This window comes from Dietzia massiliensis (genome assembly GCF_018390595.1).
GTDB classification, from domain to species: domain Bacteria; phylum Actinomycetota; class Actinomycetes; order Mycobacteriales; family Mycobacteriaceae; genus Dietzia; species Dietzia massiliensis.
Window position 1 is genome coordinate 1 of sequence record NZ_JAHBAV010000023.1, and the last position, 50,286, is coordinate 50,286.

At 72.6% G+C, this 50,286-nt stretch carries 44 protein-coding genes and 1 pseudogene; 24 read left to right on the top strand and 21 right to left on the bottom strand.

Annotation, left to right across the window (positions count from 1 at the left end):
• Positions 1-523: 523 nt before the first annotated feature.
• The 4 genes from ectA (at position 524) to KHA85_RS08385 (ending at position 4,035) form a co-directional block, all read left to right on the top strand.
• A complete protein-coding gene (ectA, locus tag KHA85_RS08370; protein ID WP_043567994.1) occupies positions 524-1,036 on the top strand; it encodes a diaminobutyrate acetyltransferase in 513 nt (170 codons plus the stop codon).
• A gap of 68 nt (positions 1,037-1,104) precedes the next feature.
• Positions 1,105-2,400: a diaminobutyrate--2-oxoglutarate transaminase gene (gene ectB / locus KHA85_RS08375; RefSeq protein WP_213185436.1), complete on the top strand. Its 1,296-nt coding sequence runs from the start codon at positions 1,105-1,107 to the stop codon at positions 2,398-2,400.
• Between the two features lie 36 nt (positions 2,401-2,436).
• Positions 2,437-2,859, top strand: a complete 423-nt coding sequence (locus KHA85_RS08380; RefSeq protein WP_213185437.1) for an ectoine synthase — start codon at positions 2,437-2,439, stop codon at positions 2,857-2,859.
• Between the two features lie 342 nt (positions 2,860-3,201).
• Positions 3,202-4,035, top strand: coding sequence for a PIG-L family deacetylase (locus tag KHA85_RS08385; RefSeq protein ID WP_213185438.1), 834 nt, complete (start codon positions 3,202-3,204; stop codon positions 4,033-4,035).
• 28 nt (positions 4,036-4,063) lie between these two features.
• Here the strand turns inward: KHA85_RS08385 and KHA85_RS08390 are convergent, their stop codons facing one another.
• The 3 genes from KHA85_RS08390 to KHA85_RS08400 all read right to left on the bottom strand — a co-directional run bounded on the left by KHA85_RS08390 (position 4,064) and on the right by KHA85_RS08400 (position 6,422).
• Positions 4,064-4,573 carry a flavin reductase family protein gene (locus KHA85_RS08390; RefSeq protein WP_213185439.1) on the bottom strand — a complete coding sequence of 170 codons (510 nt, stop codon included), beginning with the start codon at positions 4,571-4,573 and terminating at the stop codon, positions 4,064-4,066.
• Positions 4,566-5,330 (bottom strand): pyrimidine reductase family protein, encoded by a 765-nt coding sequence (locus KHA85_RS08395; RefSeq protein ID WP_236885382.1) that lies wholly within the window; start codon positions 5,328-5,330, stop codon positions 4,566-4,568. Before KHA85_RS08395 ends, KHA85_RS08390 begins: the two co-directional genes overlap by 8 nt.
• Positions 5,331-5,402: 72 nt before the next feature.
• Positions 5,403-6,422, bottom strand: coding sequence for a DUF2332 domain-containing protein (locus KHA85_RS08400; protein ID WP_213185441.1), 1,020 nt, complete (start codon positions 6,420-6,422; stop codon positions 5,403-5,405).
• Positions 6,423-6,543: 121 nt separating this feature from the next.
• Between KHA85_RS08400 and KHA85_RS08405 the strand changes: the two genes are divergently transcribed.
• Genes KHA85_RS08405 through KHA85_RS08425 form a run of 5 tightly spaced genes read left to right on the top strand, consistent with a single transcriptional unit; the run spans position 6,544 to position 10,387 of the window.
• Positions 6,544-7,614, top strand: a complete 1,071-nt coding sequence (locus tag KHA85_RS08405; protein WP_213185442.1) for a glutathione S-transferase family protein — start codon at positions 6,544-6,546, stop codon at positions 7,612-7,614.
• A gap of 32 nt (positions 7,615-7,646) precedes the next feature.
• Positions 7,647-8,213: a GtrA family protein gene (locus tag KHA85_RS08410; RefSeq protein ID WP_061229998.1), complete on the top strand. Its 567-nt coding sequence runs from the start codon at positions 7,647-7,649 to the stop codon at positions 8,211-8,213.
• An 8-nt stretch (positions 8,214-8,221) separates the two neighbouring features.
• Positions 8,222-8,962 carry a trimeric intracellular cation channel family protein gene (locus KHA85_RS08415; protein WP_213185443.1) on the top strand — a complete coding sequence of 247 codons (741 nt, stop codon included), beginning with the start codon at positions 8,222-8,224 and terminating at the stop codon, positions 8,960-8,962.
• A gap of 9 nt (positions 8,963-8,971) precedes the next feature.
• A complete protein-coding gene (locus KHA85_RS08420) occupies positions 8,972-9,667 on the top strand; it encodes a hypothetical protein (RefSeq protein ID WP_213185444.1) in 696 nt (231 codons plus the stop codon).
• A gap of 12 nt (positions 9,668-9,679) precedes the next feature.
• The gene (locus KHA85_RS08425) at positions 9,680-10,387 is read left to right on the top strand and encodes a DNA-3-methyladenine glycosylase I (protein ID WP_438802050.1); all 708 of its coding nucleotides are present in this window, start codon (positions 9,680-9,682) and stop codon (positions 10,385-10,387) included.
• 4 nt (positions 10,388-10,391) lie between these two features.
• Here the strand turns inward: KHA85_RS08425 and KHA85_RS08430 are convergent, their stop codons facing one another.
• A complete protein-coding gene (locus KHA85_RS08430) occupies positions 10,392-11,699 on the bottom strand; it encodes a glycoside hydrolase family 3 N-terminal domain-containing protein (protein WP_213185445.1) in 1,308 nt (435 codons plus the stop codon).
• A gap of 100 nt (positions 11,700-11,799) precedes the next feature.
• Complete coding sequence (locus KHA85_RS08435) at positions 11,800-11,943, bottom strand: hypothetical protein (RefSeq protein WP_007631416.1); 144 nt, start codon at positions 11,941-11,943, stop codon at positions 11,800-11,802.
• 33 nt (positions 11,944-11,976) lie between these two features.
• Between KHA85_RS08435 and KHA85_RS08440 the strand changes: the two genes are divergently transcribed.
• On the top strand, positions 11,977-13,287 hold the full coding sequence (locus KHA85_RS08440; protein ID WP_213185446.1) for an APC family permease: 1,311 nt from the start codon (positions 11,977-11,979) through the stop codon (positions 13,285-13,287).
• Positions 13,284-14,411, top strand: coding sequence for an NAD(P)H-dependent flavin oxidoreductase (locus KHA85_RS08445; RefSeq protein WP_213185447.1), 1,128 nt, complete (start codon positions 13,284-13,286; stop codon positions 14,409-14,411). Before KHA85_RS08440 ends, KHA85_RS08445 begins: the two co-directional genes overlap by 4 nt.
• A 40-nt stretch (positions 14,412-14,451) precedes the next feature.
• Here the strand turns inward: KHA85_RS08445 and KHA85_RS08450 are convergent, their stop codons facing one another.
• The 3 genes from KHA85_RS08450 to KHA85_RS08460 form a co-directional block, all read right to left on the bottom strand.
• Positions 14,452-14,919 (bottom strand): SRPBCC family protein, encoded by a 468-nt coding sequence (locus KHA85_RS08450; RefSeq protein ID WP_213185448.1) that lies wholly within the window; start codon positions 14,917-14,919, stop codon positions 14,452-14,454.
• Between the two features lie 100 nt (positions 14,920-15,019).
• Positions 15,020-15,175: a hypothetical protein gene (locus KHA85_RS08455; RefSeq protein WP_213185449.1), complete on the bottom strand. Its 156-nt coding sequence runs from the start codon at positions 15,173-15,175 to the stop codon at positions 15,020-15,022.
• A gap of 356 nt (positions 15,176-15,531) precedes the next feature.
• Complete coding sequence (locus KHA85_RS08460; RefSeq protein ID WP_213185450.1) at positions 15,532-15,693, bottom strand: hypothetical protein; 162 nt, start codon at positions 15,691-15,693, stop codon at positions 15,532-15,534.
• 545 nt (positions 15,694-16,238) lie between these two features.
• On the opposite strand from KHA85_RS08460, the gene argJ reads away from it, so the two are divergent.
• Both argJ and KHA85_RS08470 read left to right on the top strand, forming a co-directional pair.
• Positions 16,239-17,450 (top strand): bifunctional glutamate N-acetyltransferase/amino-acid acetyltransferase ArgJ, encoded by a 1,212-nt coding sequence (gene argJ / locus KHA85_RS08465; protein WP_213185451.1) that lies wholly within the window; start codon positions 16,239-16,241, stop codon positions 17,448-17,450.
• On the top strand, positions 17,447-17,932 hold the full coding sequence (locus KHA85_RS08470; protein WP_213185452.1) for a nuclear transport factor 2 family protein: 486 nt from the start codon (positions 17,447-17,449) through the stop codon (positions 17,930-17,932). The genes argJ and KHA85_RS08470 overlap by 4 nt, the downstream gene beginning before the upstream one ends.
• A gap of 29 nt (positions 17,933-17,961) precedes the next feature.
• On the opposite strand, the gene KHA85_RS08475 is transcribed toward KHA85_RS08470, so the two are convergent.
• From KHA85_RS08475 to KHA85_RS08485, 3 genes are all read right to left on the bottom strand, one after another.
• Entirely contained in the window at positions 17,962-19,032 is a 1,071-nt protein-coding gene (locus tag KHA85_RS08475; protein WP_213185453.1) for an alpha/beta hydrolase, read from the bottom strand.
• 80 nt (positions 19,033-19,112) lie between these two features.
• Positions 19,113-20,990 carry a long-chain-acyl-CoA synthetase gene (locus KHA85_RS08480; RefSeq protein WP_131885079.1) on the bottom strand — a complete coding sequence of 626 codons (1,878 nt, stop codon included), beginning with the start codon at positions 20,988-20,990 and terminating at the stop codon, positions 19,113-19,115.
• The gene (locus tag KHA85_RS08485) at positions 20,987-21,613 is read right to left on the bottom strand and encodes a TetR/AcrR family transcriptional regulator (RefSeq protein ID WP_131885078.1); all 627 of its coding nucleotides are present in this window, start codon (positions 21,611-21,613) and stop codon (positions 20,987-20,989) included. Before KHA85_RS08485 ends, KHA85_RS08480 begins: the two co-directional genes overlap by 4 nt.
• Before the next feature lie 154 nt (positions 21,614-21,767).
• Here KHA85_RS08485 and KHA85_RS08490 point away from each other — a divergent pair, with 154 nt between their 5' ends.
• The gene (locus KHA85_RS08490) at positions 21,768-21,956 is read left to right on the top strand and encodes a DUF2613 domain-containing protein (protein ID WP_061229380.1); all 189 of its coding nucleotides are present in this window, start codon (positions 21,768-21,770) and stop codon (positions 21,954-21,956) included.
• A gap of 36 nt (positions 21,957-21,992) precedes the next feature.
• A pseudogene (locus KHA85_RS19445) lies at positions 21,993-25,478 on the top strand (alpha-(1->3)-arabinofuranosyltransferase domain-containing protein); the annotation flags it as partial.
• Positions 25,479-26,425: 947 nt separating this feature from the next.
• Here the strand turns inward: KHA85_RS19445 and KHA85_RS08500 are convergent.
• Entirely contained in the window at positions 26,426-27,664 is a 1,239-nt protein-coding gene (locus KHA85_RS08500; protein ID WP_131885077.1) for an acyltransferase family protein, read from the bottom strand.
• Positions 27,665-27,768: 104 nt separating this feature from the next.
• Here KHA85_RS08500 and pgfA point away from each other — a divergent pair, with 104 nt between their 5' ends.
• On the top strand, positions 27,769-29,124 hold the full coding sequence (gene pgfA / locus KHA85_RS08505; RefSeq protein ID WP_131885076.1) for a cell envelope lipid trafficking protein PgfA: 1,356 nt from the start codon (positions 27,769-27,771) through the stop codon (positions 29,122-29,124).
• Positions 29,125-29,732: 608 nt separating this feature from the next.
• Here pgfA and KHA85_RS08510 read toward each other — a convergent pair.
• A complete protein-coding gene (locus KHA85_RS08510; RefSeq protein ID WP_131885075.1) occupies positions 29,733-31,013 on the bottom strand; it encodes a polysaccharide biosynthesis protein in 1,281 nt (426 codons plus the stop codon).
• Positions 31,014-31,194: 181 nt separating this feature from the next.
• On the opposite strand from KHA85_RS08510, the gene KHA85_RS08515 reads away from it, so the two are divergent.
• Positions 31,195-33,081 carry an MmpA family trehalose lipid delivery protein gene (locus tag KHA85_RS08515; protein ID WP_236885383.1) on the top strand — a complete coding sequence of 629 codons (1,887 nt, stop codon included), beginning with the start codon at positions 31,195-31,197 and terminating at the stop codon, positions 33,079-33,081.
• Here the strand turns inward: KHA85_RS08515 and KHA85_RS08520 are convergent.
• Entirely contained in the window at positions 33,047-34,273 is a 1,227-nt protein-coding gene (locus KHA85_RS08520; protein ID WP_213185454.1) for a glycosyltransferase family 4 protein, read from the bottom strand. The genes KHA85_RS08515 and KHA85_RS08520 overlap by 35 nt on opposite strands.
• Positions 34,274-34,329: 56 nt before the next feature.
• On the opposite strand from KHA85_RS08520, the gene KHA85_RS08525 reads away from it, so the two are divergent.
• Both KHA85_RS08525 and KHA85_RS08530 read left to right on the top strand, forming a co-directional pair.
• A complete protein-coding gene (locus tag KHA85_RS08525) occupies positions 34,330-35,148 on the top strand; it encodes a class I SAM-dependent methyltransferase (protein ID WP_213185455.1) in 819 nt (272 codons plus the stop codon).
• A 118-nt stretch (positions 35,149-35,266) separates the two neighbouring features.
• The gene (locus tag KHA85_RS08530) at positions 35,267-36,739 is read left to right on the top strand and encodes an aldehyde dehydrogenase (RefSeq protein ID WP_213185456.1); all 1,473 of its coding nucleotides are present in this window, start codon (positions 35,267-35,269) and stop codon (positions 36,737-36,739) included.
• Positions 36,740-36,766: 27 nt separating this feature from the next.
• Here KHA85_RS08530 and KHA85_RS08535 read toward each other — a convergent pair whose 3' ends face one another.
• From KHA85_RS08535 to KHA85_RS08565, 7 genes are all read right to left on the bottom strand, one after another.
• Complete coding sequence (locus KHA85_RS08535) at positions 36,767-37,429, bottom strand: response regulator transcription factor (RefSeq protein ID WP_007629456.1); 663 nt, start codon at positions 37,427-37,429, stop codon at positions 36,767-36,769.
• 98 nt (positions 37,430-37,527) lie between these two features.
• On the bottom strand, positions 37,528-39,024 hold the full coding sequence (locus KHA85_RS08540; RefSeq protein WP_308936898.1) for a sensor histidine kinase: 1,497 nt from the start codon (positions 39,022-39,024) through the stop codon (positions 37,528-37,530).
• Positions 39,025-39,101: 77 nt separating this feature from the next.
• Positions 39,102-39,860: a hypothetical protein gene (locus tag KHA85_RS08545; RefSeq protein WP_213185458.1), complete on the bottom strand. Its 759-nt coding sequence runs from the start codon at positions 39,858-39,860 to the stop codon at positions 39,102-39,104.
• Positions 39,861-40,016: 156 nt separating this feature from the next.
• Positions 40,017-41,843: a phosphoenolpyruvate carboxykinase (GTP) gene (locus KHA85_RS08550; RefSeq protein ID WP_213185459.1), complete on the bottom strand. Its 1,827-nt coding sequence runs from the start codon at positions 41,841-41,843 to the stop codon at positions 40,017-40,019.
• A 104-nt stretch (positions 41,844-41,947) separates the two neighbouring features.
• Positions 41,948-42,361 carry a DUF6802 family protein gene (locus KHA85_RS08555; RefSeq protein ID WP_007629720.1) on the bottom strand — a complete coding sequence of 138 codons (414 nt, stop codon included), beginning with the start codon at positions 42,359-42,361 and terminating at the stop codon, positions 41,948-41,950.
• Positions 42,358-43,659, bottom strand: a complete 1,302-nt coding sequence (locus KHA85_RS08560) for a hypothetical protein (RefSeq protein ID WP_213185460.1) — start codon at positions 43,657-43,659, stop codon at positions 42,358-42,360. Before KHA85_RS08560 ends, KHA85_RS08555 begins: the two co-directional genes overlap by 4 nt.
• Positions 43,656-44,315 (bottom strand): hypothetical protein, encoded by a 660-nt coding sequence (locus tag KHA85_RS08565; RefSeq protein WP_213185461.1) that lies wholly within the window; start codon positions 44,313-44,315, stop codon positions 43,656-43,658. Before KHA85_RS08565 ends, KHA85_RS08560 begins: the two co-directional genes overlap by 4 nt.
• 100 nt (positions 44,316-44,415) lie before the next feature.
• Here KHA85_RS08565 and trmB point away from each other — a divergent pair, with 100 nt between their 5' ends.
• From trmB to KHA85_RS08590, 5 genes are all read left to right on the top strand, one after another.
• Positions 44,416-45,192: a tRNA (guanosine(46)-N7)-methyltransferase TrmB gene (gene trmB, locus KHA85_RS08570; RefSeq protein ID WP_213185462.1), complete on the top strand. Its 777-nt coding sequence runs from the start codon at positions 44,416-44,418 to the stop codon at positions 45,190-45,192.
• Positions 45,193-45,241: 49 nt separating this feature from the next.
• Complete coding sequence (locus tag KHA85_RS08575) at positions 45,242-45,916, top strand: NYN domain-containing protein (RefSeq protein ID WP_213185463.1); 675 nt, start codon at positions 45,242-45,244, stop codon at positions 45,914-45,916.
• An 11-nt stretch (positions 45,917-45,927) separates the two neighbouring features.
• Complete coding sequence (locus tag KHA85_RS08580; RefSeq protein ID WP_213185464.1) at positions 45,928-48,360, top strand: MMPL family transporter; 2,433 nt, start codon at positions 45,928-45,930, stop codon at positions 48,358-48,360.
• 65 nt (positions 48,361-48,425) lie between these two features.
• On the top strand, positions 48,426-49,763 hold the full coding sequence (locus KHA85_RS08585; protein ID WP_213185465.1) for a lysylphosphatidylglycerol synthase transmembrane domain-containing protein: 1,338 nt from the start codon (positions 48,426-48,428) through the stop codon (positions 49,761-49,763).
• A gap of 5 nt (positions 49,764-49,768) precedes the next feature.
• Entirely contained in the window at positions 49,769-50,128 is a 360-nt protein-coding gene (locus KHA85_RS08590; protein ID WP_308936899.1) for a DUF3054 domain-containing protein, read from the top strand.
• Positions 50,129-50,286 lie beyond the last annotated feature (158 nt).

The following is a 50,286-nucleotide window of genomic DNA, read 5'->3' on the forward strand; positions in this document are numbered from 1 at the left end:
CTCGGCCCCGGCCCCACGAGGAAGGGTGACCCCCGCCGCGGCCAGCCGCTGGTGGGAACGCAACAAACCCACCGACAGCGCCCTGGAAAAAGCCATCCTCCAGGCCCTTCACGAGCACCTCGACGAACTCCTCCAACCACCACCACCGTTCTGAGGCGGGAGGGAGCCGGCGCCGTCGGCCAGGGCCGACGTGCTCTAAGGCGGCAGGACTCAGGTGGCGAGCTCGCGAGTCATCCCTGGTAGTGCTCGGGCTCCTCGCGCTCTCCTCCGCGGTGCGAGTCGACCGGGGGACTCGGAGGCCAGGGGTTGGGGGCGACGGAACTCCACGAAGTCGGTGATCGGGCTGTCGTGCATAGTCCCCGTCGTCCCACCCGGAGCGCGCTGGTGGAGGTCCCCCGGAAAGGGCCGTGAGTGACCGACCTCACTCCACGTCGGCCACCTGCGCACTCACCGTCTATTCAGGTAACAACTTGAGGAAGGTAGATGCAACAACCGGGTTGCGTCACTACGGTGGAAGGCGATTATGAACCCAGGAGAACGAGAAGTACCCCGTACCCCTGATTCGTCCGACGCGGTGTTCCGTGTGCCCACTGCGGCCGACGGAACCCGCATGTGGGAGATCGCCCGTGACAGCGGCGTCCTCGACCTCAACTCCTCCTACGCCTACGTCCTGTGGGGCGCCGAGTTCTCCGAGAGCTCGGTCGTGGTGGAGGTCGAAGGTCGGGTCGTCGGCTTCGTGACCGGATTCATCCGCCCCTCCGAGCCGGACACGATCTTCGTGTGGCAGGTCGGCGTCGACGCCGACCAGCGCGGTAAGGGCCTCGCGGCCCGACTGCTGCACAGCCTCATGGATCGGCTGGCCGAACGCGGCGTGGTGCGGCTGCGCACCACCATCAGCCCGGACAACGAGGCGTCGCAACGGACGTTCGGCGCCGTCGCCCGCGACCGCGGTATGACGCTGTCCAGTGAGGACTACCTGAGCTCCGAGCTTCTCGGAGAGGGTCACGAGCAAGAAGACCTCTACACGATTTCCTAGACAAGGGCGCACGGGCCGCCCGGCCCGCAACCGCCGCCCGCACCTTCCTAATTGGAGTGATCACCGCAATGACCGAGCCCACCCACGACGCCAACACCAACACGGAGATCTTCGACGATCGTGAATCCGAGGTGCGCAGTTACTCGCGGAACTGGCCGGTGGTGTTCGACACCGCCAAGGGGGCGACGCTCCGGACCGTCGACGGAGACGAGTATCTCGACTTCTTCGGTGGCGCGGGTGCCCTCAACTACGGCCACAACGACGAGGACATGAAGAACGCACTGCTGGAGTACATCTCCCGCGACGGCGTCACCCACTCGCTCGACAAGTACACCGTGGCCAAGCGGGCCTTCCTGGAGACCTTCTCGGAGAAGATTCTCGAGCCGCGCGGCCTGGACTACAAGGTCATGTTCCCCGGGCCGACGGGCACCAACGCCGTCGAGTCGGCGCTGAAGCTGGCCCGTAAGGTGACCGGCCGCGAGGCCGTCATCAACTTCACCAACTCGTTCCACGGCATGACCCTCGGGTCACTCTCCGTGACGGGTAACTCGATGAAGCGCGCCGGCGCCGGCATCCCGCTCGTGCACGCCACGCCGATGCCGTACGACAACTACTTCGGCGGCGTCACCGAGGACTTCCAGTGGATGGAGCGCGTCCTCGTCGACTCCGGCTCGGGCATGAACCGCCCGGCGGCCGTCATCGTCGAGTGCGTCCAAGGCGAGGGCGGAATCAACGCCGCGCGCGCCGAATGGCTGCGCGCGCTCAACGAGCTCTGCGTCCGACACGACATCCTGCTCATCGTCGACGACGTCCAGATGGGCTGCGGCCGCACCGGCGAGTTCTTCTCGTTCGAGTTCGCGGGCATCAAGCCGGACATCGTCACCCTCTCCAAGTCGATCGGCGGCTACGGGCTGCCGCTGGCCGTGACGCTCTTCCGACGCGACCTCGACGAGTGGACCCCGGGCGAGCACAACGGCACGTTCCGCGGGAACAACATGGCCTTCGTCACCGCCGAGCTGGCGCTGCGCAAGTACTGGTCGGACGATCAGCTGCAGAACCGCACGCTCGAGAACGGCCGCATCCTGCGCGAGCGCTTCTCCCCGCTGGTCTACAAGTACGAGGGCAAGCTTGAGCTGCGTGGCCGCGGCATGGCCTTCGGCATCGCGTTCCTCGAGAATCCCGAGCTCGCCGAGCAGGTCATGGCGCGCTGCTTCGACAACAAGATGCTCGTCGAGACCGCCGGCCCGAGCGACGAGGTCGTCAAGTTCCTCGCCCCGCTCACGCTGACCGATGAGGAGCGCGACCGCGGTATCGAGATCTGCTACGAGGCCGTCGACCACGTCCTCGCCCAGCAGTACGCCTGAGAACCAGAGACCACACCCCGGCCGAGGAGGCACCGCATGATCGTTCGTACGACCGCCGAGATCACCGACACCGACCGCCATATCAAGGGCAACAACGGCAACTGGGAGTCCAAGCGCATCGTCCTGGCCGACGACCGCGTCGGGTTCTCGTTCCACGAGACCACCATCGCCGCCGGCACGACCAACGATTTCCACTACGCCAACCACATCGAGGCCGTCTGGCTGACCCGCGGCAAGGGCACTCTGCGTGACCTCACCAATGACAAGGAGTACCCGCTCGAGGCGGGCACGATGTACCTGCTCGACGGCAACGAGAAGCACCAGGTCATCGTTGAGGAGGAGATGCAGATGCTCTGCGTCTTCAACCCGCCCGTCGTGGGCGACGAGAACCACGACGAGAACGGCATCTACCCGCTCCTGCGCCTGCAGGACGACGGCACCGTGGTGCGCGAGAAGTAAGCCCCACGCCGCGCTCCCCGGCCCGTTTCGTTCAGTCCCAGCGAAACCGGCCGGGGAGTTGCTCGTTCCGGGGCACTAGCTGGAACGAGCAACAGGTACTGATACCCGTCCACCAGCGATCATCGGGCGGGACCGGGTGGGCTTCGAGCTCGCCGGAGACGTCGGCGGACTGTGGAACGTCGACGCGGCCGACACCCGGCACTGCGAGACCTGTTCCGCTGCGACTCCGAGGTCGTGCGCGTCGAACCGCTCGGGCCGGGGCTGACGCCGGGGAGCTCTCGACCGGTCACCCGGAGGCGCGGGCGTCGACACGGCGAGGCTGAACCAGGGCAGACTGGCCAGGTGTCGACGATCGTGTTCCTCCACGCCCATCCCGATGACGAGACCTCGCAGACCGCCGGGATGATGACCCTGGCCGCCCGCGAGGGGCACCGGGTGGTGACCGTGTTCGCCACCGACGGCGACCACGGGGAGCGGCCCGAGCACCTCGGCCCCGACGGTGACCTCGTCGAACACCGGCGCGGGGAGGCGCGGGCCGCGGCGGCCGTACTGGGCGTGGCCCGCATCGACTGGCTGGGCTACCGCGACTCCGGGATGACCGGCTGGGAACAGAACGGCGACCCGCTCTGCCTCCACCGCGCCGACATCGACGACGCGGCCGCCAGGGTGGCCCGGATCCTCGATCGCGAGGACGCCGACGTCCTCGTGGGGTACGACGACCACGGCAACTACGGACACCCCGATCACATTGCGGTCCACCGCATCGCCCGACGCGCGGTGGAGCTGGCCGCGCGCCGGCCGCGGCTGCTGGAGGCCACCACGAACCGTGACGCCCAGCTCGCCATGCTCGACAGTCCCGAGGCCGCCGAGTTCCTGCGCACGCTCGCGGCCGGCGGCACGGAGCTGGACCCGGACCAGCTGCGGGCGATGATCCTCACCGGCGACGACGGTCAGCCGGTGGGGATGCCGGAGTCCGAGATCGCGTGGGCGATCGACCTGCCGCAGGACGTGATCGACACCAAGCGCCGCGCGATGCAGTGCCACGCCAGCCAGACCAGCGACATCGGCACCATGTTGGCGCTGCCGCCGGAGATCTACACGGTCGCCTTCGGTACCGAGTACCTCATCGAGCCGGGCGCGCAGCAGCCGATGCGCCGCGCGTGGCCGTTCGGCTGAGCCGTCCGAGCCGCCTGCCCCGCGCAGCTCAGGGAGTGATCGCCCGCTCCTCGCTGGCGTGGCCCGCGTCGAGGTGGGAGCAGTCCGACAGCCGCAGGGGCGAGAAGGCTCCCCCGGAGTGACTGGAGACCACCCGCGTCGTCACGCAGACGTGGTCGCCGCCGTCGTCGAGCGTGGCGATCCGCTCGAGCACCATCCGGTTGGGGAGCTCGCGGATGAGGGGCACGCCCCCGTCGCCGGTCCCGGTCTCGAGGCCCTCGAACTTGTCCGTGTCTTCCCCCGAGCGCGTACCGAACCGCTCGGCCAGGGCGAGGTCGGAGCTGGTGAGGAAGTGCACCGCGAAGTGGGTGGCGCGCAGGCTCACCCGGTAGGTGTGGTTGGCCTTGGAGAGCCACACGCTGTAGTGCTGGCCGGAGATGCTGGACTGCGCGTGGAAACCGACCAGGCACCCGGCCCGCTCGTCCTCGGCGGCGGTGGTCACCACGATCATCGCCGTGTCGAGCGAGGCCATGAGGTCCTCGAACGCCTGGTCAGACATCGCTCGCGCCGCCCTGCCGGTCCATCTCGTACCGCAGGAACAGGGTGTCACCGTCGGCCATGGCCCCCTTCAGCGCGAACCGGGCGATCCCCGCTCCCGCCGGGTTCACGCACACCGGCAGCGGATCGCCGCCCATCAACGGCGAGATGGACAGGCACAGCTCGTCGAGACGGTCCGCCGCGACGAGTTCGCCGAGCCAGGTGGGCCCGCCCTCGCAGAGCACGACGCGATGCCCCAGGTCGGCCAGCGCCCGCAGCGCGGCGGCCGGCTCGACCGCGTCGCGCCCCGCGTCGACGACCGTCGCGACCTTCTCGGCCTCGGCGCGCCGGGTCGGGTCCGCGGCAGTGCACGTGATGACGTGGGTGCGGGCGTCCTCGGGGGCGTCGGCGAACAGTCGGGCGCTCCAGTCGAGGTCCAGGCTGCGGCTGATCACGGCGACCGGCGGGTTCCCCGGCTTCCCGGCGGCGACGCGCTGAGCCCGCGCCTCCTCGGACAGTCTCACCGGGCCGTAGCCCTCCCGCCGGACGGTCTCTGCGCCCACCATCACGATGTCGGCGATCTGGCGCATGCTCCGGAACAGTGCCTGGTCGGGCGCGGTGGACAGGGAGCCCACCCGGCCGTCGATCGCGGCCGTCCCGTCGACCCCGGCGACCATGTGCCCGGTCACCCAGCACTCGTGCGCGGGCCTCGACCGGTCCACCTCCAGGTACGGGGCGAGCGGGTCGGGGACCTGGGATCCTGGCTCGAGTACGTGCATGGCGGCCACTCTACGGACGTCCCACGCCGCCGCGTGGCCCACGTGGGGCAGCGGTCAGTGCATGTCGAGGGGTCAGGGCATGTCGAGGGCGCGGACCCAGTCGCCGTGGCCGTGCGCGGTGGCCAGGGGGCGTCCGTTGACGGCGACGACGAAGATGCCCTTGTGGCGGCGGATCGACTCCGGGACCTGCGCGGCGACGTCGGGCAGAAGGGTCACGCCCTCGACGGAGATCCAGACGCAGTCCAGCTCGGTGACCCGGCGGACGAACTCGGCGCGGGCCGGCGGCTCGAGGTAACCGAGCACGGCGGTGTGGAACACCACCGGGGTGGTGCCGGCCGGGCAGTCGGCGACGGAGTCCTCCAGTCGCTCGATGAGGTCGCCGGCGAGGATCCGCGGGGGGTCGGCGGCCGCGATGTCCAGGGCGGCGTCCAGGCGTGGGCCTCGCTGCTCGTGTTGGCCGGGCCAGATGAGGCTGTGCAGCCAGGCGCGGGACTCCGGGTCGGCGGGGTCGATCGGCGCCAGGTCCACCCCGCCGCGGTGGGCGACCTCGGGCGACGAGCGCGGTAGGGGTACGCCGTCGCGGAGGTCGCAGTCGAGGACCGGCGGGCGGCCCGCCGCGCTGTCGGGGTCGGCGACGGGCCGCAGCTCGCGGGTGCTCCCGCCGTCGAGCGTGTACCGGTAGGCGTAGCGGTCCGGGTAGAGGCACAGTCCCGCGGAGGCCCCCATCTCCACCAGGGAGAGCGGGCCGGGTAGGAGGGAGAGGAACGGCAGCAGGACCGCGCAGCGCTTGGCCTCGTTGGTCTGGGTGGAGTGGGTGAGCGCGATCCGCTCGATCTCGGCCCAGTGGTCGTGGACGAACCTGCGGAAGGTCGCATAGTCCTCGGTCTCGGGGGCCCCGGCGTGCCGGGCGGCGGCGAAGAACAGGGCGGGCTGGCGCTTGATCCGCGGCAGCGTCCCGATGAGCTCGCTGGTCCCGGAGTCCCCGGCGATCCCGCGGGCCCACGAGAGGTACACGGGCGTGCGTCCGCGGACCTCGTACTCGGCGAAGTCGGAGTAGCGGGCGGGGACGTCGTCGACGTGCGCGGAGTCCATGTCCCCAGCGTCGCACACCGCCGCGGGACACGCCGTCGACGCCGGAACGGTGGCCTCACCCGCGGGCAGGCGGTATGATTGGTGACGCATCAATAAACTGAGACGATCCTGGGAGCCCCTCATGTCTACCGCGACCGACTTCACCCCCGCACAGAACGCCTCGACCGACGGCGAGTTCGTCCGCGACGCGACGTACATCAACGACCGCGTGGTGGCGGACGTGCCCGCGGGTTCGGATCCGGTCGGCGAGAAGATCGGCGAGATGCGGTGGCCGGTCGAGGCCGGGCGCTATCGGCTCATGGCCGCCCGCGCGTGCCCGTGGGCCAGCCGGAGCATCATCGTCCGGCGCCTGCTGGGCCTCGAGGACGCGATCTCCCTGGGGCTCGCGGGCCCCACGCACGACATCAACTCCTGGGTCTTCGACCTCGACCCGGACGAACGGGACCCCGTCACCGGCCTGCACCGCCTGCAGGAGGCCTACTTCAACCGGATCCCTGACTATCCGCGCGGTATCACGGTCCCCGCGCTGGTGGACCTGCCCACCAAGTCCGTCGTGACCAACGCGTACCAGAAGCTGAACTTCGACTTCATCTCCGAATGGACGGCCTTCCACCGCGAGGGCGCGCCCGATCTGTACCCCGAGGAGCACCGCGACGAGATCGACGAACTCAACTCGTGGATCTACCCCACGGTGAACAACGGCGTGTACCGGTGCGGGTTCGCCGCCGACCAGGAGGCCTACGAGGAGGCCTACGACGAGCTGTGGGCGTCGCTGGACCGCCTCGAGGAGCGCCTGACCACCCGCCGCTACCTCGTCGACGACTCCATCACCGTCGCCGACATCCGCCTGTTCACCACGCTGGTCCGCTTCGACGCGGTCTACCACGGCCATTTCAAGGCCAACCGGTCCAAGATCAGCGAGATGCCCGCGCTGTGGGGTTACCTCCGCGACCTGTTCCAGACCCCCGGCTTCGGCGACACGTGCGACTTCCCCCAGATCAAGGCGCACTACTACAACGTGCACCGGGACGTGAACCCCACAGGCGTCATCCCCAAGGGGCCGGACCTGTCCGGCCTGCTCACCCCGCACCACCGCGAGGAGCTGGGCGGTCGCCCGTTCGGCGACGGGACCGCGCCCGGGCCGATCACCGATCCGTCCGAGAGGGTGCCGGAGGGACACGGCGCGGCCTGACGTCCCCGGGAGAGGGCCTAGACTGGTCGCCTGTGAACCCAGCCCCCGCCGAACTCGGTCGCTATCGTCGCGGCGCCCGGCAGTTCGTCATGTTCGGAATCGTGGGCGGCTCGGGCATGGTCGTCAACATGATCGTCACGGTCTTGATGAACAAGGCCAACGGCGGCACGGCCAACGCGCAGGAGATCCTGTTCCCCATCGCGGGCACGGAGTTCAACTTCCGGTTCACCACGTTGGTGTGGATCGTGGCGTTCCTGGTGGCCAACTTCTACAACTTCCTGCTCAACCGGCACTGGACGTTCGGTAAGGGACACAAGGCGCCGGCGTGGCAGGAGTTCTGGCCGTTCCTGGTGGTGGGGTCGGTGGCGGCGGCCGCGGGCATCTTCATCAAGCTCGCGTTCACCAACCCCACCAGCCCGCTCTACCTGCCGGAGCCGTGGTGGCACGAGGAGGCCGGGATCCACTCCCGGGAGTACTGGAGTCAGCTGCTGACGATCCTCATCACGATGCCGATCAACTTCGTCGTCAACAAGCTCTGGACGTTCCGCGCGGTGCGTAACCGACACCACGCACGCTCGACCGCGAACGCGGTGGTCTAGGACCGACCGTGGAGACGTCGCCGCTGGTCCTGTGGTTCGACCTGATGGGCGTGTTCTTCTTCGCCCTCTCGGGCAACCTGCTGGCCGCGCGCAAGGACATCGACATCACCGGTGGGTTCATCCTGGGCCTGCTCGCGGGGCTCGGCGGGGGCATCATCCGCGACGTCATGCTGGGCGTCACGCCGCTCGCGCTGGCCAAGCCCGTGTACCTCGTGCCGCCGCTGGCCGCCGTCGTGGTGGTGTACCTGCTGGGCTCGGTCATCCACCGCGTGCAGACGCTCATCGTGGCGTGCGACGCCGCGGGCCTGGGCCTGTTCTGCTCGTTCGGCACGGCGCGCGCGTTGGATCACGGCATGCCGGTGGCGTCCGCGTTGCTGCTCGGGGCGGTCACCGCGGTCGGCGGCGGGTTGATGCGCGACGTGGTGGCCAACGAGATCCCGGCCGTGTTCAGCGGGTCGAACCTGTACGTGATCCCCGCGGCGACCGGCGCCGCGCTCACGGCCGTCGCCGTGTCCACCGACGTCTGGGGGCCGGTGTCGGCGACGGTGCTGTCCGTCCTGGTGTTCGCCTTCCGGATGACCGCGTGGGTCCGACAGTGGCGCGTGCCGGCCCCCGTGCGCAGCTGGACCGTGCGGGACCTGGACGTGTTGCGGCGCCGGGAGCGGTCGGTGTTCGGCCGACCGCGCGGCGAGAGGGACGACGGCCTCCGCGACGATGAGTACGACGACGACGAGCTCGGCCGCCGGTAGGGTGACCCGGTGCAGTACTACCTCAGCCTGCTGGGTTTCGCGGCGATCGATTCGCTCAATCTCCTGGCCTTCGCCGTCATCGCGGGGCTGTGGCTGACGTCGGCCGGCCGCGGCATCCCGTTCACGCCGCGAGCGGCGCGGTTCACCGGGGGCGCGTTCTGCGGGATCGTGCTGCTCTCGCTGATCTCCGTGTGGGTGATCGGCAACAACCAGGAGTTCGTCCGGAGCCTGTTCTACAACCTGTGGGCGATGATCGCCCTGGGCGTGATCGGCCTGGTCATCACCGTCATGGGACTGCGCCGGCCCGCGGAGGCCAAGGAGGAGAGCATCGAGGCCCCGCTCACCCAAAACGTCCTGCAGAAGTTCGGGATCATGGCCACCGGCATCGCACTGGGCGTCATCCAGTCGGGGACGTCCGCGCCGTTCGCGGCGGGCATGGTGCTCATCTCGTTCGCCGAGACCCCGTGGTGGTCCAAGCTGCTGCAGATCCTGTTCTTCGCGGTCATCGCGATCCTGCCCAGCACCGGGCTGATCATCGCGCTGTCGCGGGTGCCGTCGGGCAGCATCGGTGCGGCGACCCGTCGCATCGACCGGTTCCTGTCCTACGGCCGCGTGGCCGGGCGGGTGCTCACCCTGGTCGTGGGCGTGGTGCTGACCGTGTTGGCCGTCGTCCGCATCGTCCAGATCACCGGGGTGCTGTCGTAGTCCGGCCCTAGGGTGACGGCGACCACCACCGCCGGTGGTCCGACCGACGAGGGAGACGACATGCAGATCGACGAGATCCAGATCACCGCGACCGACCCGACCACCGATGCCACGCCTTCCGGCACCGTGCTGTGCGAGGACGGGCTGAGGCGGCCCCCGTGGGCGGCGCGGGACCCGCTGCTGCGGGAGTACTACGACACCGAGTGGGGCATGCCCGTCCGGGACGAGGCCGGTCTGTACGAGCGGCTGGTCCTAGAGGGGTTCCAGTCCGGGCTGAGCTGGGTGACGATCCTGCGTAAACGGCCCGCGTTCCGCGAAGCGTTCGCCGAGTTCGACCCCGACGCCGTGGCGGCCTTCGGGGAGGACGACATCGCCCGGCTCATGGCCGACGCGCGGATCGTGCGCAACCGCCGGAAGATCGACGCGGCGATCGCCAACGCGCGTGCCGTGGTCGCCCTGCGCTCCGAGGGCGGTCTGGTCGAGCTCGTCTGGTCCTACCGGCCCGAGCGCACGCCCGAGCCGCGGACCATGGACGAGGTACCCAGCCGGTCTCCGGAGTCGGAGGCGTTGGCCAAGGAGCTCAAGCGGCGCGGGTTCAGCTTCGTCGGACCGGTGACGGTCTTCGCCCTCATGGAGGCCATCGGAGTGGTGGACACGCACCTGATGGACTCGCACCGCCGCGGCAGCTCGGGCGTGTGGACCGCCGAGGGGGCCGGCTGACCTGTCAGCGCGGCGGAGGCAACCGGGGCAGGTCGGCCCGCGGCGGCAGGTCCGGGACGGGCGTGGCCAGGGGGCCGGCCTCCTCGAGGAACCCGGTGGCGGGGCCGCCCACGCATACCGGGATTCCCCGCAGGGTCGCCATGCGCTCGAGCGACCGGTCCAGCGCCCGCCGGCTCAGGACGCCGTCGGCCACGGCCCGCTCGACGGCGTCCAACGCTTCACCGAGCCCGGCCGTCGTGATCCACAGCGGGGAGTCAGCCCCGGCGATGAGGGACTCGGTCACGGCGCGGGGCAGCGGGAACGTGTCGGTCACGGCGCGCATGCCGGACAGGTCATCGGTGAAGATGGGGCCGTCGAACGGTGGGGCGCCGTAGCCGTGGCCCTCTCGCAGCAGCCGGTATGCGGCGGGCGAGAGCGACGCGGGCCGGTCGACCCCGGTCAGACCGGGCACCTGCTGGTGGCCCAGCATCATGCCGGCACCCGGCGTCTCGGCGAGTGCGGCGAACGGGCGCAGGTCGTGGGGCACGAGCTGGTCGAGCGGTGGAACGGTCACCGACCGGTGGTGACTGTCGCCGGTGGAACGCCCGTGGCCGGGGAAGTGCTTGAAGACGGGGGCGATGCCCGCGTCACGCAGGCCGGTGGCGAACGCGCGGGCATAGGACACGACGCGGGCGGGGTCGGGGGAGAAGGAGCGGTCACCGATCACCGCGCCGTCCGGCTGCTCGGACACGTCGAGGGAGGGCGCGAAATCGACGGTGACGCCCATTCCGCGGAGGAACTCCCCGCGGGCGCGGGCAGCCGCCCGGACCTGCTCGGGGCTCATGGTCGCGGCCATCACGCGGGCGGAAGGCAACGGGCCGGCGTATGGCGCGATGCGCGACACGCGCCCGCCCTCCTCGTCGATCGCCACGAGCAGCGGCAGCGGCGAGTCGTGCTGCAGCCGGGCGAGCCCGTCTCCGGAGACCGCCTCGCCCACCACGTCACCGCCGAGGAAGATGCCGCCGATCGCGTGCTGTTCGACCGCCCGGCGGGCGTCGGCCATGGAACTCACACCGACGGTGAACAGCTGGGCGATCCGCTGACGCTGCGTCAGCCCGTCCAGCGGCGATACGCATCCTGGCGGCGGTGCTGCAGCCACGGGGCCGGCGGGATCAGCGGCCGGAGCGGGAGTCGCCTGCGGAGCAGGAGCGGCCGGGCCGGCGGAGGTGGAGCCCGGGCCGGGCGCGGCGGGCTCCTCGGGGGCGCACCCGACCAGTGTCAGCCCTGCTGCGAGGGCGGCGACCGCCACACGGAGCCGGCGGGTGGGGGACACGCCCTCCACTGTATCCGGGGTCGACTCGGGGACCGCGCTGGTCCCGCGCACTCCGACCATGGGTGGTGTCCCAGGGGCGCCCGGGCGTCCCGGCATCGGGTCAGCGTCCGACCATCTCGAGCGCTCTGCTGCCGAAATCGATCGCCTGCCCGACGCTGCCCCTGCCGCCGGAGACGTGTTCGGAATTGACCAGCGCCCGGGGCAGGGCTGAATCGCGGCGGGGGACCACGGTCGAGGAGTTCACGTCTCGTCCACCTGCGCCTGCGATGGTGTGCGGATGAACTCGACTCTCGACCGCAGGCTGGGTCCGTCCGATGCCGTCGTGGTGGGCCTCGGCGCCATGATCGGGGCCGGCGTGTTCGTGGCGTTCGCGCCCGCCGCGGCGCGCGCCGGCTCATGGGTGTGGGCCTCGCTCGCGGTGGCCGCCGTGGTGGCCGTGTGTAACGCCCTGTCCTCCGCTCGACTGGCAGCGCAGTTCCCCGCGGCGGGCGGGACCTACGTCTACGGTCGCGAACTGCTCGGGCCGCTGCCGGGGTTCCTCGCCGGCTGGGGATTCGTCGTGGGCAAGACCGCCTCCTGCGCGGCGATGGCCCTCACCGTGGGCCTGTACCTCTGGCCGGAGCAGTCCTCGGTGGTCGCCGCGGTGTCCGTGCTGGCGCTGACGGTGCTGTCGGTTCTCGGGGTGCAGCGCACGGCCACGGCGTCGAAGGTGCTGGTCGGCATCGTGCTGGCGGTACTCGCAGTGTTCGTGGTGGCGGCGTTCGTCTCGTCGGCCGGCTCGCCGGCGGCGCCAGGGGCGGCACCCGCGGCAGTGCCCGGGGCGGTGCCCGCCGTCGACGGAGAGGCGTTGCCCGGGCGCATACTCGGCGTGTTGGGCGGCGCGGGGTTCTGCTTCTTCGCCTTCGCGGGGTACGCCCGCATCGCCACGCTCGGGGAGGAGGTGCGCGATCCGAGCCGCACGATCCCGAGGGCGGTCGTCATCGCGATCAGCGTCGTGATCGCCGTCTACGCGATCGTTCTCGCCGCGACGGTCCACGTGCTCGGGGTGCAAGGCGTGGCCGCGAGCGCCGCGCCCGTACTGGACGCCGCTGAGCGGGTCCCGGCCGGGGAGGTGCTGGCGCCCGTGGTGCGGATCGCCGCCGGGATCGCCGCGCTCGGGGCCCTGCTGGGCGGAGTGCTCGGCGTCTCCCGCACAACTCTGGCGATGGCGCGGGACCGGCACCTGCCCGCTCCGCTGGCGGCAGTGCACCCCACCACGCGGACGCCGTACGTCGCCGAGATCTGCGTGGGCGTGGTGGTGGCCGTGATCGTCCTGGCGGCCGACGTACGGCAGGCGATCGGGTTCTCCTCCTTCGCCGTCCTGATCTACTACCTCGTCGCGAACACCGCGGCCCTGCGTCTTGATCGACGGCGCCGCGGACTGCCGGCCTGGGTGCCGGTGCTCGGCGCGGTCGGATGCGTGATCGTCGCCGGGAGCCTGCCCTGGCAGTCGGTCGTCGGAGGCCTCGTCGTCTTCGTCGTCGGCGGTGTGGTCTACGCCGTCACCCGCCCCAGGGCGGTGACCCCGGGCGTAGGGTCACGGGCATGACCGAGCACCAGACACAGTCCGACCGGGCCCCGCAGGGCCAGAACCCCCACCGCCTGCTCCCGTCGCATCTGCGCCGGCCCGTGATCGGGGCGCCGATGGCCGGCGGCCCCACGACGCCCGAACTCATCGCCGCGGTGGGCGAGGCGGGGGGCCTGGGCATGATCGGCTCCGGTTACCTCGACGCCGCCGACACCAGAGTGGAGATCGGGCGCGTCCGCGAGCTCACCGACGCGCCGTTCGGCGTCAACGTGTTCCTGCTGGATCGCGCCGACTCCGACGCAGCGCTGGCGGCGGCGGGCGGTCCCGAGGCGGTCAAGCGCTACGCCGAGGCGATCGGGCCGGTCGCCAGGCGGCTCGAGGTGGCCCTCGCGGAGTCGCCGGGCTTCACCGACTTCGACCAGGAAGCCACGCTCGCCGCGCTGCTGGACGACCCGGTCGCGGTGGTCTCGTTCACCTTCGGCATCCCGGAGCCCGGCAAGGTCCGTGCTCTACAGGACGTGGGCACGGCCGTGGTCGTGACGGTGGCAGGCGTCGCCGACGCGCGGCGGGCCGTCGAGGCCGGGGCGGACTGGCTGTCGGTCCAGAGCGCTGAGGCCGGCGGGCACCGGTCCACGACCACCGTCGGCGAGGAGCCCGACGACATCACGACGGTGGAGCTGGTGCGGGCGGTGCGCGAGGCGCTGCCGGAGGTGCCCTTCGTCGCCGCCGGCGGCATCAGCACTCCGGACGACGTCGCCGCCGTGCTCGCAGCGGGCGCGGACGGCGTCCAGCTCGGGACCGTGCTGCTGCGCACCCCGGAGGCGGGCACGAACGCTCTGCACCGGTCCGCTCTCGGAGACTCCCGGTTCACCGAGTCGCGGCCGACCCGCTGCTACACCGGTCGCTACGCCCGGGCGCTCGTCAACGAGTTCGTCGCGGAGTTCCACGAGGCCGCGCCGGCGGCGTACCCGTACCTGCACCTGCTCACGGGTCCGATGCGCAAGGCCGCCGCGCAAGCGGGCGACATCGAGGTGCCGCCCCTGTGGGCGGGGTCGCGGTGGCGGGCGGCCGACGCCTACGCTGACCGGCCGGCCGCGGAGGTCGTCGCGGAGCTGTGGGACAGCGCGGTCGAGCAGGCCGGGTAGGCCGGGTAGGCCGGGTAGGCCGGGTACGCGCCCGCGGCGGCTAGGAAGATGAGGCCCGCCGCTCGGCCTCGGCCGCGATGTCGGCCAGGTCTTGCTCCATGGTCTTGCGGGTGGACTTCTCGGCGAACTTTCCCATCAGCCCCATCACGACGCGGGAGACCGCGGGGGCGTGGGCCGTCTCGGCTCCGAAGCGCATCCGGAGCGTCGACCCGCCCTCGGCGTCGGGTGTGATGGTGAAGACGGTCGTGTACTCGGTCCCGCCGTTCTCGGCGACGATCGTGGTGGAGTGAGGCGGCTCGGCGGCCATCACCATCATCTCCTCGGTGGCCTTCATCCCGAACATCTTGCGTGTCTCGCGCCATCGCAGGCCGGGCTCATAGGGGCCGGTCGTGAGGATCTCGACCGCGATCACCCCGCTGAGCGTGCGGTGCGCCTCGGGGATGTCGGTGAGCACGGACCACACGGTGTCGGGGTCGGCGGCCACGTGGCGGGACAGGTCGAGCTCCATGGCCCCGAGTGTAGTGAAATGCACGGCGCCGGCATCCGTCCGAAGATGGATGCCAGCGTCGTGGTGTTGATATCGGGCGTCGCGCCCGGAATCACCTAGCTCAGTTAAGCGAGCCGGTGATCTGGGTGACGAAGCCGCCGATGGTACGGAGGACGTCGGCGAAGAGGCCGGCGCCCGCGTCGACGACCTGCGAGCCGGTGTTCACGGCGTCGGAGCCGGTGGCGAGGCCGGGGAGGAAAGTCTGGATGGAACCCATGGTGATGGTCCTTTCGTCAGGGGCGGCGCCGGATGCGCCGCTCGGTCTGGCGTGAGGATCCTGCGGACCGTTGGTCCCTCAAGATCTCACCACCAGACGCTACGTAGCTGGCCGGGCCGTTTCATCCGCTTGGACGCCGAAAAGGGCCCAAGGTCCGAGGGAATCGTTTACTTTTGCAGGTGAAGTCGCGGTCTCGGTTTAATGTGATCTAGGTCACTTCATTCGTCGCGCGGTGGGACGAGTGGCCCGTCGAAAAAGGGGGAGGGCCGGCTGAAATAGGCGACACCGGCATCCGCGCGAGGCGGATGCCGGTGTCGTTACGTAGATCTGGACCCGAAGGCCCGGGATCACTCAGCTCAGAGCGAGCCGACCACGTTGCCGAGCGAGCCGGTGACGGTGTCGTAGACGCCCTGGGCCGCGGTGGAACCGGTGTAGACGAAGCCGTCGGCAGCGTCGGAGCCGGTCTCGATGAGGCTGTTGAAGAAGCCGAGGATGCCGTTGAAGATCTTCTCGATCATGAGAAACCCTTTCGTCTGTGAGCGGCGCCGGGGTGCGCCGCTTCCGTGGTGCAGTCCTGCTTGCGGACTCGCGAGGTACGTCCGGCTCCGGGCTCGAGTCGTTACCCGGCATCGGTGACAGGTCCGCCCTGTGGGCGCTGGCGCCGACGGCGAAGTCCTTATCAACCGACGTCGGAGGCCTGTAATCATTTATGATGTGATCTAACGCATATTTCGCCGAATGCCGTGCGCAATGACTGGAGCTGTGGGGTGCGCCACGGAAAGATGCGGCGCCGGCGCCCGTGGATGGCGGGCGCCGGCGCCGCGGGTGGGGGCCGGACCGGGGTCCGGCGTGCGTGGCCCCGGTCCGGATCTGGCCCGGGGGTCGGTCGAATCAGGAGCCGAAGGCGGTCGCGATGAACCGGGCACCCAGGGCTTCCACTGTGATGTGGCTCACAAATACATCCACTGAGTGGGCCTGCGTGTTACACGGTCATCGCCAGGGAACTCGGGAGTTCCAGCGGGGTGGCGGCGGGCGCCGGGGTGCGGCAGTAAGAATGGAGCACATGACGCCGCCCACGCAGCCCGCCCACGACCCCGTCCCGCTCCCGCCAGGCTTCCGCGCGCACGCAGGGGCCGCGGGACTGCGCGAGCGCGGTGACGACGTCTTCGTCGTCGTCAATGACGGCCCCTCCCCGGCCTCGTCCGCGGTGTTCACCCGCTCCCTCTTCGCGGGGCCGTCGGTCGTGCTCAGCCGACAGAACGCCGCCGGCGGAACGGCGCGCGGCGTGGTCGTGGTGGCCAAGAACGCCAACGTCGCCACCGGTGAGCAGGGAATGGCCGACGCGCGGGAGGTGCTCGAGCGCGCCGCCGACGCCATCGCCGTGGCCCCGGGGGAGCTGCTCATCGCCTCGACCGGCGTGATCGGCCGGCGCTACCCGATGGACAAGCTGCGCGCGCACCTCGACGGCCTGGCGGGCGCGGAGTTCGACGCCGACGCCGTCGCGCTGGCGACCGCGATGATGACGACCGATACCCACCCCAAGACCGCGCGGGTGGAGGTGACGACGACGACGGGCGGCACCGCTCAGGTGGTGGGCATCGCCAAGGGTGTCGGGATGATCGAGCCGGACATGGCCACGATGATCGCCGTGCTGTTCACCGATGCCGCAGTGGAGCCGGGTGTGCTGGACTCGGCGTTCAGGGCCGCGGTGGACGAGACCTTCAACTGCCTGTCGGTCGACACCGACACCTCGACCTCCGACACGGCGATCGCGCTGGCCAGCGGGTCGGGCGATCCGGTCGGCGAGGTCGAGCTGCGCGAGGCGTTCGAGGCCGTCTGTCTGGACCTCACCCGCCAGCTGGCCCGCGACGGCGAGGGCGCCACCAAGCTGCTCACCGTGGGGGTCGCGGGCGCCCGCGACCGCGCGCAGGCCAAGCGGGTGGCCAAAGCGATCCTCAACTCGCCGCTGGTGAAGACCGCCGTCCACGGGGCCGATCCCAACTGGGGCCGCGTGGCGATGGCGATCGGCAAGTGCCACGACGACACGGACATCGACCCCGAGCGGGTGCGGATCGTCTTCGGCGACCTCGAGACCTACCCCGCGTTCCCCGGCGAAGCCGAGCTCGAGCGGCTCACCGAGATCATGCGGGCCGAGGAGGTCACGATCTCCGTCGACCTGGGCGTGGAGGGCGGCACCGCGGACGGCTCCTGCACGGTCTACGGCTGCGACCTCACGCGGGAGTACATCTCGATCAACGCCGACTACACGACATGAGCGCGCGCGACGACGTGAGCGCGCACGAGTTCGGCGCCGCGGACCTCGAGGCGATCCGCGCGGTGTTCGCCCGCCGCCGGTACGTCATGGACACCAAGCAGTGGGACGCCTACGGGCCGTGCCACACCGAGGACGTGGTGAGCGAGTCGTGGGCGGCAAGCGGCGGCGCCGCCGAGGTGCGCGGCCGCGACGCGCTCACTGCCGCGATTTGCGAGACCCTCGACGGCTCCAGCCCGGTGACAAGCGTCCACCACGGCCACACCCCGCTGATCGAGTTCACCGGCCCTGACCCGGAGACCGGCGAACCCACCGCGAGCGGGATCTGGGCGATGGAGGACCGGCTCTGGTGGCGCGTCGGGGAGCGCGAGCGCCGGCTCCACGGCTGGGGGCACTATCACGAGCGGTACCGCCGCGTGGACGGGCGGTGGTTGATCTCCTACCGCCGGCTCGAGCGGATCCGCGTGGACACCGGCTGGGTCTGAGCGGGCGCGCCGCGCGTGCGGAGTCGGGATCAGCCGGCCGGGTTGGGGCTCCGGCGGGCCATGGCGAGGATGGTGTCCCGGGTGTCGTGCCAGACGGTGCCGGTGATGTCGCCCCACGGGTCGTGGCCCCCGGGGACGAGGGAGACGCGGGCCGGATCGCCGGCCCGGCGCGCCGCCCGCACATAGGCCTCGGACTGCTCGGGGCGCACGACCGTGTCCTCGCGGCCGTGCACACAGACCACCGGGACCCCCGCGGGCAGGTGCGTCACCGGCGAGGCGTCGACGTACCGCTGTCGCCGGTCGTCCGGGCGGCCGCCCAGCAGATCGTGGACGTACCTGTCGCCCGCGCGTTCGGCCATGAGCAGGTCCGCGACCCCCGCCAGCGAGACACAGCCGGACACCGGCACGACCGGCCTCGAGCCGGGCAGCGAGGACGGCAGCCGCGCCCGTCCGGCGACCCACAGCGCCAGGTGCCCGCCCGCGGAGTGCCCGACCACCACGACCCGGCGCAGATCGAGCCGATCGCCGAGCTGCGCGGAGACCTCGGCGAGGTGGTCGACGGCGTCGCACACGTCGGCCACCGTGGTGGGCCAGCCGCCGCCGGAGTCCACCCGCCGGTACTCCACGTTCCACACCGCCACGTCGAACGAGGCCAGGTCGCGGGCCTGGTTCTCCATGTATGTCAGGCCGAGCGAGTCCTTCCAGCCCCCGCCGTGGACGAGCACCACCACCGGCAGCGCGGGGTTCGCCGAGTCGGGCAGGTACAGGTCCCCGAACGACTGCCCGTCCGTATCGCCCGGATCGGCGTAGTGGAACCGGCGGGGCTCGCGCACGGGGACCGCACCCTCCGGCGGCACGTACGGGCGCGGGGCCACGGACTCGGCGCTCTGGCCGCGATGGAGGTCCTCGTCGTCGTCACCCCGCCCGATCACCGACGTCAGAGCCCACCCCGCCGCCCCGCCGAGCGCGGCCGACAGACCGATCAGCAGCGAGCGGCGGGAGAGGTCGGCCCGGGCGCGCGGGGTGCGGCGACCCGGCACCTGACGACCCGGTGCGCGACGGCCGGTCGCGGGACGGCGGGTCGCGGGACGGCTGGGCATGCGGCGGCGATACCTCCTGGTGGGGACGCCGGCCGGCCCCGCGGCGCTGCTGCTCCGGGGCCGGGGCCCGGGGCCGTGGGTCAGACCGTGCCGGCGACGACGTCGTTCTCCGCGCCATCGTAGAACGGGACGTACCCCTTCTCCCTGGACAGCACGTAGAGCGGGTCGTCGAACGTCGAGGTGTCGAACGCCTGCTCGCGAAGTTCGGTCTTGCGGCTCTTGTACGTGGAGGTGTGCTCGAGCTCGGCGGACAGTCGGATGAACAGCGGAACCGCGTACGACGGCAGGGAGTCCCGCAGGTGCTCGGCGAGCGCCGCACCGTCGAAGTCCGACTTGTCGTGCAGGCGGATCGCCGCCATGCCGGCCTTGCCGTCGGCGTCCGGGACCGCGACGCCGTAGACCACGGCCTGGTCGACCTCCGGGCGGGCGCCGATCGCGGCCTCGACCTCGGTGGTCGCCACGTTCTCGCCCTTCCAGCGGAAGGTGTCGCCCAGGCGGTCGACGAAGGACGCGTGCTTGAGCCCCTGGTCGAGCATGAGGTCGCCGGAGACGAACCAGGCGTCGCCGTCGCTGAACGCGTCGCGGACGATCTTCTTCTCCGTTGCCTCGGCGTCCGTGTAGCCGTCGAACGGCTGCGAGTCGGAGATCCCGCTGATGAGCAGGCCGATCTCGCCCTTGCCGACCTTCCGCAGCCGGCCGTCCTCGCCGCGGCGGGGCTCGCCCGTCTCGGGGTCGTAGTCGACGATCGCGAAGTCCATCGGGCAGTACCCGGTGGTGCGCGGGACGTTGAACGCGTTGACGAACGCGATGTTGCACTCGCTGGCCGCGTAGAACTCGCAGATGCGGCCCACGCCGAACCGCTGCTGGAACTCGTCCCAGATCTCGGGCCGCAGGCCGTTGCCGGTCATCACGCGGATCGAGTGGTCGCGGTCGCCCGGGCCGGGATCCTGGTTGAGCAGGTAGCGGCAGATCTCGCCGATGTAGATGGCGGCGGTCGCCCCGGTCGCGCGGGCCTGGTCCCAGAACTTCGACGCCGAGAAGTGCTCCTCGATCGCCAGGCACGCCCCGGAGGCGAGCACGCAGCCGAGGGCCACCGTGAGTGCGTTGTTGTGATACATCGGCAGGGGGCTGAGCAGGACGTCGTCCTTCTTCAGTCGCACGCCGGACAGACCGAAGCCGGCCATCGCCCTGTTCCACCGGTAGTGGGACATGGTCGAGGCCTTGGGCAGGCCCGTCGTGCCCGAGGTGAAGATGTAGTACGCGGTCTCCGTGCCGACCGTCTCATCGGCCTCCGGCGGGTTGACGTCCCCGACGTCGTCGCCGAGGGTCGCGAGCTCGTCCTCGAGCCACGTCAGGTCCGCCAGCTCGTCAGGGCGGTGGCGTGCGGTGAAGTCGCGGAAGGGCAGGTCGACCTCGGAGCTGACGGCGAGGAGCTCGCCGATCCAGTTCTCGCGCGGCACGGACTGCACGGCCTCGGCGCACTCGGCGCCGACCAGCACGAGCGTGGACTCGAGGATCTTCTGCGAGTGGTCGAGAACCTCGCCGCGCTGGTGGTGGTTGAGCAGGCCCACGGAGGCGCCGACCTTGACGGCACCGAGGATCGCGAGCAGTACCTCGGTACGGTTGCCCATACAGATGCCGACCGTGTCGCCGCGCGTCACGCCGCGGGCCTTGAGGACCGCGGCGAACCGGTTGGCGCGGCGGTTGGCCTCGCCGTAACTGATCTCCGTGCCGAGGAACTTGATGAAAGGCGCGTCGGGCCGGGCGGCGGCGAGCTTCTGGAAGCGGCGGCCGATCGAGACCTTGTCCGTGCTGCGGGAGGTCCGCACGATACGCAGCCCGTTGAGGACGGACGGCAGGTCGGCGGCGAGGGAGGGCAGTCCGCGGGCGAGGTCGGCCGGATTGAGCGTGCGGGCGGCCCCGGACCGGCGGCCGGTGACGGTGGTCTTGTCGGTCACGACTTCTCCTCGGTGGGCGTGGTGAGTGACTTGGTCGGATCGCCCGCGAGGCCGCGCCAGGCGAGTTCCACGACGACGCCGGCGGCCACCGACGTGGGGATCGACCGGTGGGCGACGCGGTCCGCGACCGCCTCGCCGGCACCGACCAGGGCGGTGGCGACCACCTCGAGCACCTCGCGGCTGCGCTCGTCGCCCGAGTTCTGCGCGAGCAGGTCGGTGGTGAGGTCGACCAGCACCGTCCGGGTCTTCTCGACCTCCTCCCTGAACTGGGGTTCGGCGAATGCCTGACGATAGACCACATTCCACGAGTCGGTGTGGGCGTCGACGAACTCGAGGAACGCCTGGACGACGTCCTCGAGCCGGCGGCGGGGGCCGGCACTGCCGGTGGCGGCGGCGGTGAGGTGGTCGATCAGCCGACCGGACTCGCGGACGACGCACGCCGCGAACAGTTCCTCCTTGGAGCCGTAGTACAGGTACAGCATCGGCTTGGAGATGCTCGCGTGGCGGGCGATGGTGTCCATCGAGGCCGATCGGTAGCCGAGATCGGAGAACACGCGGATCGCGGAGTCGAGCATCTGCTGCTCGCGGATCGCACGTGGGATGCGTTTGGTCCCCGTCGTCACAGGTCTCCTCCCGGCGGGTCGCGGTGTCATGTGCCACACTCAACTTACCCGCCGGTAAGGACTCGTGGGAGCCGCTCCCCGGATCCGGCGCCCCGACTGGTGTTACGCTTCCGGCATCGGTGTCTCGACGACACCGCAGGACACCCACCGTTACGTGAACCCCAGGGAGACCACGATGAGCTTCGGCACCGGAGCGCTCGCCAGCGCAGTCGGCGGAATCGTCCTCGGCGGCATCGTCGCGTTCGGGGTCAACACCACGATGGCCGAGAACTCCATCCCGGACGTGCCGCAACCGCCCGCCGACCAGGCCCTCCTCGGCCAGGTCGAGTACGGCGCGCGCTGACGCCCGCAGCTCTCGACTCTCTGCACGCCGGCGTAGGTGATCCGCGGGGCCCGTCTCGGCGCCGGTGCGCGTGACGCGGTCGTCGCGTTCCTCGCCTTCCTGCTGCTGGCCTGTCTGCAGTCCCCCGGGTTGATCGCCCCGGACACCAAGTACGACCTCGTCGCGTCCCCTGGCCGCTTCCTCGCCCAGGCCACCCATCTGTGGACAGGCCTGTCCTTCGCCGGCCAGGTCCAGAACCAGGCCTACGGCTACCTGTTCCCGCAGGGGCCGTTCTTCGCCCTGTTCGACCTCGTGGGGATGCCCGCGTGGTTGACCCAGCGCCTGTGGTGGGCGGTCGTGCTCACCGTTGCGTACGTGGGCGTTGTGCGGGTCGCCGCCGCGCTGCGCATCGGCACCCGCGTCACGCGCCCGGTCGCGGGCGTCCTCTACGCGCTCGCCCCGCGCATGCTCGGCGACCTCGGGTCGATCTCGTCGGAGATCTGGCCGGTCGCCCTCGCGCCGTGGGTGTTGCTGCCGGTCATCCGGGTGCTGCAGGGCCGGATGTCACCGCGTCGCGGCGGAGCCGGCGCCGCGCTCGCGCTGGCGCTGATGGGCGCCGTGAACGCCGTCGCGACCGCGGTGGCGTGCCTGCCGGCGGTCCTGTGGTGGGCGCTGCACCGGCCGGGCAGAACGTGGGCGCGGTTGGCCGCGTGGTGGGCGCCGCTGTCCGCGGCGGTGTGCGTGTGGTGGGCGGTGCCGCTGGTGCTGCTCGGCCGGGTGTCGCCGCCGTTCCTGGACTACATCGAGTCCGCCGAGGTCACCACCCGGTGGGCGTCGGTGACCGAGGTGCTGCGCGGGGCCGCGACGTGGGTGCCGTTCGTGTCCACCGACCGCACCGCCGGCGCGGATCTCACCAGCGAGCCCGCGTTCGTCCTGGCCACCGGCGTCCTGGCGGCGGCCGGGGTCGTGGGCCTGCTGATGCGCGGGATGCCCGCGCGCGGCCGACTGCTGGTGATCGCGACCGTGGGCCTGGTGGCGATGTCGGCGGCGTGGGTGGGCCCGGCCGGCGGCGGGTTCGCCGAGACGGTGCGCGCCCTCCTCGACGGCGCCGGCGCCCCGCTGCGCAACGTCCACAAGTTCGATCCGCTGCTGAGGTTGCCGCTGGCGCTCGGCGTCGCGCACCTGCTCACCCGACTGCTCGGCGGCCTCGACCGCGAGCGCGCCCCCGGCGCGCTGGCCCATCCGGAGCGCGACCGGGCGGTCGCCGTGGCGATGATCGTCGTGCTCGCGGCGGGTGTGTCGGTCGCGCCGGCGTGGCTGGGGCGTCTCGCGCCGGTGGGCTCGCACGAGGAGCTGCCCGACCACTGGCCGCAGGCCGCCGCGTGGCTGTCGGAGAACGCGCCGGTCGACCGCCCGGGCACCGAGGACCGGGACCCGGCGGCCACGACCCGCGCGCTCGTGGTCCCCGGCGCATCGTTCGGCCGCCAGGTCTGGGGCGTCACCCGCGACGAGCCGCTCCAGCCGCTGGCCGAGACGCCGTGGGCGGTGCGGGACTCCGTGCCGCTGCAACCCGCCCCCGCGATCCGTGCCCTCGACGCCGTGCAGCGCCGCCTCGCCGACGGCCGCGCGGCGCCCGGCATGGCCGCCACGCTCGCCTCGCTGGGCATCGGGTACCTGGTGGTGCGCAACGACCTGTCCGTGGACTCCGCCGCGCCGCGCCCGGCGTTGGTGCACCAGGCCGTCGACGGCTCACCGGGGCTCGTGAAGGTCGCCGAGTTCGGCGAGCCGGTCGCCGCGCGGGGGGACGACGTCGGTGCGGAGGTCGCGGATGGTGAAGGCGCGGGCGGTGACGGCGACGCGGGCGGGGCTCGCGGCGGGGACGGTGGTGACGACGACGAGGTGGTCGTCCATGATTCCGGGCTCCGGCCGGCGTATCCCGCGATCGAGATCTACCGGGTCGACTCCCGCCTGGGATCGGACGCGACGCCGCCCGGACCGCCCCGGTCGGCGACCGCCCCGTACACGGTGGAGGTTCGCGACCTGCCCGTGGTCGCGGGCGGGCCGGAGGCCCTGTCCCGGCTGGACGACCTGCTCGCCGAGCAGGACACCATCGGCTCGCCACCGCGCGTGACCCGGCTGCTCGAGGCCGACGCGCTCGCGGCCGGCGTCGATCCCGCGTCCGACCCGTTCCCGCGACCGCGGCCGCTGGCCTCGACGGCGCCGGTGCTCACGGACTCGCCGACCGACCGCGAGACCGACTTCGGCCGGCTCGACCACAACTCCTCCGCCGTCCGCGCCGAGGGCGACCCGCGGCGCAGCCGTGGCGCGGTGCTCGACTACTCGGCGAGCGTCTCCGGCGACGAGCCGCCGCGGACCCGGGCCCGCTGGTGGGACGCCCGGGTGAGCGTGTCGTCCTCGGCGGCCGACTCCGCGCAGACCGGCCCCGTGCGGCCCTCACACTCCGTGGCCGCGGCCGTGGACGGCGACCCTGACACCGCCTGGCGCTCCGGCGGATACGGTTCGGCTTTCGGCGAGTGGATCGCCATCGACCTGCCCGAACCCGTCGACCGCGCGGTCCTGCGGCTGACGGTCCCCGCCCCGGCCGTGGGCCCGCAGGTCACCGCGCTCGAGGTCCGCACCGACACGGGCACCACCACGGTGTTCCCGCGCGCCGACGAGGAGACGACCGTCGCCCTGCCGCCCGGGCCCACCGAGCAGGTCCGGGTCACGGTCACCGGCGTCGCCGACGGAGGCCGCGGCACGTACTTCGAGGTCTCCGAGATCGGGCTCGCCGCCGGCGGCGAGGACATCCCGCTGCTGCGGACCATCGCCCTGCCCGAGCGGGCCGACGACGCCCGCGCGCCGTCGGGCTGGTTGCTGCGGCAGGAGCTCGCCGGCCGCACCGACTGCGTCCACGGCGGCAGCCCCGTCGAGGGACTCGCCGGGGCGGAGGAGGCCACGGGCGCCGCCCGGTGCGCCCCCGACCTCGCGATCGCCCCGGAGGAACCGGGCCGGTTCGCCCGACTGCTCGACGTCCCCGCCGACACCGCCGTCGCCCCCCGGTTGCTCGTGCGCCCGCGCCCGGGCAGCGCCCTTGACGACGTCCTGCGCGGCGACCCGGCCTCGCGGGCCCGGCAGGTGCGCGCGGAGGGTGACTCCCTCGTCACCGATCCCGCGGGTGCGCCGTCGGCGGCCGTCGACGGGGACCGCTCCACCAGTTGGCACGCGACCGACGCCCCGTCGCCGTCGCTCGGTCTGCGTCTGCCCGGGCGTCACCTCGTCGGGTCACTGCGTCTGTGGGCGCCCCGCTCGGACGCGCCGGCGGCGCCGCGGGTCGTCACGATCGACACCGGCCTCCAGCGCACGCGCGTCGACCTCGCCACGCTCACGCCCGAGGAGGACGGCTCCGTCGTCGTCGACCTCCCCGCCGACCACACCGACCGCGTCACCGTCCGCGTCGACAGCACCCGCGACGTGCGCACCCCCGGCGGGGCGCGCGTGCCCGCCGGCATCGCCGAGGTCTGGGTGCAGGACGCCTCGGGCGCCCGCATCGGTGCGCTGCCCGCCGCCGACGACGACCCCGTCACCCTGACGTGCCAGGACGGGCCCCGGTTGCACATCGGCGACCGGGTGGTGCGCACGCGGATCACCGCGTCCCGCCGGGCCCTGCTCGAGGGCCGCGCCGTTCCGGCCGAACTCTGCGACGAGTCCCCGGTCCCGCTCCCCGCCGGGCCGCAGGAGGTCTCCGTGGATCCCGGTGAGGCGTTCTCGGTGGACACCGTGGGCCTCGTCGTCGTCGACGGTCCCGGCTCCACCACCGGCGGCGAGGGAGCCGGCAGCGCGTCGGCCGGCGCCGCGCGCGTCCTCGGCGGCGCCCCGCAGCCAACCCGGGCGGTCACCACCGTCCGGTGGGACGACGCCCACCGCGAGCTGCACGTCCCGGCCGCCCCGCGCGAGCGCGTGCTGGTGGTCCCCGAATCGGTCTCGCCGGCGTGGCGGGCGCGCCTGGTCGCCGACGACGGCACCGCCCTGGCCGATCCGCGGGCCGTGACGGTCGACGGGTGGAAGCAGGGCTGGGTGCTGCCCGCCGCCACGACCGGCGCCACGCTCGTGCTCACCGTCCCGCTCGACGCGCCGTACCGGTGGGCGCTGCTCACCGGACCCTTCGCGTTGCTGCTGGTCCTGCTGCTGTTCCTCGTGCGCGGCCACCGCGACCGGGCGGGGACCCGCGCGACGCCGTGGCGCGGCCGCGGTCCCGTCACCGTCGTGGCGACCGCCGCGGTGGGCTACCTTCTCGCCGGGCCGGTCGGGCTCGCGGTGACCGCCGGGCTCACCGCCTGCGCGCTGGCGGCCAGCCGCCACCTCGGCGCGGCAGGGGCGCGGCGGCTGCTCGTCGCCGGCGCCGGCGTGGGAATCGTCGCCGGTGCCGCGCTGCTCGCCCGCGCACCGTGGCCGGACCCGCTCGGCTACGCCGGGGACTCCCTCGGGCCTCAGGTCGCGACGGTCGCCGGGCTCGTCTGCGCGGGGCTCGCCGCGAGCTGGCCGTCCGCCGGACGCCCGCGCGGCGCGCGTCGGGGCGCCAGCCAGCGCTGGGACGGGACCTCCACCAGCGCGTAACTCGCCGCCGCCACCACCGTCGAGATCACGGCGGTGACCAGCCAGACCGTGAGCATCCGGCCCGAGAACATGGGCACCGACGCGATCTGGAACGCGAAGTGCAGGACCAGGACGTGCCACAGGAACACGCCGTACGACCACCGGCCCAGCGTGGTGAGGGCCGGCGAGCCCAGAACGGCGAACCGCTCCCGGTCCGGCGACAGGGCGACCGGCGCCAGGAGGCAGAACGCGACCACCGCACCGAGGGCGGTGCGGGCCGCGAACTCCGGGCCCGACGGGTGGACGAAGCCCTCGGTGAACCACCGGGGGACCGTGGTGGCGAGGAACGCGGCGGCCGCGACCGCCCACCACGCCCACCGCGCGCGCGAGTGCCGGGCCAGCGCCGCGACCCGCCCGGGCGGCGCGGCGACCAGCTCGGCGAGGATCATCCCGGCCGCGAACCACGACGCGAACGCCGGGGGCAGGATCTGGTCGTTGATCCGCTCGGGAAGCCCGAGATCATACCACGGCACGAGCGCCCAGCCCAGGCTCGCCACCCCCACCGCCGCGATCGCCGGGATCCGCCACCGCGCGGCCGGACCACGCAGCCGCGACAGCGCCCACCACAACAGCGGCAGCACCAGGTAGAAGCTCATCTCCACCGACAGCGACCACGCGTGCGTCAGGCCCTCGACCAGCGAATCGGGCACGAACACCTGGGTGAGCGTCACGTTGGACGCCCAGGTCGCAGCTGACGCGCGGACGTTCTGCGGGATGAGGAGGAAGACCGCCGCGACCACTCCGAGGTAGGCGGGCAGGATCCGGACCAGGCGGGAGCGCAGATAATCCACCGCCGGACGGGCGGTGCCCGGGCCGTTCCGACGCGCGTGGAGGGCGTGCGCCCGCCACAGCAGGAACCCGGACAGTGCGAAGAAGACGGCCACGGACAGGTCGAACCGGCCCCACACCCGGTGGACGAACGAGCCCGTGGAGGAGCCGGTCTGGAACGCGACGTGCGTCGTGAGGACCGCGAACGCGGCGACCGCCCGCAGGCCTTCCAGCGCCGGGGCGAAGCCGGTCGCGGACGGCAGAGTGCCGACTCGGGGGTCGGGGGTGTCGAATGCGTTCTTCATCACTGTTAATCTTCTCCTGATGATGGTCCGGCCGGGCAGGCAACCCGGTGGTTACCGGGTGGTAACCCGGCGGGCCCAGGGCGCGACACCAGGAGGACTAGACGATGGCACGTCAGAGCAGTTCGGCGGGACGGAGGTCGTCGGTGCCCGCACTGGTCCTCGTCGGGCTCGGCGCATTTCTCATCACTATGGCACTGGCTCTCGTGTTCTTCGTCGTGCCGGCGCAGAAGAAGACGCCGCTGGACATCAACTCCACCACCGTCACCGACACCGTGCCGGGAGCGGTCCTCGTGGGCAGTGCGCTCGCGTCCAACACGCCCACCGAGCTCAATGCCGACCGCGCCGAGTGCCGGGCGCCCGAGGCCACCGCCGACGAGGGCGAGGGCGCCGGTGAGGGTGCCGAGGGCGAGGGTGCCGAGGGCGAGGGTGCCGAGGGCGCCGGTGAGGGCGAGACGGTCGAGACCCTCGACGGGCCCGAGGCCGACGACTCCGACGTGCAGTTCCCGGTCACGTGCTTCATCGACAACGACATCCCGATGTACTCGCAGCGTCGTGTCCAGGCCGTCGAGCCGTCTGACGCCGAGGTCATCACCATGCAGGCCGCGCAGTCGCTGATGCGTGAGGACAAGCAGGGCGGCGACGATGTCGAGGCGCTGATCAACGCCACGATCGACCGCGTCACCCTCGATCGCGTGTCGGCCAGGCCGGTCGACGAGCCCGTGAGCACGCTGCAGCTGGTCTCCGCAGGCGGCTCCACCGACGAGACCGCGCCCGTCGGGTTCGTCCGCGACGGCCTGCAGTACAAGTTCCCGTTCGACACGGAGAAGACGAACTACCCGTACTTCGACGCCAGCACCTTCACCACCAACCCGATCGAGTTCGTCGGCGAGACCACCGTCGGCGGCATCGACGCATACGAGTTCCGCCAGGAGCTCGGCCCGATCGACATGTGGACCTCGATCCGCGACCACTACGCCTCGGTCTCCGACGGCTACGACCCCACCGTCGAGTCGATCCTGGCGAGCTACCGCCGCGAGGGCACCGCCGGGCAGTGGGGCCTCGAGGGCGATCCCGAACGCCCGGTGGACATGCGGCGCTTCTACACCAACACCCGCACGGTGTGGGTCAACCCGGACACGGGACAGATCATCAAGGGCGGCGAGAGCATCTTCCAGTTCTTCGCCGAGAACCAGGACGAGGCGGAGGAGTTCTTCAACGACAAGGCGCGCGTCGAGCAGGAGAAGGCGGACCCCACCCGCACGGCGGTCAGGTTCGACGCCGGCTGGAACGAGGAGACCATCGACACCACGGTGGCGGCCGCCCAGGACAGTGCCGACACCCTCAACACCTTCGGCCGGATCGTCCCGGCGATCCTGGGCATCCTCGGGCTGCTGTCGCTGATCGGCGGCATCGTCCTCGGTCTCCGCGGTGGCGGGCGCGCCGCCCGGGCGCGCGCCTGAGCTGAGTCGGCCACGGCCGGCCCGGAGGCGGTGACGGCCTGAGCTGAGCCGGCGGGTTCGCGCTGGCCGTGCCGCGGCGGCCGGACCGGCCGCGGATGCCGGACCGGTCCGGCCGCCCGGAGCATCGACAAGAGCGTTCCGCACGCATCACCCGAGAGGGCGTGTGCGGGACGCTCTTCTCGTTGGGTGGCGGACCCGCGACCGCCGCGCAGCCGGCTGCGGAACCGGCCGACTGCGCCACCAGCCGCCCGTCTCCCACGATCTGCCCCTCGGATCGCGCGACGCGCTTCGGATTGCGTCTTGCCCCAGGAACTCCGAGAGCGAATCGCAGCGCGAGGGGCGAATCGCGATCCGAGGGGCGAATCGCGATCCGAGGGGCAGGTCGTGCGCCGCGAGCCCGACGCCGGCCTCGACGGTCCTTCTTCGGCAGCCGCGCCGCCCACGGGTGCGCACGCCGCCCACCGGATGACGCGCCACCTAGCGGATGACGCGCCACCTACCGGATCACGCGCCACCTAGCGGACCCGGTAGGCGGCACGTGAACGGATAGGTGGCGTGGCTCGGCTGACCGGGGGCGGTCCGGCCCACGCCCGCTCGGCCCCCTCTACTCAGGCCGGCCGCGACCAGAGCGCGCGCCAACCGGCCGTGACCGTGGTGAGGACGACGGCGACGAGCGCGGCGGCCAGGACGCCGTCGACCCCGCGGGGAGCGAGCCACACAGCGACGGCGGTGAGCGCCAACCCGCACCACGCGATCCCGGCCTCGACCGTCCGGTCGGAGGCGATGGTGGCCAGCAGAAACGCCTGCAGGACGCTCAGTGTCACGCCGAGTGCGGCGAACGCCCAGAGGAGCCCGGCGACCGGCCGGTAGTCCTCGCCGACGACCGCCGGCACCAGCGGCGCGGCCACGGCGGCCCCGATCACGACGACCGCGCCGATGCCCAGCAGGACGGCCACTGCCGATCGGACGGCACCCCGGTGTCCGGCCGGATCGGCCATTCGCGGGTAGAGCACCGTGCCGACGGCCTGCGGCAGCCAGAACGCCGCCTTCGCGGCGACCGCCCCCAGCGCGTAGCGGCCCGCGTCCTCCGGGGTCAGCAGTGCGCGCGCGAGGAGCAGGTCGACCGAGGTGAGTGCCATCATCACCAGCTGCACCTGGCCGGCGGCGAGCACGGCGGCCACGCCCGGGGAGGCCAGAACCGCTCCGCCCCCGCGCGGCTCGACCCCGCTGCCACGCGGTCCCGCGCCGACCGAGCCCCCGGCCGTCCCCACGCGGGACCGGGCCGTCGCGGGACCGGACGTCACTCGCGCCGCCACGAGCCAGGCCACGCCAACACCTACGGCCCCGGCGGCGAGTGCGGGTCCGACACCGCCGCCGGCGGCGAGTACCGCGACGGCGGGCGCGACCTTGCCCGCGCCGGCCAGGGCGAGCACCACACCGAGGGCCCGGAACCGCTCGGCGCCCTGCAGGAGCCCCTGCTCGGTGGCGAGCAGGCACAGCACCGGGCCGGGGGCCAGCGCGGCGGCCGTGGCCCATATCGGGGTGTCGAGCAGCAGCGACACCGGGGCGACGGCCAGGGCCGCGACCACCGCGACCAGCAACGCAACCCGCCTGCCGAGCGCGCGGAGGACGTCGTGGGGAACACCGCGGACGTGCTCGCGGGCCACCACCGCCTGTAGCGCGAGCGAGGGCACGGCCACCAGCAGCTGCGCGGAGAGCAGGGCGGCGAACGCGCCATAGCCTTCGGGACCGAGCCACCGGGAGGCCGGGAGATGCAGGAGGTAGGCGGCGATGTTGGCCAGCATCGACCCGGCCGTGACCGCGCCCGCGCCGGTCAGGACGCGCCGGGCGGCGGAGCCGGGTGCCGCCTCGCGCGCCTGTGGGTCCACATCGGTGATCGTAGGGGGCCGCCGCGTGGCCACCCCGGCGGGCCAGGCGACTCGGCTGCACCCCGGGCGACACGGCTGCACCCCGGGCGACACGGCTGCACCCCGGGCGACGCGCTGGCGCCGGGTCGCCCGGCCCGGCCAGGGCGATCGGGGCGACCGGGCCGCGTGGTGGAATGTGCGCATGTCCTCGACTGCCGGGTTCCGTCGCGTGAGCGTGCGGCCGGCCGTGACGGACGCCGCGGTGGGTGTGGTCGTCTCGGGCGTTCTGTTGGCCGGGGTGGCGCGGCCGGGCTTTCCGCTGTTACGGGACTGGGTGGCCACACCGACGCCGCCGCTGTCGGACGCCTCGCTCGGGCTGGGGGAGTCGGCGGCGCGGGCGGTCCCGCAGGACGTGGCGGTGGCGTGGGCGACACGGGCGCTGGGCGCGGTCGGGCTGCCGGTGTGGCCGCTGACGGGTCTGCTCGCGGCGGTGTTCTGTGTGTGGCTGGCGGTCTCGGCGGGCGCGCTCGTGCGGCGGGTGGCCCCCGCTGGTCGGGCCGCGGGGGCGTGGCTGCGCCTACCGGCGGTGGTGGGCGCGGTGTGGAATCCGTTCGTGGTGGAGCGGCTCCTCCAGGGCCACTGGTCGCTGCTGGCGGGGGTCGCGGCGGTGGTGTCGATGCCGGTTCTGCTCGCGCGCGGTCGGCCCCGGGTGGCGGCGGCGTGCGCGGCGCTGGCCGCCGCCGGGCTCACGCCGACGGGGTGGGTGCTGGCGGTCGTCGCGACGGTGGTGGCGCTGGTCTGTGGGGGAGGTGGCGCTCGCCGGACCCGGGCTGCGGTCGCGCTCGCCGCTACAGCTGTTGTGACCGCCCTGCCGTGGGCGCTGGCGACCGCCCTCACCGCGGCGGGTGACTGGGCCGGCGCCGGGCTGGGCGGCGCCGCCGTCGGGGGAGCGGAGGCGGCCGCAGGGGTGGCCGCGTTCGCCACCCGCGCCGAGCCGGGGATCGGGACGCTGGGTTCGGTCGTCGCGCTGGGGGGGATCTGGAACTCCCAGGCCGTGCCGCCCTCGCGTGCCACGTGGTGGGCGGCCGCCGCGCTGGTCGCGCTGCTGCTCGTGTGGGCGCTCGCGGCGCGCGGCCTGTGGCGGGCGCGGCGCGACCCGGTGGTGCGCGCGACGGTCCCCGTGGCCCTCGCCGCGTGGCTGCTCGTCGCCGCCGCCGCGACGGGCCCGGGCCTCGCGGCGATGGAGGCGCTGGTCACCGCCGTACCGGGCGCGGGGTTGCTGCGCGACACCCAGAAGTTCGTGGCGCTGGCACTGCCGGCGACCGTGCTCGCGCTGGCCTTCGCCGCCCGCGCCCTCGCCACTCGCGCCGGCGCCGCCCGGGCCGCCGGCCGGGGCCTTCCCGCGCGCGTGCGGTCGATCGCCGCCGGAATGCTCGTCACGGCGGTGGCCGTGACCTCCGTCCCCGACGCCCCCAGCGCGCTGTGGCAGCAGCTGCGGCCGGTGACGTACGGGCCGGGGTGGGCGCAGGTGGCGGGCATCGTCGACGGTCGGCCCGGGGACCTGCTGGTGCTGCCGGCGGGGTCGTTCCGCTCGACGCCGCTGTGGGCCGACGGCCGGCCGGTCCTCGACCCCGCGCCGCGGCTGCTCGACACCCGCGTCCTCGTCCCGGGCGACCTAATCGTGGCCGGGGCCGGCGTCGGTGCGGGTGACGCCACCGCGGTGCCGGGCGAGGGGGATCGCGCGCGCCGCGCCACCGACGCGCTGCTGCGGGGAGCCGACCCCCGCGAGCTGGCGGGCATGGGCGTGCGGTGGGTGCTCGACGAGCGCACGTCCGCCGGGCCCCGGGGCGCGGCGGACGAGACCCTGACGGCGACGACGACGAGGTTCTCCGACCCCGAACTGACCCTGCACGAGCTCGCCCCGCCGGACGGGCCGGGTGACGTGGACTCGCGATGGAGCGCGGTCACCCCTCCCGGCGCCCCGGCGTGGGCTCGCGCAGCGGTGCTGGCGGCGCACGCGCTGTGGCTGCTCACGCTGGCCGGCGCGGCGGTGGCTAGCGGTCGGCCCGGCCGTCGATCACGCCGCTGACCCACCGGCCCTCGGCGACGGCCGCGAGGACCCGCGCCATCGCCGCGCCGGTGGCGGGCCACGACATCCCCGCGGCCTTCCGGCGGGCGGCCTCTCCCATCCGTTCCCGCAGGTCGGGGTCCGACAGGAGGAGGTCCGCGGCGACGGTCATGGCCGCGACGTCGTCCACGAGGAGGCCCGTCTCGCCGTCGTCGATCGAGTCGCGCAGTCCCGCGGCGTGGTGGTACCCGATGGTGGGGACCCCGTGCTGCGCGGCCTCGGAGACGGCGAGCCCCCAGCCCTCCTTGCGCGAGGGCATGAGGTGGACGGTGGCGCCGGCGAGCAGGCGGTGCTTGGTGGCCTCGTCGACGTGGCCGTGGAACACGACGCCGCCGGCCTCGCCGCCGCCACCGGCCTCGCCGCCGGCCCCGCCCGCGGGGGCGGTGAGCCCGCGCTCGGCGGCGTACTCGCGGAGCCGGTCGGCCCACCAGCCGCTGCCGATGACGTCCAGCACGAGCCCGGGCCGGCTCGCGCGCAGGGTGGCGAGCACGTCCAGCGCGTCCTCGACGTGCTTGTGCGGGACCAGCCGGGACAGGACGACGAGGCGCGGGCCGGCGGCGCGGGTGTCCTGCGCGGCCGGTGTGACGCCGTCGGGCAGCGGGTCGAGGCCGTTGCGGACCACCGCGATGCGCGCGGGCGCCACGCCGAGCGCGGCGAGTTCGTCGGCCGACGGCAGCGACACGGTGACGTACTGGGACCGGGCGTGGACGCGCGGCGAGAGCCACGACTCGACCCACCATCCGATCCGCGCGACGAGCCAGCCGGCGACCGGCCACTGCTCGCGGTGGATGTGGTGGACCAGCACGACGACGGGGGACGCGGTGGCCAGGCGGGCGAAGAAGGGGACGCCGTTCTGGGTGTCGACGACGACGTCGGGCCGTCGCAGAACCCCGAGCGGCCCGAGGCCGAGCCGGCCGGACAGGATGGCCAGCAGTGCCCGGGGATAGACGGTGAAACGTCCGCCGGCCCGGCTGAACCGCACGCCGGTGGAGGTGATCGCGGAGCGGGCCGCGCCCCGCGAGCGGGAGGTCCGGTAGACGACCGTGTGGCCGGCCGCGGCGAGACCGTCCGCGACGTGCTCGAGGTAGCGCTCGCTGCCGCCGCCCTGCGGATGAGTACTGTCGCGCCAGCACAGCAGCAGGATTCGAGCCACCCGGACACTGTACGCGGGCGGTCGGGCCGTCCCGGACCGCCGGTATCGTCACTGCCGTGCTCACCGATCCCGTCCACCGCTCGCCCGCGCTGCGATCGGTGGCCCGCCGCGCCACCCTCGGCCGCTCGCTCGGGCTGCTGCGCTCGTTCCCCCTCGAGCAGGCCGACCCGGACGCCTTTTATTCCGGCCTGGCGCGCGACACCGTCGAGCTGGTCGCCGACCTGTGGGCCGAGTCCGGCGATCGGCCCGCCCGGCCGGGCCCCGGCCCCGACGCCGGTCGACTGCCCGGGCTGACGGTCCTCGACGTGGGCGGCGGGCCCGGCTACTTCTCCGACGCCTACGCCGCCGAGGGCGCCCGGTACGTCTCCGTCGAGCCGGACGTCGGTGAGATGTCCGCGGCGGGCCTGGACCAGACGGGGTCGATCCGCGCCAGCGGGATGGCCCTGCCGGTGCGGACCGACGCGGTGGACGTGTGCATCTCCAGCAATGTGGCCGAGCACGTGCCCGAGCCCTGGCGCATGGCCGAGGAGATGTGCCGCGTGACGCGACCGGGCGGCCTCGTCGTCGTCTCCTACACCCTCTGGTACGGACCCTTCGGCGGCCACGAGATGGGCCTGACCCACTACCTCGGCGGCGAGCGCGCGCGGCGCCTCTACGAGCGCCGCCACGGCCACCCGCCCAAGAACGTCTACGGTGAGTCCCTCTTCGAGGTCGGATGCGCCGACGGCCTGGCCTGGGCACGTGACACCGGCGCCGCCGATCTGCTCGCCGCGTTCCCCCGCTACCACCCTCGATGGGCGTGGGGGCTCGTGCGCGTGCCGCTCGTCCGCGAGGTGCTCGTGTCGAATCTCGTGTTGGTACTGCGCGCGAAGTAGCGCCCCACGGCGGGCCGGACCCTCGCTACAGTGAGGTGGAACACGTTCTCGTTAGCTTCACTCCTGGTTGGCGGGACGGTTCCCACCGCTTACGTACCCCACCGCACGGAGGTCCCCCGTGGTCGTCGTCCATGACAAGCTCTTCTCCGGCACCCGCTGGACCGATCCGGTCACCACCGGCGTCCTCGAGGTGACGTCCCCGGCCACCAACACGGTCGTGGGTCGTGTCGCCGAGACCACCACCGAGGACCTGGAGGAGATGATCAGCCAGGCCCGCGACTCGTTCGAGTCCGGCGTCTGGCGGAACACGCCGCCCGCCGAGCGCGGCGCACTGCTCGCCCGCGTGGCCGACATGCTCGAGGAGCGCCAGGCCGAGGTCTGCCAGATCCTGTCCGACGAGATGGGCGCGCCCGCGAGCGCCGCGTCGATGATCCAGGTGACCCCCACCCTCGGCGTACTGCGCTACTACTCCCGTCTCGCCGAGACCTTCCCGTGGTCCGAGGTGCGTCAGGGCGACTTCGGCGCCTCCGTCGTCACCCGCCAGCCCGTCGGCGTGGTCGCGGCGATCACCGCGTGGAACGTCCCGCTCTACCTCAACACCGCCAAGCTCGCGCCGGCCCTGCTGTCCGGCAGCTCGGTCATCCTCAAGCCGTCCTCGGCCACCCCGCTGTCCGCGCTGTGGCTGGCGGACCTGTTCCGCGAGGCGGGCCTGCCGGAGGGGGTGCTGTCCGTGGTGACCGGCCCCAGCTCCGTGGGTGATCACCTGGTGTCCCACCCGGATGTCGACAAGATCTCGTTCACCGGCTCGACCGAGGTCGGCAAGCACATCGCCGGGATCGCCGCGCAGGGCCTCAAGCGCTGCTCGCTCGAGCTGGGCGGCAAGAGCGCCGCCATCGTCCTCGAGGACGCCGACCTGGCCTCCGCCGCCGGCACCATGGTGTTCTCCGCACTGATGAACTCCGGCCAGGCGTGCGTGTCCCAGAACCGGATCCTGGCCCCGCGTTCGCGCTACGACGAGGTGGTGAACGCGCTGGTCGAGAACGTCTCGCTCATGCCCGTCGGTGACCCCGCCGACGAGGGCACCGTGTTCGGCCCGCTGGCCAACCACAAGCAGAAGGCGTCCGTCGAGGGGTACATCCGCAAGGGCGTCGAGGAGGGCGCGACCATCGCCTACGGTGGCGGCGAGGTCGAGGGCCTGCCCGAGCACGTGTCGGGAGGGGCCTACGTCCAGCCGACCGTCTTCCGCGACGTCGACAACTCCATGACCATCGCCCAGGAGGAGATCTTCGGTCCGGTCCTGCAGGTCATCGCCTACGACACGGTCGACGACGCCGTGCGGATCGCCAACGACTCCGAGTTCGGCCTCGCCGGCGCCGTCTACTCGTCCGACCCCGACGCCGCGCTCGCCGTGGCCCAGCGGGTGCGCACCGGAACCATGGGCATCAACTGGTACGCCTTCGATCCCACCGCCCCGTTCGGCGGGTTCAAGAACTCGGGCCTCGGCCGCGAGAACGGGCCCGAGGGGCTGGACGCGTACTGCGAACTGCAGAGCGTGCTCATGCCGTTCGGCTGGGAGCCGTCCGGCACCTGACGCCTGCGGGCGCCCCGGCCCGCGCGCTCACTCCACGCGGTAGCCGACCCCTCGCACCGTCTGCACCTTGTTCTCGCCGATCTTGCGGCGCAGGGAGCGGATGTAGACGTTGACGATGTTGGAACCCGGGTCGAAGTCCATGCCCCAGACGCTCTCGAGGAGCTGCTCGCGGCTGATGGTCTCGCCCTTGTTGCGCAGCAGCATCTCCAGCAGCGAGTACTCGCGGTTGGTGAGCTCCTGGATGCGGCCGTCCACCTCGACGCGGCGGGTACGGATATCCAGGCGCATGCCGGCGTGCTCGAGGATGCCCGGGTCTTCGGTCGCCTCGTGCTCGCGCAACCGCAGCCGGATGCGGGCGAGCAGCTCGGGGACTCGGAAAGGCTTGACCATGTAGTCGTTGGCGCCGGATTCCAGTCCCTCGACGGTGTTCGCGACGCTGTCGCGGGCCGTGAGGATGATGACGGGCGCGGCGAACCCGCGATCGCGGGCCTCGCGCAGCAGCGTCAGTCCGTCGGTGTCGGGCAGGCCGATGTCGAGCAACATCAGGTCGATGTCGGAGATGGTCGACAGGATGGCACGCGCGCTCTCCCCGTCCACCGCCTCGAGTGCGGTGTACTCGGCACCACCGAGTGCCTTGACCAAGACCGAGCGGATGAGGTCATCATCCTCCACGACGAGAACGTTCGTCATGCATCCCTCCTTCTCCGACTTCGGAGTATCGCACGGGTACCGCGCTGCTGGACGCTGGCGGGCGACCGTGTCCGCGGCTCGGCCGGGGACCGGGGGGTTCAGCGGGTCTCGGAGCCGCTCGCGTCGGACGGGTCGGTCCCGGCGGGCGAGCCGGAACCCTTCGCGGGCGGCGGCGCGACGAAGGGGATGACGATGCAGAACGTCGCGCCGCCCCCGGCGGCGTTGAACGCGAACGCGCGGCCTCCGTGCGCCTTGGCGATCGTCGAGACGATAGCGAGCCCGAGGCCGGTGCCGCCGCGTCCGTCACGGAGCTGGCCGCGCGCGGTGTGGAACCGCTCGAAGATGCTCTCCTCCTCGCCGGGCGGGATCCCCGGCCCCCGGTCGCGGACCCACCACAGAAGCCGGCGACGGTAGGACTCCCGCTCCGGGGTCTCCGGGACGGCCCCGGACACGAGCTCCGCGGCGATGGTCGGGTCACCGGGCTCGATGACCCGGCACCCGATCTCGATGGTGTCCCCGGGGCCGGTGAACCGGACCGCATTGGAGCAGAACTGCATGAGGGCCTGGGTGATCCGGTGCTGGTCCAACCTGGCCAGGCCCTCGGCGTACGGCAGCACCCGCCAGTTCCGGTCGGCCACCACCTCGATCTTCGCCTCGACGTCCAGCACGAGCTCGGTAACGTCGGTCGCGGCGGTGCGGAGGAAGTCCGGACGGTCGGCGCGGGCGAGCGTGAGCAGGTCCTCGACGATGCGGGTCATCCGGGACAGTTCGTCCTGTATGAGCCGGATGGTCTCCGTCCGGCCCTCCGGGTCCTCGGGCATGAGGTCGAGATTGCCCTGGACCACGGTCAGCGGTGTCCGCAGCTCGTGGCCGGCGTCGTCCAGGAACTCCCGCTGTGTGCGGTAGGCCTCCTCGACCCGCTCGAGCATGTCGTTGACGGTGTCGGCGAGGGAGACGATCTCGTCGGGCCCGTCGGAGGGCACGCGCCGTGACAGATCGGCCGCGGAAATGGTTTCCGCCGCTTCGCGGATCCGTCTCACCGGGACGAGCATCCGGCCGGCGATCCACCACGCGAGTAGTGCGCTCACGACCATGCCCCCGGCGGCCGCCCAGCGCAGAAAGCTCTTGACGCGGCGGGTCTCGTCATGCGTGCCGCGGTCGTGGATGGCCACCACGATATTGGCCGGACCGGCCGGGCTCTCGACGGTGGCCTTGCGCCAGCGCACAGAGTCGTCGATCACGCCGGAGTCCTCTATGGGCGACAGCCCGATCCGCTGGATCCGCGAGCGCATGCCCGGGGGGAACAGCCGGTCCTCGTCCGGTCCGTACCGGGAGAGGGTGAACTGGGTCCCCGACTCGTTGGCCGTGCCGACGAGCAGCATCTCGGAGGAAGGGTACTGCTGAGCCAGGTACGCCCGGATGAGCTGTTCCACGGTGGGCTCGTCCGACTCGAACGACGGCAGGATCCCGGCGGACATGAAGGTCGAGAAGTCGGCCGCCTCGCGGTTGAGCCGGGAGTCGGTGACGCGTTCCGTGCTCAGGTCCAGCATCTGGATCATGAAGATCACCATCGCGGCGAACACGGCCGCGGTCACCAGGGTGATGCTGACGGTGATGCGCAGACGCGCAGAATGCCACCAGCGGGCCGGTTGTGACCTCCCGAGAGAGGGGCTCACCTCGGCTCGGAGCCGTCATCGGCGGGGTGCGCCGCTCCCGGCTCGCCGTCGGCGGGCGAACCGTCCGTCGGCGTCGCGGGGGCCGGGGTGCCCTCAACCGGAGTGTTCTCCGCGGGCGCGCCCGTGGTGAGTACGACGATCCGGGCGCCCGGAACCGGCCCGATCACGACCGGCGCGTCCCGGCCGGTCGGGTGCTCCGGACGATCGGGCGTGCCCTCGGGGCCCTCGTCCATGGGCGACGGGGTCGCGGGGTGATCCCGGCCCGGCCGGGGAGCGCGGTGATCTGTGACGCCCGGCGGGATGTCGCCCGCGCCCGACCCCGCCGAGCCGAGCGGCTCGTTGCGACCCACGGTGTCGGGGGTCCGGCCACGATTGGCGCCGTCCCCGGCCACGAATCCGGAGCGCGCGGGTTCGGTACGACCGTCGGTCCGCGGCGGCAGGGGTACGAGGTCGGCCGGCCGCGCGGACAGTCTCGACAGGATCGAGGGGATCGGTGCCGGCACGGGGAGGGCGGACAGGCCGTCGATCACGGTGAGGTGGGGCCGGACGCCCTCGATGGCGGTGCCGACGGGCTCGGGGGCGGCGACCGGGGTCTCGGCTGCGGCGTCGGAGCCTCCGCCGGTCGAGGCGGTGGCGGGCCGCTCGGCAGCGGTGGGAGGGGCCTCGCCGTTCCCGGGGTCCAAGGCCGTGACGGCGAGGGCCAGCCCCGCGGCCGCTACGGGGAGGGCGATGAGTCCGACGACGGTGGCTCTCATACCTCTCCTCCCGCGGGAACGCGGTGCTCCCCTCAGCCGTTCACCTTGACACTTGGTGGCGCCACTGTGAAGAGCGTCGAACACATAGTAATAGCGGACGGGTCACACCGGAAAAAAATGTGTGACCCGTCCGCTATCTACCGTGTGAAGGGAGCGTCAGCCCAGGCGCTCCTTGAGGGCGGCGAACTGCTCGTGGACCTCTGCCGGGACCTTGGGGCCGCAGAACTCGAGCCACTCGGTGATGAGCGGCAGCTCGCGGCGCCACTCCTCGGGGTCGACGGCCAGGGCGGCTTCGACGTCCTCGAGCGGGGTGTCGAGCCCGGTCATGTCGATGTCGGCGGCGCGGGCGGTGAGGCCGGCGGCCGTCTCGTCACCCTCGACGCGACCCTCGATGCGGTCGATGACCCACTTGAGCACGCGGCTGTTCTCGCCGAAGCCCGGCCACAGGAAGCGACCGTCGGCGCCCTTGCGGAACCAGTTGACCAGGAAGATCTTGGGCATCTTGTCGCCACCGCGGGCGCCCATGTCGACCCAGTGCTGGAAGTACTCGCCGACGTTGTAGCCGACGAACGGCAGCATGGCCATCGGGTCGCGACGCACCGCGCCGACCTGGCCCTCGGCGGCGGCGGTCTGCCCGGAGGACAGGGTCGCGCCGATGTACACACCGTGGTTCCACGAGTACGCCTCGCTGACCAGCGGGACCGTGTCGGCGCGCCGGCCACCGAAGAGGATCGCCGAGATCGGCACGCCCTCCGGGGAGTTGAACTCGGGCGCCGTGACGGGGCACTGGTTGATCGGCACGCAGTAACGCGAGTTGGGATGCGCGGCGTTGCCGGCCTCGCCGTCGCCGGTAGGGGTCCAGTCGTTGCCCAGCCAGTCGATGAGGTGGTCCGGAGTGCCCTCGAGGCCCTCCCACCACACGTCGCCGTCGTCGGTCAGCGCGACGTTCGTGTAGATCGCGTTGCCCGGCTCCAGCGTCTTCATGGCGTTGGGGTTGGACGAGTAGTTGGTGCCCGGGGCCACGCCGAAGAAGCCGTACTCGGGGTTGACGGCGTAGAGGCGACCGTCGGCGCCGAAGCGCATCCAGGCGATGTCGTCACCGACCACCTCGGCGCGCCAGCCCTCGATGGTGGGTTGGATCATCGCGAGGTTGGTCTTGCCACACGCGGACGGGAAGGCCGCCGCGATGTAGTGGACCTCGTCGGTGGGGGAGATGAGCTTGAGGATGAGCATGTGCTCGGCCATCCAACCCTCGTCGCGGGCCATGGCGGAGGCGATGCGCAGCGCGAAGCACTTCTTGCCCAGCAGGGCGTTACCGCCGTAGCCGGAGCCGAAGGACCAGATCTCCCGGGTCTCCGGGAAGTGGGTGATGTACTTCTCCTCGTTGCACGGCCAGGGGACGTCCTTCTCGCCCTCGGCGAGCGGGGCACCCACCGAGTGCAGGCCCTTGACGTAGGCGCCGTCGGCGCCGATCTTCTCGAGGGCCGCGGAGCCCATGCGGGTCATGATCTTCATGGAGACGACCACGTACGCGGAGTCGGTGAGCTCGATGCCCAGCTTGGGGTCCTCGGCGTCCAGCGGGCCCATGCAGTAGGGCACCACGTACATGGTGCGCCCGCGCATGCAGCCGCGGTAGAGGTCGGTCATCTGGGCGCGCATCTCGGCCGGGTCGCGCCAGTTGTTCGTGGGGCCGGCGCCCTCGGCGGTCTCGGAGCAGATGAACGTGCGCGACTCGACGCGGGCGACGTCCTTGGGGTCCGACTGCGCCAGGAACGAGTTGGGCTTCTTCTCCTCGTTCAGCTTGACGAAGGTCCCGGCCTCCACCATCTCGGCGGTGAGGCGATCCCACTCCGCGTCGGAGCCGTCGGCGAAGACGACCCGGTCCGGCTGGGTGAGTTCGGCGACCTCCGCGATCCACGCGAGCATCTCGGTGTGATCGGTTGGTGCCTGACCCTCGAGGCCGGGAATGGTGGTGGTGGTCATCACAGCTCCTCGCGCGTGGTGCATGGTCTTGGTCACAGGGTATCGCCAACCGGTGCGGATCGCCGCGTCCGAGCCCCCGTTCGCGCGAAAATGTGAAGGATCCCTCAGATGTGCCCGTGGTCGATGCGCTCCCAGCGCGCCGGCGGCGGGGGCGGCGCGGCCGGATCGTCCCCGGTCTCGTTGGTGAAGCCCCCGAAGGGTACTCCCTCGGCGGGATTGGCCAGCCGCCACGAGTCGTAGCTGCCGTCGAAGCGCACGGTCGAGACGTGGTCGACCGTGCCGTCGCCGTCGACGTCCGTGTACACGGTCAGGCCGCGGTCGTCGCCACGCGTGACCGCCTCCATGAAGCCGTCCCCGTCGAGGTCCGCCTCGGGTGAGCCCAGGTCGAGGACCTCGTCTCCGACGGGGACGTGCAGCCCCAGCGACGACGGCTCGGCAAGTGGAGCGCCTTCCAGGCCGCAGACGTCCGGCGCGGTGTGGTGGTCGAACGGGTCCGGGCCGGCGAGTGGATCGGTCATGGCGACGTGCCCCCTGCGGTGGTGTGGGACCGGGCGGCCTGCTCGGTACGCATCCGGCGGATGCGCCGCTCGAGGTCGGTGACCCGGGGCCCGGGATCGTGGGCGAACCCGTCGGTGATCGTGGCCTCGGCGGCGAGGATCCGTGAGCCGAGGGACTGTTCGGTCTCGGCGCGCAGCGCCGCGAGCCTGTCACCCACCGCCGCGACGGCGTGGGTGCGCAGCGCCTGCGTCCGGCGCACGGTGACGGTGACCCAGCCCAGCGCCACGCCGCACAGCAGCGCCAGGGGGATGACGAGAACCGCGGCCCCGGGCACCTCGGCGAGCGGGGCCAGCAGCATCCTGCCCACGCCGGTGCCACCGGCGGCGCCGGTGATCATGACGAGCAGTTCCTCCCCGGTGTTGCGGAGCGGGCGGCCCGGCGTGAGGCCGCTCGTCGGCGCGGGGATCCGCGGTCCGGCCGGGGCGGTCGAGCCGAGGTGCCGGGCGACGAGGGCGTCGGCGCGGCGGTCGGCGCGGGCGACGGTGGCCGCCACGGCGGCGTCGGCGTCGGCGGCGAGCCTGCGGACGAGGGCGTCGACGCGGGACCGCGGCGCGGCGGCGAGCTCCTCGCGCGCGCGACCACCGAGGTCACGCACGGACCGGTGCAGGTCCTGGACCACCTCCATGCGTAGCGCCTGCACGTCCTGGCGCAACGCCTGCGAGCGCGTGGTGATGGCCTCGGTGCGGCGGGCGAGGAGCCAGTCGACGGTGGCGGTCGCCGGGTCGGGCCCGGCCGGCCGCGGGCCGGGCCCGCGTGGCGCGGCGGGCACGGAGCCCGCGCGCACGGCGGCGAGCAGCGCCGACAGCAACGCGGCGGGCGCGCCGGGGTGGGCGTCGTCGACGACGTGGACCGGGCAGTCCACGCCCGCGTCGACCAGGCGGCGGGTGGTGACGTCGACCGTCTCCGAGAGGTGCTCGGCCGTGCACGTGTGGGCGCGCCCGGCCACGGCCACCGCCATCGGCAGGCGGGCCACGCCGCGCGCGACCTCGACGTCGTCGGGGCGCACCGGGCAGACGGCGTCGACGACGAGGACCGCCGCGTCGGGCCGGTCCTCGGGTGCGGCGTCGACGAGCACGCGGATCCGGGCTCCGGCGTCGGCGGCCGGGCCCGCGGCGGCGGACGACGCTGTGCCCGCGGCGGCGGACAACGCTGTGCTCGCTGCGGCGGACAAGGCCGAGGCAACGGCGGGTGCGGCGGAGTCCCGGGCCCCCAGCACCGCGATCGTCAGCTCGCGGGGTGGGGCCGGAGCGGCCGTCACGTCGCCGCCGATCCGGGGAGCGCGGGCGCGCCCAGGGCGCACAGGGCGGCCTCGGCGAGATCGCCCACCTCGTCGTGGACCGCGAGCATCTCCAACTCGGCCTCGAGACGGGCCACCCGGGTCGCCGACAGATCGTGCAGGGCGCGTTCGAGGAAGGACACGACGCCGCCGACCGACCGGTGCCCGGGGTCGCGCGCGTCCACGGTGGTCAGCCCACGGGCCCAGCGCGGCGGGTCCTCGTCGTCGTCGACCCCGGTGGCCACCACCAGCAGCGGGTGCCGGCGCGCGCGGCGCAGCCACGCCTCCTCGTGGCGGCACGGGGCGGTGCGCAGGCACACGATCTCCGCGTCCGGCGGTGCGGCGGGCTCGGCGCCGGGCGCCGCCACGACGTCCAGGTCGTCGACCCGCGCGCGCCACCCCCGGCGGACGCGCAGCGCGGCGGCGAGCGTGCGGCGACCCGAGCCCAGGCCGCCGCGGATGCGGATGTCGGCCGGCGCGTCGACACGCGCGACGGCGGCCTCCACCGGGCCGGTCCCACCCCGGCCCCCGTCCCGCTCCCGGGCGGACGCGACCAGGCGCCGGACCCGCGCGACGGGGTCCGGGTCGGGGGCACGCACCGGGGCCGGGGGCTCGGTGTCAGGGGTCACGGTCGGCACGCGCTCATCGTGGCCCGACGGCCTGCGAGCGGCAAGACCTTCCCCTCGGGCCCCGACGCCCGGATTCGGTGGCGACCACTGATTACGGGATGATGGCCGGGTGAACCAGAGCGAGAACCCCGCCCACGCGGCCGGTGGCACCCCGGACGACGGTGGTATCCCGGACGCCGGTGGCGCCCCGGACGACAGTGCCCGTCTCTTCCCCCGGGTGACCGCCTACCGGTTCCGCCGCGGCACCCTGCGGCCCGGGCAGCAGCGCAACTGGGAGGAGCACTGGCCGACCTACGGCCGCAACGTCTCCGACGAGATCGTCGACCCCGAGGCGCTCTTCGGCCGGCGCGCACCGTTGATCGTGGAGATCGGCTCCGGCACCGGCACGTCCACTGCCGCGATGGCCGCGGCCGAACCGGACATCGACGTGATCGCCGTGGAGGTCTACCAACCCGGACTGGCCCAGCTGCTGGGCATGATCCTGCGCGAGGGCCTGGAGAACGTGCGCATGATCCGCGGCGACGGCGTGGACGTGCTCACCAACATGATCGCGCCGGCCAGCCTGGACGGTGTCCGCGTGTTCTTCCCCGACCCCTGGCCCAAGGCCCGCCACCACAAGCGGCGGCTCCTGCAGTCCGGCACCTTCGAACTCATCGCCTCGCGACTGCGACCGGGCGGCGTGCTGCACGTGGCCACCGACCACGCCGACTACGCCGAGTGGATCGCCGAGACCGGCGACGCCGAGCCCGCGCTCCAGCGGCTGGACCCCGCGACGGACCTCCGCCACGTACCGTTCAGTCTGGACAGACCCGTGACGAAGTTCGAGGGCAAGGGGTTGCAGGAGGAACGGGTGATCAACGAGTTCCTCTGGCGTCGGGTGCACTGACGCCCCACCCCAGGACCCCCGAACGACGAGAGCCGAGGCGGACGACGCGATGACCCCACCAGACGAGATGCGCAACCACGACGTGACGGACGTGGCCACGCCCGACGGACCGGGGGTGGTGCTCCTCGTGTGGGACGCGCCCAACGTCGACATGGGGCTCGGCTCGATCCTCGGCGGCCGCCCGACCGCCGTGTACCGCCCGCGCTTCGACGCGCTCGGCCGCTGGCTGCTCGGCTACACCGCCGACCTGTCCGTGCGGACGCAGGACGCCCTCGAGGCCGAGGCGACCGTCTTCACCAACATCGTCCCCGGCACATCGGACAACGTCCGCCCGTGGGTCGAGGCGCTGCGCAACGTCGGCTTCGCCGTCTTCGCCAAGCCCAAGACCAGCGACGACTCCGACGTCGACGACGACATGCTCGAGCACATCGACCGGCGCGCCGAGTCCGGCCGACTCGCCGGCGTCGTCGTGGCCTCGGCCGACGGGCAGGCGTTCCGCGAGCCCCTCGAGGAGCTGGCCGAGGACATCCCGGTCGCCGTGATCGGGTTCCGCGAGCACGCCACCTGGGCCGTCCAGCACGACACCATCACGTTCCTCGACCTCGAGGACATCCCCGGGGTGTTCCGCGAGCCCCTGCCGCGCGTCAGCCTCGACAACCTGCCCGACGAGGGTGCCTGGCTGCAGCCGCTGCGGCCGCTCACGGCACTGCTCACCTCGCGCTAGGAGCTCCCCCGGTGTTCAACTCACTCGGGCGGTTCGTCGCCCGCCGCCGCGTCCTCGTCCTGGTCTGCTCCGTGCTGGTCATGGCCTTCCTCAGCCTCGCCGGCTCCGCGTTCGGCAACCCGTTCGGCCAGGGCGGCTTCGAGGACCCCGACAGCGGATGGGCGACCGCCGAGCAACTCGAGCAGGAGGCGTACGGACGCGACGCGCTCGGCGACGTCGTGGTGTCCTACCACGCCCCCGAGGGCACGTCGGTCGACGACCCGGCGTTCCAGGAGCCCATCCGGCAGTCGCTGGAGTCGATCCGGACCGAGAACCCCGACCGGGTCACCGGCGTGACCAGTTTCGTGTTCAACCAGTCACCGGCCCTGGTCAACCGTGACGCGGGCATCGCGGTGGCCTCCATCCAGATCGCCGGCGAGGCCGAGGAGATCCTCCAGAACTTCCGGGCGATCGAGGACCAGATCCCGGTCGAGGGCATCGAGACCGACATCGCCGGCCTCCAGCCCGTCGCCGGCGCCCTGCAGGACGGCATGGACGCCGACCTCGTGCGCGCAGAGCTCATCGCGCTGCCGCTCGTGTTCCTCCTGCTCATCGTGGTCTTCGGCGGAGTCGTTGCCGCGTTCCTGCCGGTCGCGGTGGGCGTGCTGACGATCCTCGGCTCGCTCGGCGCCCTGCACCTGCTGTCGCTCGTCACGCCCGTGAACTCCTTCGCACAGAACGTCGTGACCCTGATCGGTCTGGGGCTGGCGATCGACTACGGCCTGTTCGTGGTGAGCCGGTTCCGCGAGGAGATGGCCGAGGGGTATCCACCGGACGCCGCGGTGCGCCGGTCCGTGGCCACCGCCGGCCGGACCGTGGTGTTCTCGGCGGTCATGGTGGGGGTGACCCTGTCGGGCCTACTGGTCTTCCCGCAGGACTTCCTCAAGTCCGTCGCCTACGGCGCGATCGCCGCCGTGATCCTCGCCGCCGCGCTCTCGGTCACCTTGCTGCCGGCCGTGCTCATGCTGCTCGGCCACCGCGTCGACGCGCTCGGCATCAAGCGGATGCAGCGGCACCGCACCCGCGAGGAGGTCGAGAACGGCCTGTTCGGCCGCGTCGCAGACTTCTCCATGAAGCGCCCGGTGGCGGTGGCGATCCCGGTCGTCGTGGTACTGGTCGCGCTCATCATCCCGTTCTCGGGCGTGAAGTTCGGCGGTATCAACGAGACCTACCTGCCGCCCGACAACCCCACGCGCGTCGCGCAGGAGGAGTACGACCAGAACTTCCCCGGCACGCGGACCGACCCGGTCAAGCTCGTGGTCCTCGGCTCGGACAGTGCGACGCTGTCGCAGATCCGCTCGGCCGCCAACGAGGCCCCCGGGCTCACGGGCCCGTTCCAGTTCGCCCGCTCGGGCGGGCAGGACTCGCAGGGCCGCGAGGTCGTGGTGCTGCAGGCCGGCGTGGTCGACCGCAACGCGGCCACCGAGACCGTCGAGTACCTGCAGTCCTTCCCGATCCCCGCCGGCACCGAGGTGTTCGTCGGCGGCAACCCCGCGATGGAGAAGGACTCGGTCGACGCCCTGATCGCCGGGCTGCCATGGTTCGTCCTGTACGTCCTCGTGGCCACGACGCTGCTGATGTTCCTGGCGTTCGGGTCGCTGGTGCTGCCGATCAAGGCGGCCATCATGAACATGCTCGGCCTGGGCGCCACGCTCGGCATCCTCACGTGGATCTTCGTCGACGGGCACCTGTCCGGGCTGCTCGGCTTCACGCCGGGCCCGCTCACCTCGCCGGTCGTGGTGCTGCTCATGGCGATCATCTACGGACTGTCCACGGACTACGAGGTGTTCCTCGTCTCGCGGATGGTCGAGGCCCGCTCCCGCGGCGCGCGCACCGCGGTGGCGATCCGCAGCGGCGTCGCGCAGACCGGCCGGATCATCACGTCGGCGGCGCTCATCCTCATCGTGGTGACGGGCGCGTTCGCCTTCTCCGAGATCGTGATGATGAAGTACATCGCGTTCGGCATGATCGCCGCGCTCATCATCGACGCCACCGTCATCCGCATGCTGCTGGTCCCGGCGGTCATGCAGATGCTGGGCACCGACAACTGGTGGGCGCCGAAGTGGATGAAGCGGGTCCAGGAGCGGATCGGTCTGGGAGAGGCCGAGATCGACGACGAGCCCGAGCTCCTCACCGGGCGGCCCGCCGACACCGACGGCACGGGACCGACCGGGGCCGCCACGTCGGTCGCCGTGCTCGACCGGGAGCCCGCGGGCACCAGCGCGCCGCAGGCGCGGGACGCCGAGCCGGAGCCTGCGTCCGAGTCCGAAACCGAGCCCGAGTCCGAGCCCGTCTACGACACGGATTACGACGACGAGCCCGGGTCCGCGCCCGGCGGCAAGATCCCCGCCTCCGAGCTGATCGCCCGCCTGATGCAGGAACGTCGACAGGATCCAGAGGCGTGACCGCCGCCCCGGGTTCCCGGTGTGGGGTCCTGGGACGGGCGGCACGCTCTGGTTATGGTGAGGTGATGACGGGGACGCGGGGCGCCGAGGTGCGGCGCCGTATCCGGGCTGTCCTGGGCAACCCGTGGTTCAAGGCCGTCGCGACGCTCGCCGTCCTGGGGTTCATCCTGTACTGGCTCCGCGGCCAGATGCCGTTCTTCGCCGAGGGCTTCGAGGCCGTCGCCCGCCCGCACTGGGGCTGGATCGCGGCCGCTCTCGTCTTCTCCTACCTGTCCATGTCGAGCTACGGCTCCGTGCAGAAGGTGCTGCTGCAGTCCGCCGGCGTCCGCGTCGGCTACTGGGCCAGCGTCGGCCTCGTGTTCTCCGCCAACGCCTTCTCCACCTGCATCCCCGGCGGGCAGGTCTTCGGCACCACCCTGACGTACCGCAAGACCCGGCAGTGGGGCGCGACCCGGGTCGTGGCGTCGTGGCAGCTCGTGATCTCCGGCGTCCTGTCGACCGTCGGCATCGTGCTGCTCGCCCTGCTCGGCTTCTTCCTCGTGGGATCCGTGTCCAACCCGTTCCTGCTGGTGCTCTCTGCGTTCGGTCTGGTCGCGATCGTCGTGGTGGTCCAGTGGGCGGCCCGCCACCCGGACAAGATCGAGGGGTCGGTCCTGTCGATCCTGGCCTGGATCAACGCCCGGCGGCACAAGCCCGCGGACCACGGCGCGGCCGGCGTGCGCAAGGTCGTCGAGCAGGCCGACGCCGTCGACCTGAGCAAGCGGCAGATCGCACAGGCGTTCGCGTTCTCCCTGCTCAACTGGGTCGCCGACATCGGCTGCCTGTGGGCGGCCGCCAACGCGGTCGGTGCCCAGCACAGCATCGGCGGCCTGTGCATCGCCTACGTCACCGGCAAGATCGTCGCCACCGCCCCCATCACGCCCGGCGGCCTCGGGACCGTCGAGGTCGCGCTCATCACCGCCCTCACCGCGGGCGGCCTCGGTGCGCATCAGGCCTTCGCGACCGTGTTCGTCTACCGCATCGTCAGCTTCGTGCTGGTCGCCCTGGCCGGGTGGGTGGTCTTCTTCCTCTTCTACCGTGGTGCCGTGGACGTCGACCCCGACGCCGACCCGTTGGGTGAGGACGGCCCGGGCGAGCAGTCCTCGTCGTCGTCGCCCTCGTCTTCGTCACGGTCGTCGCGCACCGCACCGCCCCGGGCGACCGTCGCGGCGGCCCCGCCGGCCGGGCTCACCGCGATGTGGCCGCTGCACGGGAACCCGTGGCGCCCGACGGTGACCCATGACTCCGGCCCGCTCCCGCTGCTCCGCGTGCGCGTGCGGGAGGACGGCGCCGCGGACGACTCGTCAGGGAAGAGCTCCTACCCGTTCGCCGGCCGGGAGGCCCGGGAAGAGAAGGACAGGTGAGACCCGTGGCCGTGCCGGTCATGATCGTGCTCGACGCCGTGCTGGTGGTGGTGTTCTCCACCTTCGGGCGCGGCGCGCACTCCGAAGGCCTGGGCGTGGCGCAGGTGTGGGGCACCGCGTGGCCGTTCCTCGTGGGCCTGGCGGTGGGCTGGCTCGTCCTGCTGGCCGGCCGCCGAGAGCCCTCGTCGATCGGCTCGGGCGTGCTGCTGTGGCTGGCCACGCTCGTGGTGGGCATGGTGATCCGCGGGCTCGGGGACGGCCGGGTGCCGCACTGGAGCTTCATGATCGTGGCCGGTGTCGTCACCGGGGTGTTCCTGGTGGGGTGGCGCGCGGTGCGCGCGGTGGTCGTCCGGCGGCGGCGTTAGCGCAGCCCGTCCGCCAGCTGCGCCATGACCTCGGCGGGGACCTCGATGGACTCGGGCAGCCGCACGCCGTCGGTCGTCGGGAGATCGCGCGGGACGGGGATCGTCACGGCCTCGACGGGCACGGGGACCTCGGGCGGGATCGGCGCGGGGGCCTCGGC

Coding starts and splice junctions, on each gene's coding strand:
- ectA (WP_043567994.1), top strand. CDS start 524: ATGAACCCAGGAGAACGAGAAGTACCCCGTACCCCTGATTCGTCCGAC.
- ectB (WP_213185436.1), top strand. CDS start 1,105: ATGACCGAGCCCACCCACGACGCCAACACCAACACGGAGATCTTCGAC.
- KHA85_RS08380 (WP_213185437.1), top strand. CDS start 2,437: ATGATCGTTCGTACGACCGCCGAGATCACCGACACCGACCGCCATATC.
- KHA85_RS08390 (WP_213185439.1), bottom strand. CDS start 4,573: ATGTCTGACCAGGCGTTCGAGGACCTCATGGCCTCGCTCGACACGGCG.
- KHA85_RS08395 (WP_236885382.1), bottom strand. CDS start 5,330: ATGCACGTACTCGAGCCAGGATCCCAGGTCCCCGACCCGCTCGCCCCG.
- KHA85_RS08400 (WP_213185441.1), bottom strand. CDS start 6,422: ATGGACTCCGCGCACGTCGACGACGTCCCCGCCCGCTACTCCGACTTC.
- KHA85_RS08405 (WP_213185442.1), top strand. CDS start 6,544: ATGTCTACCGCGACCGACTTCACCCCCGCACAGAACGCCTCGACCGAC.
- KHA85_RS08440 (WP_213185446.1), top strand. CDS start 11,977: ATGAACTCGACTCTCGACCGCAGGCTGGGTCCGTCCGATGCCGTCGTG.
- KHA85_RS08445 (WP_213185447.1), top strand. CDS start 13,284: ATGACCGAGCACCAGACACAGTCCGACCGGGCCCCGCAGGGCCAGAAC.
- KHA85_RS08450 (WP_213185448.1), bottom strand. CDS start 14,919: ATGGAGCTCGACCTGTCCCGCCACGTGGCCGCCGACCCCGACACCGTG.
- KHA85_RS08455 (WP_213185449.1), bottom strand. CDS start 15,175: ATGGGTTCCATCCAGACTTTCCTCCCCGGCCTCGCCACCGGCTCCGAC.
- KHA85_RS08460 (WP_213185450.1), bottom strand. CDS start 15,693: ATGATCGAGAAGATCTTCAACGGCATCCTCGGCTTCTTCAACAGCCTC.
- argJ (WP_213185451.1), top strand. CDS start 16,239: ATGACGCCGCCCACGCAGCCCGCCCACGACCCCGTCCCGCTCCCGCCA.
- KHA85_RS08470 (WP_213185452.1), top strand. CDS start 17,447: ATGAGCGCGCGCGACGACGTGAGCGCGCACGAGTTCGGCGCCGCGGAC.
- KHA85_RS08475 (WP_213185453.1), bottom strand. CDS start 19,032: ATGCCCAGCCGTCCCGCGACCCGCCGTCCCGCGACCGGCCGTCGCGCA.
- KHA85_RS08500 (WP_131885077.1), bottom strand. CDS start 27,664: ATGAAGAACGCATTCGACACCCCCGACCCCCGAGTCGGCACTCTGCCG.
- pgfA (WP_131885076.1), top strand. CDS start 27,769: ATGGCACGTCAGAGCAGTTCGGCGGGACGGAGGTCGTCGGTGCCCGCA.
- KHA85_RS08515 (WP_236885383.1), top strand. CDS start 31,195: ATGTCCTCGACTGCCGGGTTCCGTCGCGTGAGCGTGCGGCCGGCCGTG.
- KHA85_RS08535 (WP_007629456.1), bottom strand. CDS start 37,429: ATGACGAACGTTCTCGTCGTGGAGGATGATGACCTCATCCGCTCGGTC.
- KHA85_RS08545 (WP_213185458.1), bottom strand. CDS start 39,860: ATGAGAGCCACCGTCGTCGGACTCATCGCCCTCCCCGTAGCGGCCGCG.
- KHA85_RS08550 (WP_213185459.1), bottom strand. CDS start 41,843: ATGACCACCACCACCATTCCCGGCCTCGAGGGTCAGGCACCAACCGAT.
- KHA85_RS08555 (WP_007629720.1), bottom strand. CDS start 42,361: ATGACCGATCCACTCGCCGGCCCGGACCCGTTCGACCACCACACCGCG.
- KHA85_RS08575 (WP_213185463.1), top strand. CDS start 45,242: ATGACCCCACCAGACGAGATGCGCAACCACGACGTGACGGACGTGGCC.
- KHA85_RS08585 (WP_213185465.1), top strand. CDS start 48,426: ATGACGGGGACGCGGGGCGCCGAGGTGCGGCGCCGTATCCGGGCTGTC.